We start from the raw sequence: 55,537 nt of genomic DNA, 5'->3' as shown, positions 1-55,537 counted from the left end.
GCCCCCGCGTCCCTCCCCTTCGACAGACACCAGTCGGACAGCAGCGTGGCGGCGTGGGAATGGGTGTGCAGCACGGCGCCGGCTCCGGTGCGCGCCACGATCTCCAGGTGCAGCAGGGTCTCGGCACTGGCCCGGCCCTCACCCGCCACCACCTGAGCGGTGGCGTCCACCTGGATCAATGCCTCCGGGGCGACCGTGCCCTTGTCGACGCCGCTGGGGGCCATCAGCAGGATCAAGGGGTCCCGCGTGAGCACGCAGCTGAAATTGCCGCCGGTGCCGTCACACCAGCCGCGGGCATGGATGGCCGCCATGGTCTGGCTGAGCTCGGCGGCGAGGGCGCTGGTCACGCGGATGGGGAGGCGAGGGGAATGGCTGGCGGATGGAGCGGGTGGTGGGCGCTGAACCCTGGTCAGTTCTGGCAGCGGGGGCACCAGTGGCTGCTGCGCCCTCCCAGCTTCTCGCGCAGGATCACCGCCCCGCAACGCCGGCACGGCGAGCCACTGCGCCGGTACACCCAGGCCTGGCCGCCATAGTTGCCATTGGTGCCCTGCAGGTCCCGGAAATCACTGAAGGTGGTGCCGCCGGCGCCGATGCTGGTCTCCAGCACCTCCACCAGGGCTTGGCGCAGCCGTTCCAGACGGCTCACGCTTAGGCCACCGCTGGGAGTCTGGGGCAGGATCCCGGCGGCGAACAGGGATTCATCGGCATAGATGTTGCCCACCCCCGCCACCAGCGACTGATCCAGCAGGGCATTCTTGATCGGCCGGCGTGAGCCCTTGAGCCGTTGACGCAGGTAGGCCCCGGTGAACTCCGCGCCGAACGGTTCGGGGCCCAGTCTCCGCAGACCGCCCATCACCTCCTCGTCGGCGACCCCAGGGGGAACCCACCACATCTGGCCGAAACTGCGGGTGTCGATGAAGCGCAGTTCCGCACCGCTGTCGCTCCAGATGCGCACCCGGGTGTGGGGGCAGGCGGGACGGTCTTCGGCCAGCCAGAGAAACTGGCCGGTCATGCGCAGGTGCACCCCCCAGCGGCCCGCGGGGCTGCCGTCCGGGGCTTCGAGATCGGCCAGGAGGTACTTGCCGCGGCGGTGCCACCGGCCCACGTGAAGGCCCCGGAGGACCCTGCAGAAATCGGCAGGGTCTCCGGGGCTGGCAATCGCACGGGCTCGAAGGACTTCGACGCGATCAATGACGAGACCGGACGTCTGATGCTCAAGCCCCCGACGTACGGTTTCGACCTCCGGAAGCTCGGGCATGCCCGGGATCGTAGGGCTGGGGCTGGAGGGCCGGACCTGAGACTCAGGCCTTGACCAGTTCGCTCTCGGCGAAGTTGTTGGTGTTGATGCCGCCGTCGGAGCCGCTGTAGCCGTTGTAGTTCACCTTCTCGAAGCGAACCACGACCGGGTAGCGGATGCCGGAGGTGTCAATCGAGGCCACCGTGCCCACTTCGTTGAACCAGTAGGACTCGGGACGCTTGATCCGTACTTTGTCGCCGCGGGAGATGGCCATCGCTGGGCTGGAAGGTCGGGTGGTCTGCGCAGCGACACTACCGGCGATCAGGGGTCCGTGCCCCGTCGATGTCACGGTTCGTTGCCGGCCCCGTGGCAGCATCCCCGCACCCACCGCCGGCCCCGCCGATGGTTCCATCCATGGCCCTGCCCGAGGCCCCCCAGCTGCGTCTGGATCTGCCCGATCCGGAGAGCGACACCCTCAGCACGATGGAGTTCCTGGCCCGGCTGGAGGAGGCCTGGGCGGTCTGCGACCGTTTCGATCTGCAGACCGAAATCTGGCGGGGCCGGATCCTGCGTTCGGTGCGGGACCGGGAACGCCGCGGCGGCGAGGGGCGCGGCACCGGCTTCCTGCAGTGGCTGCGGGAGCGGGAGATCAGCAAGACCCGGGCCTACACCCTGATCCAGCTGGCGGAGTCGGCCGATGGCCTGGTGGGCGAGGGCCTGCTGGAGGAGGCCAGTGTCAACAACTTCTCCAAGCGGGCCTTCCTGGAGACGGCCCAGGCGGACCCGGAGGTCCAGCTGATGATCAGCGAGGCGGCCAACGAGGGGCAGCAGATCACCCGCAAGCAGGTGCGCCGGCTCACCGACGAGTTCACGGCCGCCACCAGCCCCCTGCTGCCGGAGGAGATCCGCCAGCGCACCGCCGACAACCTGCTGCCCCCCCGGGCCGTGGCGCCCCTGGTGCGGGAACTGGCCAAGCTGCCCGAGGATCAGCAGGACGACCTGCGCCGCGTTCTGCGGGATGAACCGGAGCTGGAGCGGGTCAAGGATGTGACCCTCACGGCCCGCTGGCTCAGCAAGGCGGCCGAGGCCGGCCTGGCGGTGCGGGCCTTCCAGCAGGGGAACCTCGATCTGGAGAAGGCCCTGCAGGAGGCCCAGCGCCTCGATGCCCTGGGCCTCCTGGCCGATGCCGTCGGCCAGGCCCAGGCCCTGGAGAGCGCCGTGCTCAAGCTCCACACCAGCTGGCGCCGGTTGGGGGGCCTGCAGGAGCGGCTCTGGGTGGAGAGCGGCAGCAGCACGCCCCATCTGCGGGAGCTGCTCACCGTGCTGCAGAGTCTCAGCGGCACCACGATGCGGGTGTCCCTGGGGGAACTGGCCGGGGGCAAACGGGTGCGCCTGCAACTCGTGGAGGAGTCCCCCGACCAGCTGGAGCCGCCTCCGCTGCAGTGACGGGACTCCCACCACATCTGGTGGGAGCTAGGGTCTGGCGGTACCAGCGGTGGAGTGAGCTTGGGGGCCGATCCCCTCACCGAGAGCCTGCGGCGCCATTTCGGCTGGGAGAGCTTCCGGCCCGGACAGCGCCCGGTTGTGGAGGCCCTGCTGGCCGGCCGAGACTGCCTGGCGGTGCTGCCGACCGGGGCGGGCAAGTCGCTCTGCTTCCAGCTCCCCGCCCTGGTGCGGGACGGCCTGGTGGTGGTGATCTCCCCTTTGGTCGCCCTGATGCAGGACCAGGTGAGCCAGCTGCAGGCCCGCGGCATCCCGGCGGCCTGTCTGCACCGGGGGCTGGATCCGGGACAGCGGCGCCAGCTGCAGCAGCGCCTGGCGGAAAACCGGCTGCGCCTGCTTTACCTGGCCCCGGAGAGGGCCCAGGCGGAGGCCACCCGCCAGCTGCTCGACGAGGCCCTCGAGACCGGCCGGCTGGTGGCCCTGGCGGTGGATGAGGCCCACTGCATCAGCGCCTGGGGCCATGACTTCCGCCCCGACTACCGGCGCCTGGGCCAGCTGCGGGCCCTCTGTCCGGGGGTGCCGCTGGTGGCCCTCAGCGCCACCGCCGCCCCCCAGGTGCGGGCCGACATCATCCGCCTGCTGCAGCTGCGGCGCCCCCTGGTCCAGGTGCGATCAGCGCGCCGCGGTAACCTTGCTTACACCATGCGGCGACGCCCCGCCGATCCCCTGACGGAGGTGGTCGCGGCGATCGGCGAGTCCCGCGGGGCGGTGCTCATCTACGCCCGCACGCGGCGCTCGGTGGAGCAGTGGGCCGCCCGGCTGACGGCGGCGGGTGTGGAGGCGATCGCCTACCACGCCGGCATGGATCCCGAGAGCCGCCAGCTGGCCCTGCGCCATTTCCAGGAGCATCCCACGCCGGTGCTGGTGGCCACCGTCGCCTTCGGCATGGGGGTGGACCGGCCCGACGTGGGGCTGGTGCTGCACCTCGACCTGCCGGCCAGCGCCGAGGGCTACCTGCAGGAATCGGGCCGGGCCGGCCGCGACGGGCTGCCCGCCCGTTGCCTGGTGCTCTTCGATCCGGCCGATCGCACCAGCCTGGGCTGGGCCATGCGCTCCGCCGGCCAGCAGCTGCCCCCCGACCAGCGGCTGCTGGAGCGCCACCGGCTCGAACTGGCCCAGCAGCAGCTGCGGCGCATCGAGGCGGTGGCCGAAGGGGAGGGCTGCCGGGAGCAGGCCCTGCTCCTGGCGGTGGGGGAGATCTCCCCGCCCTGCGGCCGCTGCGACAACTGCCTCTCGGCACCGTCCCGCAGCAACTGGGCTCCGCAGGCGGCCGTGCTGCTCTCCGCCCTGGAGGACCGCAGCGGCCGCGATCTGCGCAGCCTGGCCGAGGACCTGGCCGGCGCCCACGGGGAGCCGGAGCCCTCCTGGGCCTGGCTCGCCCGCCGGCTGGTGCAGGAGGAGCTCATCAGCGAGAGCGATGACGGGGCCCAGCGCCTGTACCTGCGTCCCGTGGGCCGCAGCTACCTGCGGGATCCCTGGCCCCTGCGCTGGTCGGCCTGAACGGCCCCGGTGGGCCTCAGCTGCCGCGGGCCTTGCAGAGGTCGGAGACCAGCTGCTGCTCGAACTCGGCCTGGGGGTCATCCCAGCTCTTCCACTGGCCGGCCTGGCTGGTGGCATTGAGCTTGCGGGCGCTGCAGTTGACGGCCAGGTAGAGGGATTCCCCCTGGGAATTGAGGGTGGGGGCCACCATGCTGCCGCCCATGGGCTGCCAGTTGGCCCAGTCCACCTGCAGGGGCCCGTAGTTGCGCCAGTCGGGCTTGCCGGGGCTCGCCGTGGCGGTGCTGGCGGGCCGGGGGGCGGCGGCCACCGTGGCCGGCTGGGGCCGGGGCGTCGGTGCCGGCGTCGCCCGGGCGACGCTGGGGGCGGGGCGGCTGGCGGCGGGGGTCTGGGCCGGAGCCGCTGCCGGCCGGGTCGCCGTGGCGGCCGGCTGGGGTCGGGCGGCGGGTTTGGGGGCGGGCGCGGGGGCCGGCTTCGCCGCCGCCGCGGGTCGGGCGGCCGGCCGGGGGGCGGGGGTGCTGGCCGGCTTCAGCCGCAGCCGGGTGCCGGATTCCACCAGGTCGGGGTCGCTGATGCGGTTGAGGGCGATCAGCTGCTTCATCGGAACGCCGTAGGCATCGGCGATCTGGGAGAGGCTTTCGCCGCTGCGGACCACGTGCTCGGTGGCCTTGCGGTTGACCCTGGCGACCGGGGCGGCGCTGCGGGGGGAGGAGGGCACCACCAGCTTCTGACCGGCCTCGATGTGGTCCGCCTTGCTGAGGCCGTTGAGCTGCATCAGCCGGCTGACGGTGATGCCGTGCCGCTCGGCGATCTCGGAGAGGGTTTCCCCGGGGGCCACGGTGAGGCTGCCGCCGGACGCCCGGGGTCGTGCCGCACCCCCGGGCAAGGTGAGGGTCCGGCCCGCTTCGACCAGGTCGGGATCGCTGATCCCGTTCATCTTCATCAGGGTGGTCACGCTCACCCGGTGGCGCGCGGCGATGTCGGAGAGGGTCTCACCGGGCTTGACGGTCACCTGGGCAGCCAGAGCCGGCAGCGGCAACACCATGGCTAGAGCCAGGGCGATGAGGGGGCGGCGCATGGGCACTAGGGATAGCTGCTGGCACGTTAAGGTCCGCGTCCAGGCCCGCCCAGCCCCCCTCAGCCCATCAGACGACGGACCAGGCCCAGCCTGCCGGCGTAGGGGGGGAAGCGGATCGGGGGATCGGGTCGCAGCGGCCGGCAGATCACGCTGCGCTGGTGGGAGAAGGTGAGGAAGCCGGCTTCCCCGTGGTAAGCGCCCATGCCGCTGGCGCCGATGCCGCCGAAGGGCAGGGCGGCCATGCCCCCCTGGATCACCGTGTCGTTGACCACCAGGCTGCCCGAACCGCTGCCCGCCAGGGCCCGTTCCCGCTCTGATGCGCCGCCGCCGAACAGATAGAGGGCCAGGGGTTTCGGGTCCCGGCGCACCAGCGTCAGGGCCTCCTCCAGGTCCGCCACCGCCAGCAGGGGCAGGATCGGGGCGAACAGCTCCTCCCGCAGCAGCGGATCGTCGTCGGGATCGTCAACCGCCACCACCGTGGGCTCGATCCTCCGCCCGGCGTCGTCCCAGCGTCCGCCCAGCAGCACCTGGCCCTTCTCCCGCGCCTGGGCCAGCAGCCCCTGGAGCCGCGCGAAGCGCGCCGCCCCGACCAGTTGCCCCAGATCGGGGCTGGCCAGGGGATCCTGGCCGTACAGGGCCCGGCTCTGTTCCCGGAACGCGGCCACCAGGGCCTCCCGCACCCCGGCCGCCACCAGCACATGGTTGGGGGCCAGACAGGTCTGGCCGGCGTTGAGGCAGCGCCCCCAGAGCAGCCGCCGGGCGGTGATGGTCGGATCCGCATCCGCCAGCACGATCGCCGGGTTCCGGCCCCCCAGCTCCAGCGTCACGGGGGTGAGATGGCGGGCGGCGGCCGCCATCACCAGCCGTCCCACCCGCTCCCCGCCGGTGAAGAGGATGTGGTCGAAGCGCTCCCGCTCCAGCAGCCCGGCGGCCACGGCCCCGTCGCCGCCCACCACCTGGACCACCGTGGGCTCGAAGTGGCGGCCGAGCAGGTCCGCCAGCAGGGCCGCCGCGGCGGGGCTCAGTTCGGAGGGCTTGAGCACCGCCGTGTTGCCCGCGGCCAGGGCATGGAGCAGGGGGTGGAGGCAGAGCTCGAAGGGATAGTTCCAGGCGCCGATGATCAGGACGCAGCCCAGGGGTTCGGTGCGCACCGACCCCTGGCCGGGCCAGGCCCACAGGGGCAGGGGGCGACGGCAGGGACGCATCCAGCCGGCCAGGTGGCGGCGGGTGTGGCGCAGCTCCTGGCGCAGGGCCGCCAGCTCGAAGCCCCCCTCCATGGCGGAGCGGCCCAGGTCGCTGGCCAGGGCGTCCAGCATCGCCGGCTCCGCCGACTCCAGCAGGCGGCCCAGGCGCTGCAGCTGCTCCAGCCGCCAGGAAAGGGGCCGGGTGGTGCCCCCCTCCACCAGGGCGCGCATCGTGGCCACCGGCACCGTCAGGGGGGAGGGACTGGCGCCGGGGCTGGCGGGAGCGGCCGGTGGGGACATGGGGTGGGGCCCTTTCCGTCCAGGCTGGCAAATCCTTCCCCGCCGTGGCTCCCGCCGGGGGCGAGGCGCTCAGGGGGCGCCGCAGCCGGCCAGGAACACGGCCCGCCGCAGGTTGTCGAGCCTGGGGGAGGCGGGGCCCTCCAGGGCGTAGAGGAACGCCAGGCCCAGGCTGAGGTCACCCCGGTCGAACGTGCGCTGGATGGAGGCCCACCAGGCGAGCGGATCGCGGCCCAGGCCATCGAGCTCCCGCTGGGCCCGCTCCATTCGCTCGGCCGAGTCGCCCTCCAGCAGGATGATGGCGAAGTCGTCCCTGCGGACGCCCTGGGGCCGCAGCAGCAGCTGCAACTGCTGGCCAGGGCGGATGGGCGCCAGGGGCCAGGGGATCGGCCCCTCGATGGGCTCGCCTGGGAGGGCCTGCCGCTGCCACAGCAGCTCACCGGCCCGTTCGATCCGCACCTCCTCCAGGCGTTCGGTGCTCAGGATCGTGGGGGCTCCGATCGGGACGGCGGCCACGGCCTCCCCCCGGGCATTGAGCGCCAGCCTGGGGGTCAGCACGCAGACCGTGGCGGCCAGCAGACGAGCTCCTGGGGGCAACAGGGCCAGGGCTAGGCCCAGACCGATCGCCAGGCAGGTCCGGCGCACGGCGGGGAGCAACGGGAGGCTGACCAAGGGATTCCAACGACGCTAACGGCCGGCTGCGCTCACCCAGCCACGCTCAGCAGGTTGAGGCCATGCAGCCCTTCAAAGAGCAGGTAGGCCCCGAGCACCAGGGCAAGGACCCCGACCAGCCACTCGGCCTTGTGCTGCAGCCAGTCCTCCAGGCGCATGATCGGCTCGCGGATCGCCCCGCCGCTCACCAGCCAGGCCAGGGGCGGCAGCAGCAGCAGGGAGCTGGCCATCAGGGTGAACAGGCCCGTCACCTCCGCATCAGCGGTGAGACCGGGATCATTGAGCAGCAGCAGGCCGGCCTCCTTGAGGTAGAAGACCAGGTTCTCCGGGGTGAGCAGGGCGCTGGTGGCGCCGATCAGCACCAGGGTGAAGGTGCTGAAGTCGGGCAGCTGGTTCATCAGCCGCAGGGCCATCCCCTCCTCGCCGATGTTGGCCTGGGGCGTGAGCTGGTACAGCCCCAGGCCCACGAGGGCGCCGGCCCCGAGCAGGTCGATCAGCACCTGCTCCCGCTCGCCGTGGCTGAGGCTGATGGCGAAGGTTTCCCCCAGCACCATCAGCAGCACGATAGCCAGGGCGTTGGCGGCCGCCCAGCCCGCCACGTAGGCCATGGCGCGCTTCAGGGGGTCCCGGCCCAGCAGCAGCAGGGTGACCACCGCGATGTGCAGGGGGCTGAAGGCGATGCCGATCCCGAACAGGGACGACTGGGTGATCAGGGCCGGAGACAGGAGCGCGGGAACGCTGAGGCAGACGGGGGACAACAGGGGCGGCAAGCAGACCGTCCGGGCGGCGGAGGACCCGCATTCTCGGGCATGCTCCCGGCCCACCGCGAATGGAATCGAAGCGCCGCATGGGCACCTGCGGGGAGGGGGAGGGGCTGGGGGAGAAAGCCCTTGACGAGACTTGAACTCGTGACCTCTCCCTTACCAAGGGAGTGCTCTACCGCTGAGCTACAAGGGCATGTGGAAGGTGGGCCGGGTTGGATTTGAACCAACGTAGGCAGAGCCAGCGGATTTACAGTCCGCCCCCATTAACCACTCGGGCACCGACCCGAACCACACCCTCAGAACTTACCAGCCGACCTTCCCGCCTCCTCACCCGCCCTTCCCGCCCTCTCCCCTCCCCGATGCGCCTGCTCGTGCTCCATGGCCCCAACCTCAACCTGCTCGGCCAGCGGGAGCCGGGCCTCTACGGCAGCAGCACCCTGGCGGCCATCGATGCCGCCCTGGAGCAGCAGGCATTGGCGCTGGGGGTGGAGCTCACCTGCTTCCAGAGCAACCACGAGGGGGCCCTGGTGGACCGCATCCAGCAGGCCGGAGGGCAGGCCGGCAGCCCGGCCAGCGACGGGATCCTGATCAACGCCGCCGCCTACACCCACACCTCGGTGGCGATCCGTGATGCCCTGCTGGCGGTGGCCCTGCCCTTCGTGGAGGTGCACCTCAGCAACACCCACGCCCGCGAGCCCTTCCGCCATCGTTCCCTGCTGGCGGACCGGGCCCTGGGGGTCATCTGCGGCTTCGGCGCCACCAGCTACCGCCTCGGCCTCGAGGGCCTGGTTGCCCATCTGCGGGCCTCGGCATGAGCGGCGCCTCCCTGCCGGTGGCGGCCGAGGCCCCGGTGGCGGCGGCGGCCCGGGTGCGGTGGCTGGCGGCCCCCAGCAGCGCCGCCTGGCTGGAGCAGGCCCTGGCCCACCCCGAACTGCTGCTGATCGACCATGCCCACTGCGAGCGCAAGGCGGCCGGCGCCGCCCTGCAGCTGATGTTCCGCTACCCCTCCGACGGGGAGCTGGCGGCCGTGCTCAGCCCCCTGGCCCGGGAGGAGCTGGAGCACTTCGAGCGGGTGCAGGCCCTGCTGGAGCGGCGCGGCCTCGGCCTGCGGGCCCTGGCCGCCCCGCCCTACGGCGCTGCCCTGGCCGCCCTGGTGCGCCGCGCCGAGCCGGAGCGCATGCTCGACAGCTTCCTGGTGGCGGGGCTGATCGAGGCCCGCAGCCACGAGCGGATGGCCCTGCTGGCCGCCCACAGCCCCGATCCGGAGCTGAGAGAGCTTTACGCCGATCTGCTGGCCAGCGAGGCGCGCCATTTCGGCCTCTACTGGGTGCTGTGCGAACGGCGCTGGCCCCGGCCGGTGGTGACCGATCGGCTCACTGAGCTGGCCGGCCGCGAGGCGGAGATCCTGGCCAGCCTCCATCCCCAGCCGCGCATGCACAGCTGAGGCGGCTGATCAGGCCGCGGCCAGGATCTCCTCCAGCAGCGGGAAGCGGGACGCGATCGGATCGCCGGTGAAGCTGGCCACCCAGCCGTCGCTGTTGTCGAAGAAGCGCAGGGCGCAGAAGGAGGGCCGCTCGCCGGTGTCGAACCAGTGGCGGGTGCCGGCGGGCACCCCGATCCAGTCCCCCTGCTCGCACACCACCTGGAGGACCTCGCCGGCGATGTGCAGGCAGAAGAGGCCGCGGCCCTCCACGAAGAAGCGCACCTCGTCTTCGGCATGGGTGTGCTCGGAGAGGAATTTCGCCCGCAGGGCCTCCCGGTCCGGATGGTCCGGGCCGAGCCGGATCGCGTCCACGGTGCGATAGCTCCCCTCGGCCTGCACCCGGGCGATTTCCGCGGCGTAGGCGGCGAGGATCGCGGCCTGGTCGGCGTCCGCCGCCAGGGAGGCCGGCGTGGCCCAGCGCTCGAAGCGCACCCCCCGGGCCCCGAGTTCCCGGGCGATCACGTCGGCGTCGCTGCTGCGCAGCAGGGGGGCGGCGTGGCCGTCGCCGGCGGCGGAACGGATCACCAGGTGGGTCATGGGGGCGCTCCCGGGCGGTCTGGGGATCTGCAGCCTAGAAAGGTCTGCAGCGGACCTCCCCCCATCGCCGACCGTGCTGCCAGCGCCGGCCTCACCCTGGTGGGGGTGGGGCCCGGCGATCCCGACCTGCTCACCGTGGCGGCGGTGCGGGCCATCGAAGCCGCCGACACCGTGGCCTATCCGGTGGCCCGCGAAGGGGCCGAGGGGATGGCGGCCGGCGTGGCGGGCCCCTGGATCCGCCCCGGCCAGCGGCGCCTGCCCCTGGTGTTTCCGATGGTGGCGGAGGCGGAGCCACGCCGGCAGGCCTGGCAGGCCGCCGCCGACCGGCTGGCGGCCGAGGTGGCCGGCGGGCGGTCGGTGGTGCTGCTCTGCGAGGGCGACGTGTCGCTGTTCGCCAGCAGCAGCTACGTGCTGCTGGCCCTGCGGCATCGCCATCCCGCCCTGCCGGTGCGGCTGATCCCGGGCATCAGCGCCGTGGCGGCGGCGGCCGCCGCCGGGGCCTGGCCCCTGGCCCTGCAGCAGGAGGGGCTGCTGATCCGGCCCACGCCGGAGACGCCGGCTGAGCTCGAGCAGTTGCTGGCCCAGGCGGCGGCCGCTGGCTGGGTGCTGGCCCTGCTCAAGCTGGGGGGGCGCTGGCCCTGGGTGCGGCCGCTGCTGGCCGAGCGGGGGCTGCTGGCGGAGGCGTTGTTCGCCCAGCGGGTGGGCTGGCCCGACCAGCGGCTCTGCCCGGCGGCCGAGGTGCCCGCCGCCGCCGTCCCCTACTTCTCCCTGCTGCTCGTCCGGCAGGGGTGGCCGGCGGTGCTTCCATGACCGTCCGCGTTCCGCCCTGCCCTTGCCGATGCCTGCCACCGGGATGACAGCCACCGACTGGTTCGCCCTGCTGCACCCGGTGCTGATCATCCTGTTTGTGTACCCGGTGGTGGGCGCCACCATCCGGCTCGGCATCCTGGCCCGGGAGCGTCGCCTCGACATCAATCCCCTGCCGCCGACGGTGGGGGTGGAGCACACCGACCACGGCCGCTGGGTGACCTCGGGGGTGGTGGTGGCCGTGCTGATCGCCATGGCGGCCACCTACGCCCGCGGAGGTGCCACGGGCGACGCCGGGGCCGCGGTGGCGCTGCTGCTGGCCGGGCTGGGGTGCCTGGTGAGCTGTCTGGCCCTGTGGCGGGTGAAGGGCCCCTGGCTGCGGGCCGGATTCGCCCTGGTCTGCTGGCTGGGGCTGCTGACCCTGGGCAGCCAGCCGGCCCTGTGGCACCTGGGCCGCAGTCCCTTCCTCGGAGGGGTGTGGGGCTCCCACTACTGGAGCGGCGTGATGCTCTGCGGCCTGCTGCTGTTCGCCATGGCGGCCGCCCCCGAGACCCTCCGCTCCCCCCGGATGCGGCGCCTGCACGTCTCGGCCGCCTTCCTCACCGCCCTGCTGCTGGCGGTGCAGGCCATCAGCGGCAGCCGGGACCTGCTGGGCATGGCTCTGGGTCATTGATCTCCAGCTCCGCCTCCGCCCGCTGCAGCAGCTCCAAGGCGCCCTCCAGGCTGGGGGCCACCATCAGCTCCCGGCGCAGCCGGGCGGCGCCGGCGAAGCCCTGGCAGGTCCAGCCCAGGTGCTTGCGGGCGATCAGCAGGCCCTGATCGCCGCGGGCGGCCACCAGGGCCTCCAGGTGCTCCCGGGCCAGGGCGATGCGGGCATGGGCGCCAGGCTCGCTCGGCAGGGGCCGGCCGGCGAGGGCCGCGGCGATGTGCCCCACCAGCCAGGGGCGCCCCAGGGTGCCCCGCCCCACCATCACCCCGTCGGCCCCGGTGATCGCCAGGCAGCGCAGGGCGTCTTCCGGGCCGGTGATGTCGCCGTTGGCGATCAGCGGAATCCGCAGGGCCGCCTTCACCCGCGCGATCGCGTCCCAGTCGGCCCGGCCCGAAAAGCCCTGCTCCCGGGTGCGGCCGTGCAGGGTGAGGGCACGGGCACCGGCGTTCTGCAGGGCCAGGGCGAAGCCCACCGGATCGGCACTGGCCCCGCACCAGCCCAGCCGGGTCTTCACCGTCCCCGGCACCCGCACCGCCGCCGCCACCGCCGCCACGATCCGCAGGGCCAGATCGGGCTGGCGCAGCAGGCCGCTGCCGCCCCCCTTGCGGGCGATCTTGCGCACCGGGCAGCCCATGTTGATGTCGATCAGCCAGGCCCCGGCGGCCTCGGCCCGGCGGGCGGCCTCGGCCATCGCCTCGGGCCGGTGGTCGAACAGCTGCACGGCGACGGGGCCGGGATCCTGGTCGAGGGCCGCCATCTTGGCGCCGCCGTGGCCCAGCTCCAGGGCCGTGGCATTCACCATCTCCGTGAACAGCAGGGCGTCGGGGGCCCAGCGGCGCACCAGGCCACGGAAGATGCGGTCGCTCACCCCCGCCAGGGGCGACTGCAGCACCCGGCAGCTGAGCAGCCGGTCGGTGCCGTTGCCGGCCAGGTGGAGGGGGCCGCTGGGGCAGGGATGGGGGGCGGGACTGGGCATGCTGGGGGCACTCTCGGATGCCAGACGCCGCTTTGGACGCCGCCGCCGCTCCCCCCTGGAAGCCCGATGGCGCCCCGGGACCGTTCCCCCTCAGCCGCGCCCTGCTGGAGGCGGTGCTGGACGACCGCACCAGCGATCGCTTCGTCTGCCGGCTGGTCTGGGAGCGGCTGGGCTACCGCCCCGCCGCCGATGGTTCCTGGCAGGCCGGGCCCGACACCCCGCCGGCCTGGGCCGAGGCCTTCCCCGTGGCGCCGCAGCTGATCGCCGAGCGGCCCGCAAACGTGCGGCTCACCCGCTCGATCGCCCCCGAGCACAAGCAACTGCTCAAGCAGCAGCTGGGCTTCGCCGGCTACCGCATCGGCGGCCTCTACCCCCGCCGCACCCGGCGGGCCACGGCGGTGAACTGGCTGCTGGCCGATCTGGCCGCACGGGGCGAACCCCTCCCGGAGGCGGGTCCGTTGCCGGAGCTCCTCGATCCGCCCGAGGACCCGGTGGCCGGCCACCCCGGCGATCCCCCGGTGGGTTGAGGCGTCCGCGGCTCTGTAGGGTCTAGGTAACGCATCCGTCGTAAGGAATAAGTCAGATTGGCGCTCCCAGTCGTCGCCGTGATCGGACGCCCCAACGTGGGCAAGTCCACGCTGGTCAACAGGCTCTGCCGCAGCCGAGAGGCCATCGTTCACGACCAGCCCGGTGTGACCCGGGACCGCACCTACCAGGAGGGCTTCTGGGGTGACCGCACCTTCCGCGTGGTGGACACCGGCGGTCTGGTGTTCGATGACGACAGCGAATTCCTGCCCGAGATCCGGGAGCAGGCCAACCTGGCCCTGGCCGAGGCGTCGGTGGCGGTGGTGATCGTGGACGGCCAGCAGGGGGTCACCGCCGCCGATGAGTCGATCGCCGAGTGGCTGCGGGGCCACAACGTCCCCGTGCTGCTGGGGGTGAACAAATGCGAGTCGCCCGACCAGGGCCTGGCCATGGCGGCCGACTTCTGGGGCCTGGGCCTGGGCGAACCCCACCCCATCTCCGCCATCCACGGCGCCGGCACCGGCGATCTGCTCGACCGGGTGATCAGTTTCCTGCCGGCCACCACCGAGGCCGATGAGGCCGAGCCGATCCAGCTGGCGATCATCGGCCGCCCCAACGTGGGCAAGTCCAGCCTGCTCAATGCCATCTGCGGCGAGAACCGGGCCATCGTCAGCCCGATCCGCGGCACCACCCGCGACACGATCGACACCACGATCGAGCGGGAGGGCCACACCTGGAAACTGCTCGACACCGCCGGCATCCGCCGGCGCCGCAGTGTTGACTACGGCCCGGAGTACTTCGGCATCACCCGCAGCTTCAAGGCGATCGAGCGCAGCGACGTCTGCATCCTGGTGATCGATGCCCTCGACGGCGTCACCGAGCAGGACCAGCGCCTGGCGGGGCGCATCGAGGAGGACGGCCGCGCCTGTGCCGTGGTGGTCAACAAGTGGGACCTGATCGAGAAGGACAGCCACACCATGAGCGCCATGGAGAAGGAGCTGCGCGCCAAGCTCTACTTCCTCGACTGGGCGCCGATGCTGTTCACCTCCGCCCTCACCGGCCAGCGGGTGGAGAGCATCTTCGCCATCGCCGCGGTGGCGGTGGAGCAGCACCGCCGCCGGGTGAGCACCTCGGTGGTGAATGAGGTGCTGCAGGAGGCCCTGCGCTGGCGTTCACCCCCCACCACCCGCGGCGGCCGCCAGGGCCGCCTTTACTACGGCACCCAGGTGGCGACCCGCCCCCCCAGTTTCACCCTGTTCGTCAACGAACCCAGGCTGTTCGGCGACACCTACCGCCGCTACGTCGAGCGCCAGATCCGTGAGGCCCTGGGCTTCGAGGGATCGCCGGTGCGGCTCTTCTGGCGCGGCAAGCAGCAGCGGGACGCCGAGAAGGAGCAGGCCCGCCACCAGAGCAGGGGCGGCTGAGGTCGATGGGGACGGCGATGGCGGGGGCGATCCAGGGGGGCCTGGCCTGAATGGACTGGTTGCGGCAGCTGCCGATCGGTCAGTACGTCGATGACGGCGAGGGCGGCGACAACGGTGGCCGAGGCAGCTGGCTGAAGCGGCTCGATCCGCGGGTCAAGCTGGTCTGGACGGTGGCGTTCCTGGTGACGCCGATCCTGGCCGGACCGCTCTGGCGCGTGGCCCTGGTGGGGCTGCTGCTGCTGATCACCGCCGTCAGCGGCCTGCCCTGGCGTCTCTGGCGGCAGAGCCTGCCCCTGCTGATCGCCCTGGCGCTGCTGGTGGGTCTGCTCAGCGCCCTGCTGCCGGCCGCAGGCAGCCCGCCGGCCAGCCTGCAGCGCCCGCCGGGGGAGCTGCGGCTGGTGCCCGCTCCCCCAGGCGCCCCGCCTGCGTCGCGGGCGGGCCTCTCCTGGGAGCTGGTGCGCTGGGGCCCCGTGATGGCCGGCCCCGTTGAGCTGGGCCCCCTGGTGGTCACCCGCCGCTCCGCCGAACTCGGCATCAACGGCGCCACCCTGCTGTTCACCGTCATCCACAGCGCCAACCTGCTGCTGCTCTCCACACCGCCGGAGGAGCTGGTCTGGGCCATCGCCTGGTGGCTGGGCCCCCTGCGGATTCTGGGCTGGCCCGTGGAGCGCCTGGGCTTCACCCTGCTGCTGTCCCTGCGCTTCCTGCCCCTGGTGCAGGAGGAGCTCCAGAACCTGCTGCGCTCCATCGCCACCCGGGCGGTGAATCTGCGTCGCCTGGGCTGGAAGGCCAGTCTTGGCCTGGTGCTGGCGGTGGGGGAGCGGCTGCTGGCCAACGTGCTGCTTCGCTCCGAGCAGGGGGCTGAGGCCCTGATGGCGCGTGGCGGCCTGTGGCTTCCCCCCGACCGCCTGCACCAGCCGGCCGCCACCCCCTCCGGCGCCAGCCTGGCGGCGGTGCTGGCCCTGGCGGCGCTGCTGGCGCTGCGCTGGAAAGTCGGTGCCCTTTAATGGCCCCAGCCAGCAGGGAGTCGTGAGCACGGAGCGCTATCTGAACCACCCGACCTTCGGGATGCTCTATCGGGTAGCGCCGGTGGCCGAGAGCCGCGATCTGTATGCCACGCTCTACGCCCAGCGGATCTTCTTCCTGGTCACCCTCCAGGAGCGCGGCGCCCATTTCGAGGTGATCCCCCTGATGGACGCCCGCCACTTCGCCGAGCAGAACCTGGCCCGCTGTCGCCGCGAGGGGCCGGAGGCCCAGGCCCGCTGGCGCCAGCTGTTCGACCAGACCTTCATCTGATGGCAGAGGCGTCGCCCGCGGCGGCGGAGGCCTTCGGCTCCACCCTGGCGGGGAGGCTGGCGGCCCTCCATGCGGCGTTGCCCCCCACCACCCGCCTGCTCGCCGTGTCGAAGGGGCACCCGGCGGAACGGGTGCGCCAGGCCGCGGCCCTGGGCCAGCGGAGCTTCGGGGAGAGCCGGCTGCAGGAGGCCATCGCCAAGCAGGAGGCCCTGGCCGACCTGCCCGATCTCGACTGGCATTTCATCGGCCGGCTGCAGGCCAACAAAGCGCGGGCCGTGCTGCGCCGTTTCGGCACCATCCATTCCGTCGACAGCCTGGCCCTGGCCGGGCGGCTGCAGCGCATCGCCGCCGAAGAGGCCCTGGCCCCGGGGATCCTGCTGCAGGTCAAGTTCCGCCCCGACCCGGCCAAGACCGGCTTCGAACCGGACGAGGTGCGGGCCCTGGGGGTCGACCTGGGGCGTCTGGCGCCCCTGCGCTGCCTCGGTCTGATGACCATCGCCCCCCTGGGCCTCACCCCCGGGGAGCGGCTGGAGCTGTTCCGGGAGTGCCGTGCCCTGGCCGATGCCCTGGGGCTGCCGGACTGTTCGATGGGAATGAGCGGCGACTGGCGCGAAGCGGTGGCGGCCGGCAGCACCTGGGTGCGCCTGGGCAGTGTGCTGTTCGGAAGTCGCCCAATCCAGCCATGAAAGGGCGTCGGGATCTTGCCGGCTCGGATGTGGGACGCTATTCAAGGCCAAGCATCCTTCCCGAGGTCGACTCCGTGTCGTTGTTCTCCCGCCTGCGTGCCGTCGTCTCCGGTGACGACTATCTCGATGGCGACTTCGACGACGAACTCGACTACGACCCCGGCGACACCACCACCGCCGCGACCACCTCGACGGCGAGCAGAAACACCGGAGCCCTGGCTCTGAGCACCGATTTCTCCACCGACGATCCCTTCGCCGGCACCAACGTCATCGGCATGCCCGGCATCACCAGCGCCGTGGCTGAGGTGTGCCTGATGGAGCCGCGCAGCTTCGACGAGATGCCCCGGGCGATTCAGGCCCTCCGGGAGCGCAAGACCGTCATCCTCAACCTCACGATGATGGAGCCGGACCAAGCGCAGAGGGCCGTGGATTTCGTCGCCGGCGGCACCTTCGCCATCGACGGTCACCAGGAACGGGTGGGCGAGAGCATCTTCCTGTTCGCCCCCAGCTGCGTCACCGTCACCACCGCCGGCGGTGAGGAAGCCGCCTCCCCCACGGTGGTCTCCGGGCGCACCGGCCCGGTCGACGACCAGCAGGAGGCAGCCCCCAGCCCCGCCTGGGGCCGTTCGGATGCCATGGTCTGACACCTTCGGGGTGGTGGGACTGGGCCGCATGGCCCGGGCCCTGCTGCTGCCGCTTCTCGACGCCGGCCTGCTCGAGCGCTCCGCGGTCAGGGCGGCGGTGGCCAGCGAGGCTTCCGCCCGGCGGCTGAGCGACGACCTCGGGGTTCCGGTGTCCACCGATCCCGCCCCGGCATGGGCCGCGTCGGTGGTGCTGCTGGCGGTGAAGCCCCAGCAGATCGAAGCGGTGGCCCCCGCGGCGGCCGTGGCCCTGGCCGAGGCCCTTGAGGCGACACCCTTCGGCGGCGAACCGTTGCTCATCTCCGTTCTGGCGGGGGTGACCCTGGCGCGGCTGCAGGCCCTGTTCCCGGGATGGGCCTGTGTGCGCGCCGTGCCCAACACCCCGGCCCTGGTGCGCGCCGGACTCACGGGCCTGAGCTGGGGCGAGGGCGTCGCTGAAGCCCGGCGCGAGCAGGTGCGCCGCCTGTTCGCCCAGGTGGGGGAGGTGCTGGAGCTTCCCGAGCCCCAGCTCGACCCCTTTCTGGCCCTGACGTCCTCCGGTCCCGCCTTCCTGGCCCTGGTGGCCGAATCGATGGCCGACGGGGCAGTGGCGGGGGGGCTGCCCCGCCCGCTGGCCATGCACCTGGCCCACCGCACCATGGCGGGCACGGCGGCGTTGCTGCAGGGGCAGGAGCTCCACCCCGGCCAGCTCAAGGACATGGTGACCAGCCCCGCCGGCACCACCGCCGCCGGGCTGCGCCAGCTGGAGCGGGCCGGCCTGCGCTCGGCCCTGATCGAGGCCGTGCTGGCCGCGGCGGAGCGCAGCCGCCAGCTGGGGTGACTCCCACCGGTTCGCCTCGCGTCCCGGCTCCCCTCAGCTGCGGCCGGCCCCGAGGCGCGGCTCGGTGCCGGCCATCAGCCGCTGCAGGTTGCTGCGGTGCCGCCAGAGCACCAGCGCCGTGGTGAGCAGGGCCAGGCTCATGTAGGCCGGCCGCAGCCCGTCGGCGCCGAAGGAGCCCAGCATCAGCAGGGGCAGCGACAGGGCCGCCACCACGCTGGAGAGCGACACGATGCGGCTGAGGGTCAAGGTGGTGAGGAAGATGCCAAAGCAGGCCAGGCCCACGGGCCAGGTGAGGCCCAGCAGCATCCCCAGGCCGGTGGCCACCGCCTTGCCGCCTTTCCAGCCCAGCCAGAGCGGCCAGATGTGGCCGGCCAGGGCCGCCAGGCCCGCCGCCACCACCCACCAGTCGCTCACGGCGCTGAAGCCGAGGGGCTGGAGCACCGCCTTGGCCAGCAGCACGGCGGCCGTGCCCTTGAGCACGTCGAGCAGGAACACCACCAGGGCCGGACCCTTGCCCAGCACCCGCAGCACGTTGGTGGCGCCGGTGGAGCCGGAGCCTTCCTGGCGCAGGTCGACGCCGGCAAGCCAGTGGCCCGCCAGCCAGCCGAAGGGAATGGAGCCCAGCAGGTAGCCCGCCGGCAGCACGAGCAGATCGGGGAGGAAGGCCATGGCAGGAGAGGGCTGGAGGGTCAGTAGAGATCGGCTTCGGCGTCGATCTCCCCGGGGCCGGCGGCGAAGGCCAGCCAGAGGGGGAACTGCAGGATCGGAATCTCGATCACCTGCTCGGCCGCGTCGATCACGATGAAGGGCAGCTCCCCCCGCTCCTCGAGTCGGTCGGCCCGCTCGATCAGGGCATCGGGGCGCTCGAACAGCACGATGCCGCTGGCGGGGCCGAAGTCGTCGCGGCTCAGCCCCAGGCAGTCCTGCAGCCCCCGTCGCCATTCCCCGAGGCGCTCCGGCTGGCTGGCCAGCACCAGGGTCTGGAAGCGCTCGCCGTAGAGCTCCCCCAGGATCGCGATCGCCGCCGCCGCCGCCAGGGCGTTGCGGCTGCGGCTGCCGCCGCTGGGCTGGGCGCCCCGGCCGCCCTGGGAGAGGAACCAGTCCTCCAGCCGGGTGGCGGCGGAGCCCTCCAGGGTCCGGCGCAGTTTCCAGGGATCGGCGTAGAAATCGGGCTGGCCGCCGAACTGCTCCAGCCGCTCCCGGATCAGGTCCGCATCGTCGCTGAACAGGCCCGCGGCGGCCGGGGCCGCGGCGGTCTCCGGGGCGCCACCCGCCTCGGTGCCTGGCGCCGCCTGGTCGAGGGGGGAGGGCTGCACCACCAGCGGCTGCACCACCAGCTCCATCTGCTCGGCGGCGGCGGCCAGATCCTGCAGGGCCCCCACCAGGTAGTCCTGGAAGCCCTTGAGGCGCCGGGCGATCGCATCCGACTGGCCGGCGAAGCTGCCGGCGATCTCCTGGCGGATCTGCTCCCGGCGGCTCTCCAGTTCGCCGATCTCCCCCAGGAGTGCGGCACGCCGGTCCCGCAGTTCCGTCAGGGCCAGCTCCAGGAGCCCATCGGTTCCGCCAGCGGCCGAGGCGGGGGGGCTTGCCGGGGTGGGATCCGGCGGGGTGATGGCGGGGGGGTCGGGTTGGTCGCTCATGGCAGGCGGGGGGGCAAGGCGGCGGGGGGCTCAGGGGAAGGGGCGGGCGGCAGACGCCGCTCCAGCTCCTCCCGCAGGGCCGTGGCGTCGAACAGCATCGGCAGCAGGTGGATGCTCTTCTGCTCCCGGAAATAGAACAGCACCGGCAGGGCCGGCCACCAGACCCGCCAGCCGATCCAGGCGTCGTAGGGGAAGCGCCGGATCACGGTCTCGCCGCGGGACACCAGCAGGCCGTCGGCCGCGAAGCGCAGCCGCAGCAGGGCCGTCTGCAGCAGCAGGAACAACCCCATCAGCCCCATGGCCAGGGCCGGCCAGAGCGCGGCGCTCCACAGGGGCCGCAGGGCAACAGTGGCGACCGCCAGACCCAGCAGTCCGAGCGGCACCCAGGCCTGGGGGCGGAGGACCACCGCGTCCGTGTCGGCGGTGCCGTCGCCGGCTGGAGGGGGGGAGGGGGCGGAGGTCATTGACCGAAGAGCAACTGGGTGAGCAGCACGTCCACCAGGGCGACGCTGACAAGAATCATGACCACCGCGCCGGTGGTGCTGGTCCCCACCTCCTTGGGGCCGCCCCGGGTGGTGAGCCCCCAGCCGCAGGCGATCACAGCGATCATCAGGCCGAACACCACGGCCTTGAGCAGCATCGAGGGCAGGTCGTCGGGTTCCATCCAGACCCGCACCGAGTTCCAGAAGACGCTCGGAGGAATGCTGTACAGGAGCGTGCTGCTCACCTGGCCCGACCAGATCGCCATCCAGAAGAACAGCAGGCACTGCACCGGCGCCATCACCACCATGGCCAGCACCCGCGGCACCACCAGGTACTCCACCGGGTCGGTGCGCAGCATCGTGATGGCGTCGATCTGCTCGGTCACCTTCATGGTGCCCAGCTGGGCGGCGTAGGCGGTGGCCACCTTGCCGGTGAGCAGGGTCGCCGTGAGCAGGGGGGCGATCTCCCGCGAGAGGCCCAGGGCCAGCAGCCCCCCCACGGCGGCGCTGGCCCCCTGTTTGGAGAGCTCGGCCGCCACCTGGATGTTGAACACGGTGCCGGCCGCCAGGGCGGTGATCAGCACGATCAGGAAGCTGCCCGGCCCGGCCTCCAGCAGTTCCTGCACCAGGTCGACCATGCCGATGCGGCCACGGGCAATGGCACTCACCGCCTGACCACCGATCATCAGGCTGGCCCCCAGCCGTTGCAGCCAGCGGGGCGGCTTCATGGCGCGGAGGGCGTCAGGGTCTCCGGCTCGGGGCCCCGCTCCGGCCAGCGCCGCATCACCACCAGGCCCAGCACCACCAGCAGCGCCGGGATCAGGCCCATGCACATCCGGATCGCCAGCAGGGCGCTGTCCGGCTGGAGGATGCCCTGGGCCGCCTGGTAGCCGCTCAGGCTCATCAGGTTGCCGAAGAAGAACAGAGCCAGGCTGATGCAGATCTTCTGGGTGAACACCATCCAGGCGCTGTAGAGCCCGGCGGGCTTCTCCGGATCGGCATCGATGGCGTCCGGCAGCAGCGCCCAGGGGATCAGGTAGGCGGTGGAGGCCCCCAGGCCGACGATCAGGATGGTCACCACCAGGGCGGTGAGACGCACCAGGTTGGTGGTGGAGGCGGTGGGGCCCATGGCGGCATCGAGGGGCACCAGCAGCATCGCCATCACACAGGCGGCGATCCAGAGGGCGGTGCCCCAGTGCAGGGCGGTGAGGCGACCACGCCGACGGGCGACGGCGGTCCAGAGCTGAAGCCCCACCAGGGTGCTGATCTGGAAGGGCAGCAGGATCCAGTTGCTCCAGCCCTCCGGCAGCCGCATCACCACCGGCAGGAAGATCAGCGCCGCCGTCTGCATGATCTGCAGGGCGCACCAGAGGAGCAGATACAGCCCCAGCACCATCTGGAAGCGTCCGTTGCTGCCCACCCGGGCCAGGAGCCGCCGGGTGGTGCCCCGCTGGCTGGTGGGCCGCTGGCAGTTCCGGGCCGCCGGGGCGATGCCCCAGCCGCAGAGCAGGGTGGAGCAGGTGATCAGCACCCCCGAGAAGATCCCCACCTGCAGGTAGCTGTCGGGGTTCTGGTGATCCTTGAGCAGCACACCCCCCAGCACGATCCCCACCAGACCGGCGATGATCGAGCCGGTGAAGCGGGCGCTGTTGAGGCGGGTGCGCAGGTTGACGCTGGTGGTGAGCTCCGCCGCCAGGGCGGAGTAGGGAAGGTTGACGCAGGTGTAGAGGGTGTTGGCCACCATCGAGATGGCCACGAACACGGCGAACCGGACCCAGAGCCCCCCCGGCGGCAGCCACCACATCAGGGCCATGGCGAAGCCGAGCGGAACGGCGCTGCCCAGGATCCAGGGCAGCCGCGGTCCCCAGGAGGAGCGGGTCTTGTCGCTCAGCCAGCCCACGATCGGGTCGTTGATGGCATCCCAGAGCCGGGCTGTCATCAGCACCAGCCCGGCCATCCAGGCCGGCAGCCCCGCCGCCGAGGTGTAGAAGATGAAGAGGTAGAAGCCGATCAGGGAGGCGGCCATGCCGGTGCCGGCGTCCCCCATGCCGTAGGCCAGGAGCACCCGGCGGCGCTCACCGGCGGGGAGATCCGCCGTATCCACCACACCCGACGGCAGGTGCGGCGCTGCCGGTGGCGGGATGGACGGCGTGGGGGTGGTCAAACCTGGAGGGGCTCCGGTGGTGGTAGTCGGGTTGTGGCCGTCCGGTGCAGGTCATAATGCTGCAGCCGGATTCGGGGAACCAGTTCCGAAGAACCGGTCGCCAGTACCCCTGTACTGCTGCGGGCGTAGTTTAGTGGTAAAACCTCAGCCTTCCAAGCTGATGATGCGGGTTCGATTCCCGCCGCCCGCTTGCTCCTCCGCCGGAGCCGCCACCGCCCCCTCCCCAGGCTCCTCGAGCAGCGGGGTCGCCACCAGCAGCATCAGGCTGCGGCTCTCCAGGGGCGCCGTCGGCAGCAGCCAGGGGTCCGGTTTCGCCGGCAGGTCGTGGTCGCCCGGGACGGCCGTGTCGATGACCCGCCGCCAGCCGGCGGCCTGGGCCGGCAGCTGGAACTGCATCGGCTGGTAGTAGGCGTTCATGCCGCACCAGAGCAGGGGGCCGAGGCTGGCGTCATGCAGGCTCCAGGCCAGGCAGTGGGACCAGCTGGCCCAGTCGGGCTTGCCCAGCTCGAGGCCGTGCCACTCCCGCCAGAGGGGCAGGCTGCCGGCGCCCCGGGACGGGCCGGCAGGGGCCGGGGCCAGGGGCAACTCCTGGTTGAGCAGGGGGGCGAGCCGCTGGCGCAGCTGGATCAGGCGCCGCAGGAAGCGACGCAGGGCCATGTCGCCGGCGTCCGGCTGCCAGTGCATCCACCCCAGCGGGTTGTTCTGGCACCAGGTGTTGTTGTTGCCGCCCTGGCTGCGGCGCACCTCATCGCCCATCAGCAGCATCGGCACCCCGGGGGCCAGCAGCAGGGTGGCCAGCAGGTTGCGCAGCTGCCGGTCCCGCAGGCCGTTGACGCCGGCATCGCTGCAGGGGCCCTCGACGCCGTGGTTCCAGCTGTTGTTGTGGTTGTCGCCGTCGCGGTCGTTCTCGCCGTTGGCCAGGTTGTGCTTGCGGTCGAAGCTGACCAGGTCCGCCAGGGTGAAGCCGTCATGGGCGGTGAGGAAGTTGATCGTGCGCCCCACCGGAGAGGGCTGGCCGTTGAACAGATCCGGATTGCCTGACAGGCGCTGACTCAGGTTCCAGGTGGTGCGGTCGTCCCCCTTCCAGAAGCGGCGCACGTCGTCGCGGAAGCGGCCGTTCCAGCTGGCCACCCGCCGGGCGGGGAAGTCAGCCAGCCGGTAGAGGCCGCCGCAGTCCCAGGGTTCACTCACCACCTTCAGATCGCTGAGATCCGGATCCGCCTCCATCTCCTCGAACAGGGGAGGGGCATCGAGGGGGGCCAGACCCTCCCCCCGGGTCAGGGCGATGCCGAGGTCGAAGCGGAAGCCATCGATGCCCAGCTCCGTGCTCCAGCAGCGCAGGGACTCCAGGATCAGGCGCCGCACCAGGGGGCGGTTGGCGGCGATGGTGTTGCCGCAGCCGCTGACGTCGAGGTAGTCGCCCCGGGCGGTCTGGTGGTAGTAGAGGGCGTCGCCGAAGCCCCGCCAGCTCAGGGTGGGCCCCTCCTGGTTGCCCTCGGTGGTGTGGTTGTAGACCACATCCAGGAGCACCTCCAGGCCGGCCTGGTGGCAGGCGGTGACCAGCTGGCGCACCTCGTGGCGGCCCTGCAGCGGGTCGCCGTCGACCAGGTAGGCCGGATGGGGCGCCATCCAGCTCACGGGGCTGTAGCCCCAGTGGTTGAACCGCCCGGCGGGGGCGTCCTGGGGGTCGAAGGCCATCACCGGCAGCAGCTCGATCGCCGTCACCCCCATCGCCTGCAGGTAGGGAAGGGTGTCGATCAGCCCCAGGAGGGTTCCCTGGCGTTCCGGCGCCACCGGGCAGCCCGCCCCGCGGGTGAAGCCGCCCACGTGCAGCTCGTAGATGACGCTCTTCTGCCAGGAATGGCGGGGCCGGGGGGCGGCGTCGAAGTCGAACCGGTCCCGCTCGGTGACCACCCCCTTGAGGCAGGCGGAGGCGTTGGGGACGGCGCCGACGGCGGCGCCCCGCTGGTAGACGTCCCACCCGGTGATCGCCCTGGCGCAGGGATCGAGCAGCACTTTGGAGGGATTGAAGCCATGGCTGCCGGGCTGGATCGGGCCGAACACCCGGTAGCCGTAACAGCAGCCCACCCCGAGGCCTTCCACTTCCACGTGCCAGTGCTCACCGGAGCGGTGGCCGGGGTCGAGTTCGATCACCTCCAGGGGCTCCCTGGCGGAGCCGTCCGCGAAGATCAGCAGCTCGATGCGGGTGGCCAGGGGGGCCACCACCGAGAAATTCACACCCCGGCGGGTGACGGAGGCCCCCAGTGGCCAGGGATGTCCGATCCGGGTCGCCGACAAATCACTGGCCTGGGTTGCGACCAGGCTACGCCGGGCCTCCGGAAGCTGCCGCCGGGGGTTCAATGGGGCCATGAACGCTTCCCCCGCTGCCCTGCTGCCGTCCGAGGAGGGCCGCCCGCCCCTGCCGGTCCGGCCGGGGCTGTGGCTGTTCGCCCCCAGCCGCGAGAGCCAGGGGGGGAGTGCCTGGCTGCTGGAGGCCGCCGGCGCCGACCTGCTGATCGACTGCCCCGCCTACACCCGGGCCAACCTGCGCTTCCTGGCCGGCCGCCCCCGCCGGCGGACAGCGGAGAGCGGCGCCCACGGGGCCTGGATCGTGCTCACCGGCCGCGGCGGCCACGGCCGCTGCCGCCGCCTGCAGCAGGCCCTGGGCTGGCCGGTGCTCGTCCAGGAACAGGAGGCCTACCTCCTGCCCGGTGTGGATCCGCTGCACACCTTCGCCGCCGAGCACCGGCTGGAGCCGGATGTGGGGCTGCTCTGGACGCCGGGGCCCTCCCCCGGTGCCTGCGTGGTGCAGGTCGCCCCGGCGGCGGGGGACGGCCGGGGTGGGCTGTTCTGCGGCCGACTCCTGGTTCCGGTGGCGCCGGCCCGCGTCGCGCCCCTGCGGCAGCGGGGCACCTTCCATTGGGGTCGCCAGCTGCGCAGCATCGAGCGCCTGCGCGGCTGGCTGCCGCCCGGCTCTCCCGGCTGGATCGCCAGCGGCGCCGGACTGGGGGCGCTGAGGGGGGAGAAGCTGGTGGAGCAGGGCGCCGCCCTGCTGGCGGCCCTGGATCTGGAGGCCCTCGCGCTCCAGCCGCCCGGGGGCGGTCTGGAGGTAGGCGCCATTACCACGGAACGCCCCGCTGCGGACTCCACGGACCCCAAACCGCTGTCATGAGTGGACTTCTCCTGTTGCGGCCCTGCCGCAACGCCCATACGATTGGCGCGCTGAACGCACCGGGCGGTCGGGGACTTCCGATTCGCCTCCATCACTCGACGTCCCGAACCCCGCCATCGCCACCTACCCGGAGGCTTCCCCCGAACAATGAACAAAGCTGATCTCGTCAACATCGTGGCTGCCCGCACGGAGCTCACCAAGACCGACGTCTCCCTCGTGGTCGATGCCGCCATCGAAACCATCGTCGATTCGGTGGTCGAGGGCAAGAAGGTGTCCATCCTCGGTTTCGGCTCCTTCGAGCCCCGTGAGCGGTCCGCCCGTCAGGGTCTGAATCCCAAGACTGGCGAGAAGATCAAGATCCCCGCCAAGCGCGTGCCCGCCTTCACCGCCGGCAAGCTCTTCAAGGACAAGGTCCAGGGCTGATCCCCAGCCGCCGCGCTCCGGCCATGGCGGCGGCCGCAGGGGCGTCCGGACCTCCCCTGCGGCTGCCCCTCCATCTCCAGGAACGCCTCGCCTCGGGTCTGGAGCTCCGGCGGCGGGGCTACCGAACCCGTTTTGCCCCCTCCCCCACCGGTCCCCTCCATCGGGGCAACCTGCGCACCGCCCTGCTCGGCTGGCTCGAAGTCCGGCTGAGGGGCGGTGCCTGGCTGCTGCGCATCGATGACCTCGACGGGCCCCGCAACCGGCCGGGTGCCGCGGACGCGATCCTGGCGGACCTGCGCTGGCTGGGACTGCCCTGGGACGGACCCGTGGCCTGCCAGAGCGCCCGGCGCGGCGTCTACGCCACCGTTCTCTCCGCCCTGCGCCAGGCCGGGCGTCTCTACCCCTGCCGCTGCAGCCGGCGGCTGCTGGCCGATGTCTCCGCCCCCCACGGAGCGCTGGCGGTCTATCCGGGGTATTGCCGGAACCGCCCGCCCCACTGGGGCCCCCAGGCCGGGCGGCTGCCCAGCTGGCGACTGCGCCTGGAGCCCGGCGCCCTGCGCTGGCAGGAGCGCTGCGGGCCCGCCGGCGGCCAGGACGGCCCCGCCGCGGTGGGGGACGTGGTGCTGCGCCGGGCCGACGGGGTGGTGGCCTACCACCTGGCCACAGCTGTGGATGAGCTGCTGATGGGCATCAGCGAGGTGGTGCGGGGAGAGGATCTCTGGCCCTCCACCGGCGCCCAGGTGGCCGTGATGGCCGCCCTCGGCGCCGACCCGCCGTCCTATGCCCATGTGCCCCTGTGGCGGGATGGCCAGGGGGAGCGGCTGAGCAAACGGGAGGGGGCCCAGGGGCTGGCCGGCCTGCGCCTGCGCGGCCTGGATGCCCCCGGGGTGATCGGGCACCTGGCCGCCAGCCTTGGCCTGGTGGCGCCGGGCAGCCGGCTCAGTGCCCGGGAGCTGGCGGAGCATCTGACCCTGGACGGCCTGGAGGATTGCCTGCGCCGGGGGAAGGGCGCGAATCCTTAAGGAAGATTCCGGGATCCAGGGGGTCTGGGCCAGGCACAGTGAGGAGATGAGAACAAACCCCTGCGAACCGGCCACGGCTGTGCCGGTTCCTGCCTCCGGATCGAAGGGCCCGACCCTCGGTCAGAGCCGATGTCCCCAGTGCGGTGGCAGCGGTCTGCTGCGCATCGATGATCAGCGTTACCGCACCTGCCTTGACTGCCTCGGTCAGGGCCGCTCCCCGGCCATCGGGGGCGATGGGGTGGTCTTCCGAATGGTCACTTCGAGGTCCGTTTCTTCCGCCAGATGAAGAAGGCGGCGGTGGCCACAACCACGGCCAGGGGTGCCGCCGTGAGCAGCAGCAGGATCACGGCGGTCCAGTCGGTGTACATGGGTGCGTGTGTTGAAGCGGTGCCATCATCCCAGCAGATGCCCCCTCCGTTGATGGCCGACGCTCTGCACTCCAGCGATGGTTCGCGGCCCTGCCGCGGACTCCGGGCGGGTTCCCTGGCCGGCCTCCTGCTGCTCGTCCTGGTGGGGGGAGGGGACACGGCACTGGCGAATGTGCAGTTCGAGAATTGCGTCACCGCCGCCGATGGGTCGATCACCTGCGACACGGTGCCCACCGGCAACACGCTCATGAATGATGTGGATGCCCGCTACGGGCTGCTGCAGAACGCCAGCCCGGGCTGGAGTGAGTTCGAGCCTTACGAGGGCTATGACGACGACTTCGGCGGCAATGAGACATGAACCGCGGGGCCCGGGCCCCGTTGCAACGACATGTGGCGCTCCCTCGCGGCCAGCGGGTCCACTGGAGTAGTTCAGAAGGGTCACTCGCGGGGGTTGTGATGCATTGCTGGGCACCCGGGATCGATCCGGCCCGTCCCCTGGAATGCACCCAGGCGGAGCGCTATGTGCTGCAGCGTCTCTCGAATGGTTCCTACGTCTCCATCCGTCCCGACGACCAGGGCCTCGGACATGTGAGCGAACCGACCTCGGCCTATCTGTTCCATACCCACGAGGCAGCCCAGCGTGCCGCCGGTGAACTCAATCGCCTGGGCGGTGACGACTTTGATGTGGTCAAGGTGGCGTGGCCCATCGCCCTGTGCTGAGCCGGTGCCTCCGGTTGCGGTGAAGGCCGCAGGATCTTGTCTCCCCAAGCCGCCACAGGTTCCCGTTGGTTCGTGGCAACAATCGACACGCCGCCCTCAGCAGAGCGCCATGGGCAGAGCGTCATCGGCTGGTTTTCTCAGCTCGGCTTATCGGCAGATCCTCCAATGACGACAAGCGACGAAAGCTTTATAGTGTGAGCCGAAAGGTCTTTCTGCTTCCGATGCTCACCGGATCTGATCTCCTGGCCAAGGTCAAGGAACTGGGCGATGTCTCGAAATCCGATCTGGTGCGTGGTTGCGGCTACGTCAGCACCAAGAAGGACGGGGCAGAGCGTCTGAATTTCACCGCCTTTTACGAGGCCCTGCTGGAAGCCAAGGGCGTGAGCCTGGGCGAAGGCGGTGGCAAGGGCGCCTCCAAAGGCGGTCGCAAACTCAGCTATGTGGCCACCGTGCAGGGCAATGGCAATCTTCTGGTGGGCAAGGCCTACACCGCCATGCTTGATCTGCAGCCCGGCGATGAATTCGAGATCAAGCTGGGCCGCAAGCAGATCCGCCTGATCCCCGCCGGCTCCACCGACGACGACGACTGACCCGTTCAGCCCGGGCCGGCGGGGGGCGTCCGTCTCCTCTGGCGTTCGCAGGCCACCAGGAACGCCGTCACCCGTTCGCCCCAGTTCACCACCACCAGCAGATGGCGGGGGGATCGGCTGAATCCCTGCTGCGACAGGACGGCGAACCGGTTGAGGTCGTCGTGGCTGACCAGCGGACGCTCCCCCCGAAGGCTCCCCCAGGCGCCCAGGAAGGCCTCCCCGTCGGTGGCACGGCATCGCGCATAGGCCTCGCCCACGTCGACCCCCTGGCGCCTCAGACGCACGAAGGCATCCAGATCAGGACCCAGGTGCGGGATCCAGCGGCCCAGGTCCCCCACCGCCACCACCTGGCTTGCGGCCGGCACAGCCATCCGCAGCATCAGGGCCGGCGTCGCCAGCGACCATGCGGTCGCCTCCAGCAGGCGTTCGGCGGCCTGACGCAGGGCCCCGTGGTGGCTCTCCAGCAGAGCTTCATGGCGGGCGTTCAGATCATCCATGGCCGTTCAGGGATGCACTGGTGCCGCCCCAGGACGCCGGAGTCAGGGAGGCCCGGCGACGGATGGCGGCCAACGGCGGTGCGGTGAAAAAAAGCCGGTGATCGGATTTGAACCGACGACCTACTGATTACGAATCAGTTGCTCTACCCCTGAGCTACACCGGCGTCGGCCAAGAAATTAGCATTCGTCGGAACACCATCCGCTGAGCCGCATTCCATGGGATCCGACCCGAACAGATCCCTGGATCCGGCCCTCCGCCAGCGCCTGCTCACCGAAGCGAGAACCCCCTGGCGGGGGCTCCGGCGGGCCCTGTGGTTCGCCCTGGTGGCCTCGGCCGGGCTGGGCCTGGCCACCATGGCCCTGCGGGCCTCCGCCGGCTCGGAGGTGGCCTCAGGGGATCTCCTCATCCAGGTCGGCGCCGTCGCCCTGTTCGGGGGCCTGCTCTGGTTCGACCGCAACCGCCTCGACGGCTGAGGGTTCGGGAGCTGGCGCCGCTGCTGCCGGTGGCGGCGCCGCCTGGGGGGGCGCCACCGGCTCGGCCAGCCTGAGGGGATCGGGCAGCAGCAGGGGCAGCCCCAGGCAGAGGCGCTGCTGCTCCAGTTCCTCCAGGCCAAGGGGACGGGTGGCCGCCACGGCTTCGGGGCTGCGGCTCAGCAGCCAGAGGGACTGGATCAGCTGCTGCCACTGCCACAGCATCACCAGCAGCACCAGGGCCGCCAGCAGCAGGGCCACCAGGCGCGGGCAGGAGGCGAAGGGGGTGAGGGGTGCGGCCACGGCGGCCTGGCGATCGATCCACCACAGCAGGGGCAGGGCAAGGGCGGCGCCGCCGGCGGTGGCCAGGGCCAGCCCGGGGGCCACCTGCAGCCGGCTGAGCCGCCGCTGCAGTTCCCGGCGACCCCGCAGCGGGGTCTGCAGCAGCAGCAGCGACCAGACGTCGGCGGGGCGGCGCACCAGCAGCACCGCCGGGGCCAGGGCGCCGATGGCCCAGCAGAGCAGCCGCTCCAGACCGGGCAGGGGACCCGGGTCGCTGCCGGCGAGCACCAGCAGCAGCAGCAGCGCCTCGAGCGGCAGGACCCCGAGGGCGATCAGCTGGAGCCAGAGCAGCGGCTCGCTGCGGGGCGTCACGGGATCAGGTGCTGAGGGTCCGGCGCTGGGTGACCAGCTTGAAGGCCTCGACCCGATCCTTGTCCTGCCAGCCGGTGAACCGGTCGCAGCCGATGCCGCACTCGAAGCCGGTGGCCACCTCCTTGACGTCGTCCTTGTTGCGCCGCAGGGAATCGAGGTCGCCTTCGTAGACGAGCTCCTTGCCGCGATGGACCCGGATGCGGCAGTTGCGCTGCAGCTTGCCGCTGGTGACGTAACAGCCGGCCACGGCGCTCTTGCCGATCGTGAACACGGCCCGCACCTCCGCCTCGCCCAGGCTCTCCTCCACCATCTCGGGCTCCAGCAGGCCCTCCATGGCCAGCTGGATGTCCTCGAGCAGCTTGTAGATGACGTCGTAATCGCGCACATCCACGCCGGTGGCGTCGGCGGCGCGCTTGGCGCCGGAGGCCATCGAGGTGTTGAAGCCCACGATCACGGCGCCGGAGGCGGCCGCCAGGTCGACGTCGGTTTCGGTGATCTCGCCCGGTGCCGAGAGCAGCACCCGCACCTGAACCTCCTCCTGGGGCAGCTGCTCGAGGGACCCGAGGATCGCCTCGACGCTGCCCTGCACATCGGCCTTGAGGATCAGGTTGAGCTCCTTGAGCTCGCCTTCGCTGGCCTGGCCCGACATCGAGGCCAGGGACACCCGCCGGGAGGCCATCTGCTGGGCCAGGCGGGTGGCCCGGGCCTCGGTGGCCCGGTCGCCGACCACCGCCCGGGCGCTCTTCTCATCGGCGTAGACCTCGAACTCGTCGCCGGCGGTGGGCACCTCGCTGAAGCCCAGGGCCTCCACGGCGCTTGACGGGCCGGCCTGCTTCACCCGCTTGCCGGTGTCGTCGACCATGGCCCGCACCTTGCCGAGGATCGGGCCGGCCGCCAGCACGTCGCCGGCCTTGAGGGTGCCGTTCTGGATCAGCAGGGTGGCCACCGGGCCCTTGGCCTTGTCGAGGTGGGCCTCGATCACCGTGCCGCGGGCCATCCGGTCGGGGTTGGCCTGCAGGTCCTCCACTTCGGTGACCAGCAGGATCATCTCCAGCAGCTTGTCGATGTTCTCCCCCTTGATGGCGCTCACGGGGACCATGACGGTGTTGCCGCCCCAGTCCTCGGCCACCAGATCAAGGCCGGAGAGCTCCTGCTTGACCCGGTCGGGCTGGGCCCCTTCCTTGTCGATCTTGTTGATCGCCACCACGATCGGCACCTCGGCGGCGCGGGCGTGGCTGATCGCCTCCAGGGTCTGGGGGCGGACGCCGTCGTCGGCGGCCACCACCAGCACCGCCACGTCGGTGACCTTGGTGCCGCGGGCCCGCATGGCGGTGAACGCCTCGTGGCCCGGGGTGTCGAGGAAGGTGATCTTGCGGTGCTCGTCGCCGTGGGGCACGTCGACCTGGTAGGCGCCGATGTGCTGGGTGATGCCGCCGGCTTCCCCGGCGGCCACCCGGGTCTTGCGGATGGCGTCGAGCAGGCTCGTCTTGCCGTGGTCGACGTGGCCCATCACGGTCACCACGGGCGGGCGCCGGATCAGGTGGGCCCTGTCGCTCTCCTCGATCATCTCCACGGTCTTCTTGGCCGCGGCCTCGACGTCGTCCTCGAGGACGGGCACGCCGAACTCCTCGGCCACCGTCTCGATCGTGTGCAGATCGAGGGTCTGGGTGACGGTGGCGCTGATCCCCTTGAAGAAGAGGGACTTGATGATCTCGGAGCTCTCCACCCCGAGGCGGTCGGCCAGCTCCTGCACCGTGAGGTTGCCCTCCGGCACGATCAGCATCTCGGGCCGCTGGGCCTTGGCCTCGCGGGAGGCCCGCAGCTCCATGGCGCGGCGCCGCTGCCGCTGGCGGGTGGTCTCCTTCTTGCGCTTGCGCACCGCCACGGTGGGCTTGGCGGCGGTGCCGGGAGCGGAGCGGGGCTTGGCCGGCCGCGCCAGGCTGGCCTGGAGCACCATGGCCTCCTGCTCGCCGGCGTAGCCGCCGGTCTCGGCGGTGAGGGCATCATCGTTCTCGCCGATGATGTGCACCTTCTGGCGCTGCTTCTGGGGCGTGCGGCTGCGCAGGGCCTCGAGCTTGGCGCTGTCGTCCCAGTCGGGGCGCCGGGCGCCGGGGGCGCGGGCACCGGCCGGGGTGGGGGGGCGGAAGCCGGGGCGGCGGGGCGCGGCCGGCGGGGTGGCGGTGGGGCGCGTCACGCCCTCGGTCTCACCACCGGCCTCGGTGCCGCCTTCGCTGCGGTCGGGACGGCGCGGCGGCGGTGCGGTGGGGCGACCGGTGGGCTTCTGGAGCTGCATCAGCTCGCCGGGGGCCATCGGCTTGCGCATCCCCGCGGGGATGCCCGGACGGCCGGGGGCCGCCGGACGGCCCGCCGACGAGGTGCCGGGGCCGGCCGAGTCGCGGCGGATCGGCTTGCCGACCAGTTCGAGAGGGGTGGGGCCGGGCCGCCCCGGGGCCGAGCCGGCCCTGGAGCCGGCGCTGCCGGGACGGATCGGTGCGGGAGCTCCGGGGCGCTGGGGTCGGGCCGAGGGAGGGGCGGGCCGGCTGCTGGTGGGGCCGCTCGGGCCGGGCTGGGGACGGCCGACGAGCTGGGGCCGGGTGGCGGGCGGCCGGGTGGGCGTGCCGGCCTGGGCGGGCCGTGCCGGGGCCGGGGCACCGGGACGCTGGGGCGAACCGACCCGGACCGGGGGCTGGGAGGCACGGTTCACCGGGGCCGGACCGGTGGGCTTCGGTGCCGCCAGGGGTTTGGTCGGCGGGGCCGCGGCGGCCGGCCGGGCAGGGGCCGCAGGCGCAGGACGGGCCGGGGCGCCGGGGGCGGCCGGCTTCGCCGTGGGGGCGGCGACCGGTGCCGCTGCGGCTGGTTTGCCCACGATCGTGGGCGGCCGGCCGGCCGGTTTGCCGGCTTCGACAGGTCGCGGACGCGCCGGCACCGGGGCCGGGGCACCGGCGGGCCTGGGCCGTGCCGCCGGGGGCTCGGGCCGGGCCGGAGTCGGGGCCGAGGCCGCCGCCACGGGGCGGGGCGCGGGGGGACGGCTGGCGGGGGGAGCCGGCGGAGCGGCGGCGGCCGGAGCGACCGGCGCCGCGCCGCTGCGGGGGCTGCTCACCGGAGCCGGAGCGGCCTTCTTGACCGCCAGGATCGCCTTGGCGGGGGGTGCCGGCGCCGCCGGCTCGGGCCGGGTGGGCGATTCGGGGCGTGCGGGGGTCGGGCTGGCGACGGTCACACCGATCAGCGAACGGATCCGGGAGGCCTCGTCATCACTGATGGAGCTGCTGTGGCTCTTGGCCGCAATGGAGAGCTTCTCGGCGGCATCGAGCACGTCCTTGTTGTCCAGGCCCAGGTCCTTTGACAGCTCGTAGATTCTCACTTTGCCGCTGCTGGTCATTCAGAAAGGTCTCCGTACGGTGGAGCCGAAAGGGCCCCGGGGCCGCACGCTCGTGGCGACCATGGTTCATCTTGCCTCAGAGGTCGCGGGGGCGATCGCTCGAGACGGGCCTCGAGGCTGGCGAGGATGGTGTCGCTGACGGCGCAGCGCAGGCCGCGCTGGAGGCGGCGGCGGCGGCGGGCTTCCTCCAGGCAGCTCGGTTGCGGGCACAGATAGGCCGATCGGCCCATGCCCCGGTCCAGGCTCACCGTCCCGTCGGCCTGGCGCACCACACGCCAGAGCAGGGTGCGGTCGCACAGGCGACGGCAGGAGACGCAGCGCCGCAGCACCGGCCGCCCGGCGGGCGACGTCACCGGACGTCCTCACCAGGGGCCGCTTCAAGGGCCTCCTCGGGCGGGGGCTCGAGCTGATCGTCGGCTTCGACCGGAGCGAACTCCCCGCCGTCCTCCTCGCCCTCACCCTCCCCATCCATCTCCTCGTCCTCCGGCAGGGGGTAGAGCTCCCGCAGACGGGCGTCCTCCTCGGCGCGGGTGGCCTGTTCGGCCTGCAGCCGGGCCTCGGCCTCGGCCTGCAGGGCCTCCTCCTCCTGTCGCTGGGCGATCAGGGCCGCCACCGTCTGGTCCTCGCTGACCTGGTCGTACTCCTGGGCATTCTTGATGTCGATCTTCCAGCCGGTGAGCCTGGCGGCCAGGCGCACGTTCTGACCCTCCCGGCCGATGGCCAGGCTGAGCTGGTCGGGGGGGACGAGCACGTGGGCGTGGTGTCCCTCGGGGTCCACCAGGCGGACCATCTCCACCCGCGCCGGGCTGAGGGAGTTGGCCAGGTACTGGGCCGGATCCGGCGACCAGCGGATCACGTCGATCTTCTCGCCGCGCAGTTCATTCACCACCTGCTGGATGCGGGAGCCGCGGGCGCCGATGCAGGCCCCCACCGGATCCACTTCCCGCTCCACGCTGTCGACCGCCACCTTGGTGCGGGGGCCGACGGCGCGGGAGGGGGGATTGGCTTCCCTGGCCACGGCGACGATCCGCACCGAGCCCTCCTGGATCTCGGGCACCTCGTTCTCGAACAGATAGACCACCAGGCCCGCATTGGCCCGGGAGACGAACAGCTGGGGGCCGCGCCTGGGCACCTCGCTCACCTCCTTGAGGAACACCTTGAAGGTGGCATTGGCCCGGTAGTTGTCGTTGGGCAGCTGGTCGCGGCGGGGCAGTTCCGCCTCCACCTCGGGCCGGCCCAGGCCGCTGCTGACGGCCATGATCACGCTCTGGCGCTCGAACCGGATGACCCGGGCGGTGAGCACCGGATCCTCCAGGTCGGCGAATTCCTCCTGGATCATGCGCCGCTGCTGGTCCCGCAGCTTCTGGGCCAGCACCTGCTTGGTGGTGGCGGCGGCCATGCGGCCGAAGTCATCCTTCTCCGGGGTCACATCCAGCACCACCGTGTCGCCGATCTGGGCGTCCTCCGCCACCTGGCGCACCTCCTCGATGGCGATCTGGTGGTCGTCGCTCTCCACCTCCTCGACGATGATCTTGCTGGCCAGCACCCGGTAGCCCTCCTCTTCCAGATCGAGTGCCACGTCGAAGTTGCTGAAGTAGTCCTCTTCGAAGGGGTCCTCGCTGATGCCCAGGTAGAGGGTGCGGCGGTAACGCTCGTAACCCTTCAGCAGCGCCTCCCGCAGGGCCGCCTCCACCACCTGGGGAGCCAGCTTCTTCTCGTCGCTGATGTCCTCGATCAGGTTGTTGAGACCGGGGAGCAGAACCAGGGCCATGGACTCGGGGGCGTGGGGGCAGGTAGGAAACGGGGGGTGAACCGGAGCGGTTCAGGAATCGGGAGGCGCCTGGGTGAGCCGCACCCGCAGCACGTCGTCGCGGGGAATGCGCAGGATGCGGCCGCGCTCGTTGAGCTGGACCACCTCGGCATCGCGGCCGAGCAGGAGGCCCATGCGCCGCACTTCCGCACCGTCGGCGTCCCGCCGGAGCACCTCCACCGGAAAGCCCCGGAAGCTGACGAAATCCCGGTCGGAGTGGAGATCCTCCCCGATGCCGGGGCTGCTCACCTCCAGCACGTAGGCCATCGTCAGCAGCCCGGAGGCCTCGATGGCCTCGCCGAGGGGACCGCTCACGGCGGCACACTCATCGAGATTGACATCGGTGCCATCGGCCCGCTGCACCCGCACGACGACCGTCAGGGGGATGCGGTGGGCCAGCACCTCGACGGACTGCACCTCAAGGTGCGCCGCAGCGACCACCGGCCGCGCCAGCGTCTCCAGGTCGTCGGTGAGGGGATGGGGCAAGGAAGGGCGGCGTGGGGAGAGGACTCCCGCTGGCGGGACGGCCCGCCGCGCGCTGCAGTGTTCACTGCCCCCAACCGCCCGGCTTCCACCCGTCAGGGGAAAGGCCATGCGGAACAAGGGTGAGCCCCGGCGGGCACCCCATCACCCTAGAGGATTGGCCTCCGGCGGTCTGGGCATCTCCAGCATCGGGGCTTCCGCGTAGTAATCGTTGGCAGTGACCTCACCCCGCAGGCTGAGGTCCTGATTGAGGCACTGGCCGCACTGCTCCGGTGTGCGCAGGTACTGACACACCCGGGCCCAGAGCTTGGCGCGGCTGCCCGGTGCCCCCTGGCTGAAGTGGACCAGGTCGTTGCCTCCGGCCATCCCCTGGATCTCCACCTTGCAGAGGGTGCAGCGCTGCCGCGTGCCGGGGGGGATCGGGGCCATGGCCTCGGGGAGGACTGGGGGCAAAGTTAAGCCGATTCAGGTCGAGCGGTCCCGCTCCAGGCCGGCCGGAGCCGTCTCCGATGCGAATTCTTCAACTCAGCGATCCCCATCTGCTCGCCGATCCCGATGGTCGCTGCCACGGCCGGCCGGCGCTGGCCCTGCTTCGCCACGGGCTCCACGCGGCCCTGGGCCAGCTCCGCAGCGCCGGGGAGACCCCCGATCTGGTGCTGATCAGCGGCGATCTCTGCGATGACGAGAGCTGGGGCGGTTACGCCCGCCTCGGGGACCTGCTGCAGGAGATCCCGCTGCCGGTGGCCCTGCTGGCGGGCAACCACGACCATCCGACCCTGCTGCGGGCCGCCCTGGGGCGCCGCGCCCTGGTCGCCCCGGCCCTGATCCGCTGCGGCACCGGCCAGCTGCTGCTGCTCGACAGCCACCGCAGCGGTGACACCGCCGGTGAACTGGGCCCGACCCAGCTGGCCTGGGCGCGGCGCCAGCTGGCCGCCGCATCGACCGACGGCGAGCTGCCCCTGGTGGTGGCGGTGCACCATCCGCCGCTGCCGATCGGCGATGCCGCCATGGACGCGATCCGGCTGCGGGACGGCGAGGCCCTGCTGGATCTGCTGGGGCCGCTGGCCGCCCTGCGGGGGCTGGTCTGCGGCCACATCCACCAGCACTGGCAGGCGGGGCTCCCGGGAAGGCCGGCGGTGCCCCTGTTGGGCTGTCCCTCCACCCTGCGCAGCTTCGGGCCGGTGCAGCCCTGCCCCCTGGGCCGGCCGGCCGACCCCGGCGGGCGCTGGCTGGCGCTGGGGGAGGACGGCGTGCTGCGGCAGCGGTTGCTGCGCTGGGAACCTGTCGACGGTCCTAGCCTCCCCTGATGCAACGCCCCTTCCCCCTGTCTTCCCTGATCCGGCGGCTGCGGGGCCTGATGGCGGTGGCCCTGCTGCTGGCGTTCGCCGCCCTTCCCCTGCCGGCGGCGGCGCTCGAGGAGGCCCCCCCGGCCCTGACGCCCCACAGCTTCGTGGCCGACGCCGCCCGGCGGGTGGGGCCGGCGGTGGTGCGGATCGACACCGAGCGCAACGTGGCCCGGCCCCCGTTCGATCCCGCCCTGCTGGATCCCCTGCTGCGGGATCTGTTCGGCGATCCCTCGGGCAGCACGCGCGAGCGCGGCCAGGGCTCGGGGGTGGTGATCGACAGCCGCCGCGCCCTGGTGCTCACCAATGCCCATGTGGTGGAGAGCGTGGACCGGGTCACCGTCACCCTGGCCGATGGCCGCCAGCTGGACGGCACCGTGGTGGGCACCGACCCGGTGACCGACCTGGCGGTGGTGCACGTCAGCGGCAAAGCCCCCCTCAGCGCCGCCCCCCTGGGGGATTCCGAAGCCCTGGAGGTGGGCGACTGGGCCATCGCCCTGGGCAGCCCCTACGGCCTCGAGCGCACGGTCACCCTGGGGATCGTCAGCAGCCTGCATCGCGACATCAACAGCCTCGGCTTCGCCGACAAGCGACTCGACCTGATCCAGACGGACGCGGCCATCAACCCGGGCAACTCCGGCGGCCCCCTGATCAACGCCGCCGGTGAGGTGATCGGCATCAACACCCTGGTGCGCTCCGGGCCCGGCGCCGGGCTGGGCTTCGCCATCCCCATCAACCTGGCCCGGAAGGTGGCCGACCAGCTCGGGGACGGCGGCACGGTGGTCCACCCCTACCTGGGCCTCCAGCTGGTGCCGCTCACGGCCCGCATGGCCCGCGACAACAACAAAGATCCGGATGCCCTGCTGCAGCTCCCCGAGCGGGACGGCGCCCTGGTGCAGCGGGTGCTGCCGGAAAGTCCGGCCGAGGCGGCCGGGCTGCACCGCGGCGATCTGGTGGTGGCCATCGCCGACCAGCCGGTGAACACCCCCTCGGCCCTGCTCCAGCAGGTGGAACGGGCCGAAGTGGGCCAGCCCCTGCCGCTGAAGGTGGTGCGGGGCCAGCGGGAGCTGCAGCTCTCGATCCGGCCGGCGGCCCTGCCCCAGGCGGGGTAGGTAGGGCCAGGGGGGCCAGGACGGTCCCCCTTGCTACGGTCTGCGCCATTTCCGGCAGACCCCCCATGTCCGATCTTCAGGACCGCATGAAGGAGGCCGTGGCCACGGCGGCGGTGGACCAGATCCGTGACGGCATGGTGGTGGGACTGGGCTCGGGCTCCACGGCGGCGCTGATGATCCGGGCCCTCGGCCGCAAGCTCCAGCAGGGTGAGCTCAGCGGCATCGTCGGGGTCACCACCTCCTTCCAGGGGGAGGTGCTGGCCGCCGAGCTGGGCATTCCCCTGCAGACGCTGAACGCCGTGCAGCGCATCGATCTGGCCATCGACGGCGCCGATGAGGTGGACCCCGGCTTCCAGCTGATCAAGGGGGGCGGGGCCTGCCACGTGCAGGAGAAACTGGTGGCCCGCCGGGCCGACCGCTTCGTGGTGGTGGTGGATGCCACCAAGCTGGTGGAACGCCTCAACCTGGGCTTCCTGCTGCCGGTGGAGGTGCTGCCCGGGGCCTGGCGTCAGGTGCGCGATGAACTCACGGCCATGGGCAGCCGCGTCGAGCTCCGCATGGCCGTCCGCAAGGCCGGTCCGGTCGTCACCGACCAGGGCAATCTGGTGCTGGATGTGGCCTTCGACGGGGGCATCGGCGACCCGGCCGCCCTGGAGGCGACGATCAACAACATCCCCGGGGTGCTGGAGAACGGCCTCTTCGTGAACCTGGCCGACCAGGTGCTGGTGGGTGAGGTGGTGAACGGCGAGGCCGGGGTCCGCGACCTGGCGAGGCGCTGAGCCCCGCATCGGGGCCACCCGCCGCCTGGCCTCCAGAATGGACCGATCCTCTGCGGGCTGGGGGAACGGTGCCCCACGGCGACCTCAGCAAGCTGCTGCTACAGCTGCTGGCGCAGACGGCCGAGGCGTTCATCGTCGAGCCCACGAGTGAACTGGACGCCACCATCGATCGCACCCTGGCGTCCATCGGCGGCCTGTTCGACGTGGATCGGGCCTATGTGTTCTCCCTGACCCGCCATCCGGGTTTCGCCAGCAACACCCACGAGTGGTGCGCGCCGGGGGTGGAACCGCAGATCCAGCAGCTCCAGCACGTGTCGGAGGTGTCCATCGCCTGGTTGATGGGGGAAATGCGGGCCGGGCGGGCCATCAATCTCGAGTCGCTGCTCGATCTCCCCGCCGGGGCCGATGCCGAGCGGGCCCATCTCAGCGCCCAGGGCATCCAGTCCCTGCTGGTTCTCCCCCTGGTGCGGCGGGGCCAGCTGGAGGGGTTCGCGGGCTTCGACCACATCCGCGGCTGCCGCCGCTGGAGCGAGCAGGAGGTGGCGGTGCTCTCGATCGTGGTGAGCGGCTTCGCCCAGGGATTCGAACGGCGGCTGATGGACCAGCGACTGCGTCAGCTGGCCTACGAGGATCCGCTCACCCGCCTGCCCAATCGCTCCCTGCTGAGCCAGCGTCTCGGCGAGGAGCTGGAGCGGGCCAGGAGCGACGGCACCCACCTGGCCGTGGGCTACCTCGACCTCGACAACTTCAAGCCCATCAATGACAGCCACGGCCATGCCGTGGGCGACCAGCTGCTGGTGGCCGTGGCGGAGCGCCTCTGCCGCTGTCTGCGACCGGGCGACACGGTGGGCCGGCTGGGGGGGGACGAATTCGTGGTGATCCTGCCCGGCCTCGGCAGCCTGGCCGAGCTGGAGTCGCTGGGTGAGCGGCTGCTCAGCGCCGTGGCCGAGCCCACCCACCTGGGCGAGACCCTCTGCGTGGCCTTGAGCACCAGCATCGGCTTCCGGCTGGTGCCCCCCGACGATGCCGATCCGGATACCCTGCTGCGCCAGGCTGACCAGGCCATGTACGCCGCCAAGCGAGCTGGCCCGGGGCGGATGCACCACTTCGACGTGGAGCTGGAACGGCGCCAGTCGCTGCAGCGCTCCCGGCTGGAGAGGGTGCGCCAGGCCATCGACGCGCAGCAGCTGCGCCTGTTCGTGCAGCCGGTGATCGACCTGGCCACCGGGCAGCTCCGCTTCGCCGAGGCCCTGGTGCGCTGGCAGCACCCCCAGCAGGGGCTGCTGTCGCCGGAGGCCTGGCTGGGCTGGATCGAGGATCAACCGGAGATCAGCCGCCTCGGTGACTGGGTGCTGGAGCAGGCCCTGTGTCATTGCTCGGCCTGGATGCGGGCAGGTCGGTCGGTCGCTGTGAGCGTGAACATGTCGGCCCGGGAGCTGCGCGATCCAGGCTTCGCGGAGCGGATCCGCGCGGCCCTGGCCCTCCATCCCGAACTGCCCGCCTCGGCCCTGAGGCTGGAGGTGCTGGAAACCGCCGCCCTGGAGGATCTGGAGCAGGTGGCCCGGAACATCGCCCGCTGCCGCGACCTGGGGGTGAGCTTTGCCCTCGACGACTTCGGCACCGGCTACTCCTCGCTCACCTCCCTGCGGAGGCTGCCGATCGCCACGATCAAGATCGACCGCTCGTTCGTGGCCAGGATGCTGGTGGATCCGGCCGACCGGGCCATCGTCAAGGCCGTGGTGGAGCTGGCCCACGCCTTCGGCCGCACCTGCGTGGCCGAAGGCGTCGAGACGGCGGAGCACCTGCAGGTGCTGCGGGCGATGGGCTGTGAACTGGCCCAGGGATTCGCCATCGCCCGGCCGATGCCGGCGGAGGACCTGCCCGGCTGGTCCCTCCCGCCCGCCGCAGGCGGATGAGCGCCGCCGCGCTCAGCTGTCGGGGGTCCCGAGCCGCTGGCGCACCGATTCCGCGTGGCTGTGCAGTCCCTCGCTCTCGGCCAGGGTGACCACGGCCGGCCCGGTGGCCTCCAGGGCCGCCCGGTTGAAGTGGATCAGGCTGGTGTGGCGCAGGAAGGTCTCGACGCTGAGGGCGCCGGCGAAGCGGGCGGTGCCGGAGGTGGGCAGGGTGTGGTTGGGGCCGGCCAGGTAGTCGCCCACCGCCTCGGGCGACCAGGGGCCGAGGAAGATGGCGCCGGCATGGACGATCCGATCCGCCAGGGAGTCGGGATCCTCCACCAGCAGCTCGAGGTGCTCCGGGGCGAACCGGTCGCTGAGGGCCGCCGCCTCGGCCAGGTCGTCGCAGACGACGATCAGCCCCCAGTCGTTGAGGGCCTGCAGGGTGATGGCGGCCCGCGGGTGCCGCTCCAGCTGGGCTTCGATGGCGGCCGGCACGGCGGCGGCCAGCGCCTCGCTGGTGGTGATCAGGATCGCCGCCGCCAGGGGGTCGTGCTCCGCCTGGGCCATCAGGTCGGCGGCCACCTGGGCGGGCCGGGCGGTGTGGTCGGCGATCACCAGCACCTCGCTGGGGCCGGCCAGGGAGTCGATGCCCACCGTTCCGTACACGGCCTTCTTGGCCAGGGTCACGTAGAGGTTGCCGGGGCCGCTGATCACATCGACGGCCGGGACCGTTTCGGTGCCGTAGGCCAGGGCCGCGATCGCCTGGGCGCCGCCCACCCGGTAGACCTCCTCCACCCCGGCCCGGTGGGCGGCGGCCAGCACGGTGGCGTTCGGCTCGCCGCCGGGGCCGGGCGGGGTGACCATCACCAGCCGCTCCACGCCCGCCACCCGGGCGGGAATCGCATTCATCAGCACCGTGCTCGGGTAGGAGGCCCGGCCGCCGGGAACGTAGATCCCCGCCCGCTGCACCGGACGCCAGCGGCGCCCCAGCCGCTCGCCATGGGGGCCCGTCATGGCCAGATCCGCCGGCATCTGGCGGCGGTGGAACGCCAGGATCCGGTCGTGGGCCAGGTCCAGGGCCCGGCGCAGGGGCTCGGGGCAGTCGTGCCAGGCCTGGGCCAGCCGCTCGGGGGGCACCCGCAGGGGATCGGGCCGCAGGCCGTCGAAGCGCTCACTGAAGTCGAGCAGGGCCGCGTCGCCGCGCTGGCGCACCTCGGCCAGGATCGCCGCGACCCGCGCCTCCTCCTCGCGCAGGCGGCCGCCCTCGGTGCGGGCGGCGATCGCTTCGAGCCGTTCGCCGGCCCGCTCGCCGTCCCGCAGGCAGGTGATCCGCAGCGCCGGCCGTTCGCCGCCGGCGTCAAGGCTGGCGGCAGGGGCGGGGGTGCTGCCGGCAGGGCTGCTGCCGGTTGGGGTGGAAGCGACCACGGGGCGGTGCCGGAGGCGGAGGGCTGCCTTGAAACTAGGGCCTGGAACCGGCCAGGGCCCACGGGGTAGGATCCGCGTTTGCCGAGTCAGCGCCCCTACGCCTGTGGCCAATAACAAGTCTTCGAAGAAGCGCATCGAGATCGCCGAACGCAATCGCCTGCGCAACCGCACCTACAAGTCCGCCCTGCGCACCCTGATGAAGCGCTGCCTCACCGCCTGCAGCGCCTATGGCCAGCAGCCCGGCGAGGAGGCCAGGGCTGCCGTCCAGGCCAGCATGAACGCCGCCTTCAGCAAGATCGACAAGGCCGTCAAGGTGGGCGTGGTGCACCGCAACACCGGCGCCAACCAGAAGTCGCGCCTGAGCGTGGCGGTGAAGCAGGTGCTCGAGCCCACCGCCGCCGGCAGCACCGGCGCCTGACGCCCCCCATGGCCGTGAGCCCCGAGGCCGCCCCACCCCTGGTCGACAGCCACTGCCACATCGTGTTCCGCAATTTCGAGGCGGATCTCGATGCCGTGGCCGACCGCTGGCGTGAGGCCGGGGTGAAGGCCCTGGTCCATGCCTGCGTGGAGCCGGCGGAGATTCCGGCGATCCGGGCCCTGGCCGATCGCTTCCCCGAGCTGCGCTATGCCGTCGGGGTCCATCCCCTCGACACCCAGCACTGGCACGGCGACACCGCCGCCACGCTTGAAGCGGCGGCCCGTGCAGACGACCGGGTGGTGGCGATCGGCGAGCTGGGCCTCGACCTGTTCAAGGCGACCAACCTCGAGGAGCAGCTGGCGGCCCTGGGGCCCCAGCTGGATCTGGCGGTGACCCTGGATCTGCCGGTGATCATCCACTGCCGGGACGCGGCCGAACCGATGCTCGACGAGCTGCGCCGGCGCGAGCGTGAGGGCCGCTGCCCCCGTGGCGTCATGCACTGCTGGGGGGGCACCCCCGAGGAGATGGCCGGCTTCCTTGAGCTCGGCCTGTTCATCAGCTTCAGCGGCACGGTCACCTTCCCCAGGGCCGAGCCCATCCACGCCTGCGCCCGGCTGGTGCCGGCCGACCGCTACCTCGTCGAGACCGACTGCCCCTTCCTGGCGCCGGTGCCCCGCCGCGGCAAGCGCAACGAGCCGGCCTACGTGGCTTCGGTGGCGGCCCGGGTGGCGGAACTCCGTGGTGAGACGCTCGAGGAGGTGGCGACGACGACCACCGCCAACGCGGCCCGTCTTTTCAGGCTGCCCCTCCAGGTTGTATGATGTCTTATTGGCCTGGAAGCGGAAGCGCTCCTTTTGTCTACGACGGCATCAATTGAGTCGGCAAACCCGCAGCGAGCCCTGTAAGCGCCCCCGCCGGATCGTTCGTCCCTGCTTCAGGGGCGGTCGGTTCGGCTGAGCGCCTGTTGGCATGGCCCGTCCCCCCGGGCAGCCCAGGCAGGTCACGCCGCGATCCCCTTCCTTACCCCGTCCAGGTCCGCCCCACCCCCTCGTTCCTGCAGGTTCACCGCATGAGCAGCGCGATCCAGGTCGCCAAGACCGTCACTTACCTTCCCGATCTCGTGGAGGTACAGCGGGCGAGCTTCAAATGGTTCCTGGAGAAGGGCCTGATCGAGGAGCTGGACAGCTTCTCCCCGATCACCGACTACACCGGCAAGCTGGAGCTGCACTTCATCGGCGACCAGTATCGCCTGAAACGCCCGCGCCACGACGTCGAAGAGGCCAAGCGTCGCGATGCGACCTTCGCCTCCCAGATGTACGTCACCTGCCGCCTGGTCAACAAGGAGACCGGCGAGATCAAGGAGCAGGAGGTCTTCATCGGGGAACTGCCCCTGATGACCGAGCGCGGCACCTTCATCATCAACGGTGCCGAGCGGGTGATCGTCAACCAGATCGTCCGCAGCCCCGGCGTCTACTTCAAGGACGAGCAGGACAAGAACGGCCGCAAGACCTTCAACGCCAGCCTGATCCCCAACCGGGGCGCCTGGCTCAAGTTCGAGACCGACAAGAACGACCTGCTGCACGTGCGCGTCGACAAGACCCGCAAGATCAACGCCCACGTGCTGATGCGGGCCATCGGCCTGTCCGACAACGACGTGCTCGACAAGCTGCGGCACCCGGAGTACTACCAGAAGTCGATCGAGGCCTCCAACGAGGAGGGCATCTCCTCGGAAGACCAGGCCCTGCTGGAGCTCTACAAGAAGCTGCGCCCCGGTGAGCCCCCCTCGGTGAGCGGCGGCCAGCAGCTGCTGCACAGCCGCTTCTTCGATCCCAAGCGCTACGACCTGGGCCGGGTGGGCCGCTACAAGATCAACAAGAAGCTGCGTCTCACCATCCCCGATGCGGTGCGTACCCTCACCGCCGAGGACGTCCTCTCCACGATCGACTACCTGATCAACCTGGAGCTCGACGTGGGCGGCGCCTGCCTCGACGACATCGACCACCTGGGCAACCGCCGGGTGCGCTCGGTGGGTGAGCTGCTGCAGAACCAGGTGCGGGTGGGCCTCAACCGCCTGGAGCGGATCATCAAGGAACGGATGACCGTCGGCGAGACCGAATCGCTCACCCCCGCCCAGCTGGTGAACCCCAAGCCCCTGGTGGCGGCGGTCAAGGAGTTCTTCGGCTCCAGCCAGCTGAGCCAGTTCATGGACCAGACCAACCCCCTGGCCGAGCTGACCCACAAGCGCCGCATCAGCGCCCTCGGCCCCGGCGGTCTCACCCGGGAGCGGGCCGGCTTCGCCGTGCGCGACATCCACCCCTCCCACTACGGCCGCATCTGCCCGATCGAGACCCCGGAAGGCCCCAACGCCGGCCTGATCGGTTCGCTCGCCACCCACGCCCGGGTGAACGAATACGGCTTCATCGAAACCCCCTTCTGGCGCGTGGAGAACGGCATCGTTCTCAAGCAGGGCGATCCCCTTTACCTCTCCGCCGACCTCGAGGACGAGTGCCGGGTGGCCCCGGGTGACGTGCCCACCGACGCCACCGGCCGGATCACCGTCGATCTGGTGCCGGTGCGCTACCGCCAGGACTTCGAGAAGGTTCCCCCGGAGCAGGTGGACTACGTCCAGCTGTCACCGGTGCAGGTGATCTCGGTGGCCACCTCCCTGATCCCCTTCCTCGAGCACGACGACGCCAACCGGGCCCTGATGGGCTCCAACATGCAGCGCCAGGCCGTGCCCCTGCTGCGCCCCGAGCGGCCCCTGGTGGGCACCGGCCTGGAAACCCAGGTGGCCCGCGACTCCGGCATGGTGCCCATCACCAAGGTGAACGGCACCGTCTCCTTCGTCGATGCCACCGCCATCGTCATCCGTGACGAGCAGGGCCGCGACCACACCCACTTCCTGCAGAAGTACCAGCGCTCCAACCAGGACACCTGCCTCAACCAGCGGCCGATCGTCCGCCAGGGCGATCCGGTGATCGCCGGCCAGGTGCTGGCCAACGGCTCCGCCTGCGAAGGCGGCGAGATCGCCCTCGGCCAGAACGTGCTGATCGCCTACATGCCCTGGGAGGGCTACAACTACGAGGACGCCATCCTGGTGAGCGACCGCCTCGTCCAGGACGACCTCTACACCTCGGTGCACATCGAGAAGTACGAGATCGAAGCCCGCCAGACCAAGCTCGGACCCGAGGAGATCACCCGGGAGATCCCGAACGTGGCCGAGGAGAGCCTGGGCCACCTCGACGAGATGGGCATCATCCGCATCGGCGCCTATGTCGAATCCGGCGACATCCTGGTGGGCAAGGTGACCCCCAAGGGCGAGTCGGATCAGCCGCCCGAGGAGAAGCTGCTGCGCGCCATCTTCGGTGAGAAGGCCCGCGACGTGCGCGACAACTCCCTGCGGGTGCCCAGCACCGAACGGGGCCGGGTGGTGGATGTGCGCATCTACACCCGCGAGCAGGGCGACGAACTGCCGCCGGGCGCGAACATGGTGGTGCGGGTCTACGTGGCCCAGCGCCGCAAGATCCAGGTGGGCGACAAGATGGCCGGCCGCCACGGCAACAAGGGCATCATCAGCCGCATCCTTCCCCGGGAGGACATGCCCTACCTGCCCGACGGCCCCCCCATCGACATCGTGCTCACCCCCCTGGGGGTGCCGAGCCGCATGAACGTGGGCCAGGTGTTCGAGTGCCTGATGGGCTGGGCCTCCTCCCACCTCGACTGCCGCGTCAAGGTGGTGCCCTTCGATGAGATGTACGGCCCCGAGAAGTCGAAGCAGACGGTGCAGGCCTACCTCGAGGAAGCCGCCAAGCTGCCCGGCAAGGACTGGGTCTACAACCCCGCCAACCCCGGCAAGATCCAGCTGATCGACGGCCGCAGCGGCGAACCCTTCGACCAGCCGGTGACCGTGGGCTACGCCCACATCCTCAAGCTGGTGCACCTGGTGGACGACAAGATCCACGCCCGCTCCACCGGTCCCTACTCCCTGGTCACCCAGCAGCCCCTGGGCGGCAAGGCCCAGCAGGGCGGCCAGCGACTCGGGGAGATGGAGGTGTGGGCCCTGGAGGCCTACGGCGCCGCCTACACCCTGCAGGAGCTGCTCACCGTCAAGTCCGACGACATGCAGGGGCGCAACGAGGCCCTCAACGCCATCGTCAAGGGCAAGCCCATCCCCCGGCCGGGCACGCCGGAGTCGTTCAAGGTGCTGATGCGGGAGCTGCAGTCCCTCGGCCTCGACATCGCCGTCTACACCGACGCCGGCGAGGAGGTCGACCTGATGCAGGACGTCAACCCGCGCCGCAGCACCCCCAGCCGTCCCACCTACGAATCCCTCGGTGTCGCGGATTACGACGATGACTGATCGCTTGATTCACCGGCTCTGATTTCTCCGTCTCTCTCGATCACCCTGCGTCCCCGCCATGTCCAACAGCAACCTCCGCACCGAAAACCACTTCGACTACGTGAAGATCACGCTCGCTTCCCCCGAGCGGATCATGCAGTGGGGGCAGCGGACGCTGCCCAACGGACAGGTGGTGGGTGAGGTCACCAAGCCGGAAACGATCAACTACCGCACCCTCAAGCCCGAGATGGACGGGCTCTTCTGCGAGAAGATCTTCGGCCCCTCCAAGGACTGGGAATGCCATTGCGGCAAGTACAAGCGGGTGCGGCACCGCGGCATCGTCTGTGAGCGCTGCGGTGTGGAAGTCACCGAGAGCCGGGTGCGGCGCCACCGCATGGGCTTCATCAAGCTGGCGGCGCCGGTGAGCCACGTCTGGTACCTCAAGGGGATCCCCAGCTACGTGGCGATCCTGCTCGACATGCCCCTGCGGGACGTGGAGCAGATCGTCTACTTCAACTGCTACGTGGTGCTCGACAAGGGCGACCACAAGGACCTCACCTACAAGCAGCTGCTCACCGAAGACGAGTGGCTGGAGATCGAGGACCAGATCTTCGCCGAGGATTCCGAGATCGAGAACGAGCCCATGGTGGGCATCGGCGCCGAGGCCCTCAAGCAGCTGCTGGAGGACCTGGATCTGGAGAAGGAGGCCGAGCAGCTCCGCGAGGACATCAACAACTCCAAGGGCCAGAAGCGGGCCAAGCTGATCAAGCGCCTGCGGGTGATCGACAACTTCATCGCCACCAACGCCCGTCCCGAGTGGATGGTGCTGGATGTGATCCCGGTGATCCCCCCCGACCTGCGCCCCATGGTGCAGCTCGACGGCGGCCGTTTCGCCACCAGCGATCTCAACGACCTCTACCGGCGGGTGATCAACCGCAACAACCGCCTGGCGCGCCTCCAGGAGATCCTCGCCCCCGAGATCATCGTCCGCAACGAGAAGCGGATGCTGCAGGAGGCCGTTGATGCCCTGATCGACAACGGCCGCCGCGGCCGCACCGTGGTGGGGGCCAACAACCGGGCCCTCAAGTCGCTCAGCGACATCATCGAGGGCAAGCAGGGCCGCTTCCGCCAGAACCTGCTCGGCAAACGGGTGGATTACTCCGGCCGTTCCGTGATCGTGGTGGGCCCCAAGCTGAAGATGCACCAGTGCGGCCTGCCCAAGGAGATGGCGATCGAGCTGTTCCAGCCCTTCGTGATCCATCGCCTGATCCGCCAGAACATCGTCAACAACATCAAGGCGGCCAAGAAGCTGATCCAGCGGGCCGACGACGAGGTGATGCAGGTGCTGCAGGAGGTGATCGAAGGGCACCCGATCCTGCTCAACCGGGCCCCCACCCTGCACCGCCTCGGCATCCAGGCCTTCGAGCCCAAGCTGGTGGATGGCCGCGCCATCCAGCTCCATCCCCTGGTCTGCCCGGCCTTCAACGCCGACTTCGACGGTGACCAGATGGCCGTGCACGTGCCCCTGGCGATCGAGGCCCAGACCGAGGCCCGCATGCTGATGCTGGCGAGCAACAACGTGCTCTCCCCCGCCACCGGCGAGCCGATCATCACCCCGTCCCAGGACATGGTGCTCGGTGCCTACTACCTCACCGCCGTCGACCGGGACAAGGCGCAGCCCGCCTTCGGCGACCGTTCCCGCACCTTCGCCGACCTCGAGGACGTGATCGCCGCCTTCGAGGAGAAGCACCTCAGCCTGCACGACTGGGTCTGGGTGCGCTTCAACGGCGAGGTGGAAAGCGACGACGAGGACAGCGAGCCCGTCGCCACCGACACCCTCTCCGACGGCACCCGCGTCGAGCAGTGGAAGTTCCGCCGCGACCGCTTCGACGAAGACGGCGCCCTGATCAGCCGCTACCTGCTGACCACCGTGGGCCGGGTCGTCATCAACCACACGATCATCGACGCCGTGGCCGCGTCCTGAGTTCCACCGGCCGGGCCGAGCCCCCGCCCTGTGTCTTCCGACTGTCCTCCCGCCTTCTCCATCGCGCGCCGCCATGACCGCCACCCCAGCCAAGAAGATCAGCAAGAAGAGCGCCAAGGCCGCCGCCGACCTGGCGGCCGCCAACGCCGCCGCAGCAGCTGCGGCCTCGGCCCTGAGCAAGCAGGCGCCGCCGTTCCGCAACCGGATCATCGACAAGAAGGCGCTGCGGAACCTGGTGTCCTGGGCCTACAAGCACCACGGCACCGCCGCCACCGCGGCCATGGCCGACGAGCTGAAGGACCTGGGCTTCCACTACGCCACCCAGGCGGCGGTGTCGATCTCGGTCGACGACCTGCGCATCCCCGGCGACAAGGCCGTCCTGCTGGAGGAGGCCGAGGAGCAGATCACGGCCACCGAGGAGCGCTACCGGCTCGGTGAGATCACCGAGGTGGAGCGCCACACCAAGGTGATCGACACCTGGACCGAGACCAACGAGCGGCTGGTGGCGGCCGTGCGCCGCAACTTCAACGACAACGATCCACTCAACTCGGTGTGGATGATGGCCAACTCCGGCGCCCGGGGGAACATGTCCCAGGTGCGCCAGCTGGTGGGCATGCGCGGCCTGATGGCCAACCCCCAGGGGGAGATCATCGACCTGCCGATCCGCACCAACTTCCGTGAGGGCCTCACGGTCACCGAGTACGTGATCTCCTCCTACGGCGCCCGCAAGGGCCTGGTGGACACCGCCCTGCGCACCGCCGACTCCGGCTACCTCACCCGCCGTCTGGTGGACGTGGCCCAGGACGTGATCGTGCGGGAGGAGGACTGCGGCACCCACCGCTTCATCCCCATCAACGCCGATGAGCGGGGCCGCTTCGGCACCAAGCTGGTGGGCCGTCTGGCGGCCCAGCCCGTCGTCGACAGCGACGGCGTCGTCATCGTCGACCGCAACGGTGAGATCGACCCGGCGATCTCGGCCGCCATCGAGAAGGCGGCGATCGCCACCGTGATGGTGCGCTCGCCCCTCACCTGCGAGGCCTCCCGTTCGGTCTGCCGCAAGTGCTATGGCTGGGCCCTGGCCCACAACGAACTGGTCGACCTGGGCGAGGCCGTCGGCATCATCGCCGCCCAGTCGATCGGGGAGCCTGGCACCCAGCTCACCATGCGCACCTTCCACACCGGCGGTGTGTCCACGGCCGAGACCGGCGTGGTGCGCTCCCTGGTGGACGGGGTGGTGGAATTCGGGCCCAAGGCCCGGGTGCGCGACCACCGCACCCCCCATGGCGTCGAGGCCAAGCTGGCCGAAACCGATTTCACCCTCACCCTCAAGCCCTCGGGCAAGGGCAAGGTGCAGAAGATCGACATCACCAACGGCTCGATCCTGTTTGTGGCCGATGGCGATCCCGTCGCCCACGACATCATCCTGGCCCAGATCTCCTCGGGCTCGGCGGTCAAGAAGAGCGTCGAGAAGGCCACCAAGGATGTCATCTGCGACCTGGCCGGCCAGGTGCGTTTCGAGGACGTGATCCAGCCCCGGGAGGTCACCGACCGCCAGGGCAACATCACCCACAAGGCCCAGCGTCTCGGGCGCCTGTGGGTGTTCAGCGGCGACGTCTACAACCTGCCCCCCAACGCCCTGCCGGTGGTGGAAACCGACAAGCCGGTGACCACCGGCGACGTGCTGGCCGAGAGCCGTCTGCAGAGCGAATACGGCGGCGCCGTGCGGCTGCGGGAGTCCACCGGCGATTCCCGCGAGGTGCAGATCGTCACCGCCAGCCTCACCCTCAAGGACTGCAAGCTGGTGGGTGAATCCAGCCACACCGGCGAGAGCTGGCACCTGGAGGGCAAGGACAACACCCGCTATCTGGTCAAGACCCAGCCCGGCACCAAGATCGGCGCCGGTGAGGTGATCGCCGAACTCACCGACGACCGCTTCCGCACCCAGACCGGCGGCATGGTGAAGTTCGCCCCCGGCCTCTCGATCAAGAAGGCCCGCTCCGCCAAGCACGGCTTCGAGGTGAGCAAGGGCGGCACCCTGCTGTGGATCCCCCAGGAAACCCACGAGATCAACAAGGACATCTCCCTGCTGATGATCGAGGACGGCCAGTGGATCGAGGCCGGCACCGAGGTGGTGAAGGACATCTTCAGCCAGACCGCGGGCATCGTCACCGTCACCCAGAAGAACGACATCCTGCGGGAGATCATCGTGCGCTCCGGTGAGCTGCACCTGGTCTCCGACGCCAAGGTGCTGGCCCGCTACGGCGAGGACGGCAAGATGGTCAACCCCGGCGAGGAGATCGCCCCCGGCCTCAAGGCCGAGGCGATGAAGTTCGTCGAGAAGGTCGACACCCCCGAGGGCGGCGCCCTGCTGCTGCGGCCCGTCGAGGAGTACGCCATCCCCGATGCCGCCCACCTGCCCGAGCTGTCCACGATCAAGCAGACCGGCGGTCCGTCCCTCGGCCTGAAGGCCACCCAGCGCCTCACCTTCAAGGACGGTGAGCTGATCAAGTCGGTGGAAGGGGTGGAACTGCTGCGCACCCAGCTGATCCTGGAAACCTTCGACACCACCCCCCAGATGACGGTGGATGTGGAGGCGGTGGCCGACAAGCGGGCCAAGACCATCGAGCGCCTGCAGCTGGTGATCCTGGAAACCCTGCTGGTCCGCCGCGACACCCTCTCCGACGCCAGCCACGGCTCCACCCACACCGAGCTGCAGGTGGAGGACGGCATGACCGTCAAGCGGGGCGACGTGGTCGCCACCACCCAGATCCTCTGCAAGGAGGACGGGGTGGTCCAGCTGCCCGATCCCGTCCCCGGCGAACCGATCCGCCGCCTGATCGTCGAGCGGGCCGATGACACCCGCAGCCTGGATCTCGGCGCGGCCGTCCCGACGGTGTCGGTGGGCGACCGCATCGTCGACGGTGATGTGCTCGCCGACGGGGTGATCTCCCCCTGCTGCGGCCAGGTGGAGGCCATCGACGGCAAGACCCTGACCATCCGCCTCGGCCGGCCCTACATGGTGTCGCCCGATTCGGTGCTCCACGTCCGTGACGGGGAACTGGTCCAGCGCGGTGACGGCCTGGCCCTGCTGGTGTTCGAACGCCAGAAGACCGGCGACATCGTCCAGGGTCTGCCCCGGATCGAGGAACTGCTCGAGGCCCGCCGCCCGCGGGAATCGGCCGTGCTCTGCCGCAAGAGCGGCACCGTGCAGATCAAGCAGGGCGAGGACGACGATTCGATCACCGTGTCGGTGATCGAGACCGACGACGTCATCACCGAGTACCCGATCCTGCTGGGCCGCAATGTGATGGTCTCCGATGGCCAGCAGGTGAGCGCCGGCGAGATGCTCACCGACGGGCCCATCAACCCCCACGAGCTGCTCGACTGCTTCTTCGAGGACCTGCGCAGCCGCAAGCCCACCATGGAGGCGGCCCAGGAGGCGATCTCCAAGCTGCAGTTCCGCATGGTGACGGAGGTGCAGAACGTCTACAAATCGCAGGGGGTCTCGATCAGCGACAAGCACATCGAGGTGATCGTGCGCCAGATGACCAGCAAGGTCCGCATCGAGGATGCCGGCGATACCACGCTGCTCCCCGGTGAGCTGATCGAGCTACGTCAGGTGGAGCAGGTGAACTCCGCCATGGGCGTCACCGGCGGCGCTCCTGCCGAGTTCACCCCCGTGCTGCTGGGCATCACCAAGGCCTCGCTGAACACCGACTCGTTCATCTCGGCGGCCTCCTTCCAGGAGACCACCCGGGTGCTGACCGAAGCGGCCATCGAGGGCAAGAGCGACTGGCTGCGGGGCCTCAAGGAGAACGTGATCATCGGCCGCCTGATCCCCGCCGGCACCGGTTTCGGGGGCTTCGAGGAGGAGCTGCGCGCCGAGGCCGGACCCCACCCCGACATCCTCGAGGAGGAGGCCGCCGGCTACCGCCGCAACCAGAACCTGCGTCCCGATTACACCGTCGAGATGCCGGCCCCGGCGGCCACCGCCGCCGTGCTGGATGATCCCTCCGAGGAGGATCTGGAGGCCACCCGCAGCCGCCACGGCATCGAGGCGGCCGCCAGCGGCTTCGCCGCCTTCGCCCGCCCCACCGCGGAGGAGGGACTGGAGGAGGAGCTGATCGCCGATCCGGCGGCCCTCGAGGGCCTGCAGGAGGAGGGGCTGCTCAGCGATGACTGATCCCGCCGTCGCCACCCCCGTGCCGGTGCGGCGGCTGCCGCGCTTCGGCTTCCACACCCACACGGAGCGCCTCAACGGCCGGGTGGCCATGCTCGGCTTCATCGCCCTGCTGGCGGTGGAGTGGAAGCTGGGCCACGGCCTGCTGATCTGGCCCTGATGGCCGGGCCTGCCCCCCTGCTCGGGATGGGCCAGGCGGCCCTGGAGGCCTGGGCCGGTGACCAGGGCCAGCCGGCCTTCCGGGGCCGGCAGCTGCACGACTGGATCTACAGCCGCGGGGCCCGCAGCCTCGACGCGATCACGGTGCTGCCCAAGGCCTGGCGCGAGGGGCTGGCGACGGCCGGCACCGGCATCGGCCGCTCGGCTGTGCTGCACCGCAGCGACGCCCGGGACGGCACCACCAAGCTGCTGCTGGCCACCGCCGATGGCCTCAGCCTCGAGACCGTCGGCATCCCCAGCGGCGACCGGCTCACGGTCTGCGTCAGCAGCCAGGTGGGCTGCCCCATGGCCTGCCGCTTCTGCGCCACCGGCAAGGGGGGTCTGCAGCGCTCCCTGGCGGTGCACGAGATCGTCGACCAGGTGCTCAGCATCCGCGAGGCCATGGACCGCCGGCCCAGCCATGTGGTGTTCATGGGCATGGGCGAACCGCTGCTGAACACCGACGCGGTGCTGGAGGCCATCGCCTGCCTCTGCACCGACCTGGGCATGGCCCAGCGCCAGATCACCGTCAGCACGGTGGGGGTGCCCCGCACCCTGCCCACCCTGGCGGAGCGGGCCCTCGAGCGGCTCGGCCGGGCCCAGTTCACCCTGGCCGTGAGCCTCCATGCCCCCGACCAGCGCCTGCGGGAGGAGCTGATCCCCACCGCCCACGCCTATCCCCTCGAAGCCCTGCTGGACGACTGCCGCCACTACGTGGCCATCACCGGCCGGCGGGTGAGCTTCGAATACATCCTTCTGGGGGGCGTCAACGACCCCCCCCGCCAGGCGGATGCCCTGGCCCGTCTGCTGCGGGGCTTCCAGAGCCACGTCAACCTGATCGCCTACAACCCGATCGCCGAGGAGGACTTCCGCCGCCCTGCCCCGGAGGCGGTGGAGGCCTTCCGCAGCCAGCTGCAGCGGCGCCACATCGCCGTCAGCGTGCGGGCGAGCCGCGGCCTCGACCAGGACGCCGCCTGCGGCCAGCTGCGCCGCCGGCTGATGGACGCCCCGGTGGGGTGAGCGCCATCCCGATGCCGCCGCGCCTGCTCCCCGCCCTGGCGGTCGTCCTGGCCGGCGCCCTGGCCTACGGGGCCCTGTGCGGCCTGCTGTTCCTGCGCCAGCGCTCCCTGCTTTACTTCCCCCAGCCCCGCGCCGCCGATGCGCCCGCCGAGCTGCTGGCCCTGCCGATCACAGGCGGCCCGCCGGAGGCCCGGGTGCTGGTGACGGTCCGCCAACGCCCCGGCCCGAAGGCGCTGCTGTACTTCGGCGGCAACGCCGAGGACGTGGCGGGCCAGCTGCCCCTGCTGGCGGCCGCCTTTCCGGAGCACTCGCTGTACCTGCAGCACTACCGGGGCTACGGCGGCAGCAGCGGCCAGCCCTCGGAGCGGGCCCTGTTCGCCGATGCCCTCGCCCTCTTCGACCGGGTCCGGCCCGACCACGGGCAGATCGCCGTGGTCGGCCGCAGCCTGGGCAGCGCCGTGGCGGTGCACCTGGCGGCCCATCGCCCCGTCGATCGGCTGGTGCTGGTCACGCCGTTCGACAGCATCGAGGCGGTGGCGGCCCGCCACTATCCCCTGGTGCCGGTGGGGCTGCTGCTCCAGGACAAGTACCGCTCCGCCGCGGCGGCCCCCCGCATCGGCGCGCCCACCCTGCTGATCGCCGCCGAACGGGACGAGGTGATTCCCCGCGCCAACACCGACGCCCTGCTCGCCAGCTTCCGGCCCGGGGTGGCCTCCATGGTGGTGCTGCCGGTCGAGGGCCACAACGCCGTGGAGGAGTCCCCGGAGTACCTGCCGCTGCTGCGGAGCTTCCTTGCGCCCGATCCGGATGGGTAGTCCCCGAGGGACGACCTT

At 71.4% G+C, this 55,537-nt stretch carries 55 protein-coding genes, 4 tRNA genes and 1 pseudogene (2 of these 60 cut by a window edge); 33 read left to right on the top strand and 27 right to left on the bottom strand.

Going from position 1 to position 55,537, the window contains the following annotated elements; all coding sequences use genetic code 11:
- The 3 genes and pseudogenes from mtnB to L107_RS14855 form a co-directional block, all read right to left on the bottom strand.
- Window positions 1-347 (bottom strand): annotated as a pseudogene (gene mtnB / locus L107_RS14865) (methylthioribulose 1-phosphate dehydratase); its annotated part reaches 241 nt to the left of the window's first position; the annotation flags it as partial.
- Between the two features lie 62 nt (window positions 348-409).
- A complete protein-coding gene (locus tag L107_RS14860) occupies window positions 410-1,258 on the bottom strand; it encodes a DNA-formamidopyrimidine glycosylase (protein WP_159820112.1) in 849 nt (282 codons plus the stop codon).
- A gap of 43 nt (window positions 1,259-1,301) precedes the next feature.
- Window positions 1,302-1,511: a photosystem I reaction center subunit IV gene (locus tag L107_RS14855; RefSeq protein WP_106220233.1), complete on the bottom strand. Its 210-nt coding sequence runs from the start codon at window positions 1,509-1,511 to the stop codon at window positions 1,302-1,304.
- A gap of 128 nt (window positions 1,512-1,639) precedes the next feature.
- On the opposite strand from L107_RS14855, the gene L107_RS14850 reads away from it, so the two are divergent.
- Window positions 1,640-2,683 carry a hypothetical protein gene (locus L107_RS14850; RefSeq protein ID WP_201295921.1) on the top strand — a complete coding sequence of 348 codons (1,044 nt, stop codon included), beginning with the start codon at window positions 1,640-1,642 and terminating at the stop codon, window positions 2,681-2,683.
- Window positions 2,684-2,743: 60 nt separating this feature from the next.
- Window positions 2,744-4,240 (top strand): ATP-dependent DNA helicase RecQ, encoded by a 1,497-nt coding sequence (locus L107_RS14845; protein WP_159820110.1) that lies wholly within the window; start codon window positions 2,744-2,746, stop codon window positions 4,238-4,240.
- Window positions 4,241-4,256: 16 nt separating this feature from the next.
- On the opposite strand, the gene L107_RS14840 is transcribed toward L107_RS14845, so the two are convergent.
- From L107_RS14840 to L107_RS14815, 6 genes are all read right to left on the bottom strand, one after another.
- The gene (locus L107_RS14840; RefSeq protein ID WP_159820108.1) at window positions 4,257-5,315 is read right to left on the bottom strand and encodes a LysM peptidoglycan-binding domain-containing protein; all 1,059 of its coding nucleotides are present in this window, start codon (window positions 5,313-5,315) and stop codon (window positions 4,257-4,259) included.
- A gap of 59 nt (window positions 5,316-5,374) precedes the next feature.
- Window positions 5,375-6,799 carry an aldehyde dehydrogenase family protein gene (locus L107_RS14835; RefSeq protein ID WP_159820106.1) on the bottom strand — a complete coding sequence of 475 codons (1,425 nt, stop codon included), beginning with the start codon at window positions 6,797-6,799 and terminating at the stop codon, window positions 5,375-5,377.
- A gap of 69 nt (window positions 6,800-6,868) precedes the next feature.
- Window positions 6,869-7,441: a hypothetical protein gene (locus tag L107_RS14830; RefSeq protein ID WP_159820104.1), complete on the bottom strand. Its 573-nt coding sequence runs from the start codon at window positions 7,439-7,441 to the stop codon at window positions 6,869-6,871.
- A 59-nt stretch (window positions 7,442-7,500) separates the two neighbouring features.
- A complete protein-coding gene (locus tag L107_RS14825) occupies window positions 7,501-8,226 on the bottom strand; it encodes a GAP family protein (RefSeq protein WP_219904013.1) in 726 nt (241 codons plus the stop codon).
- Between the two features lie 127 nt (window positions 8,227-8,353).
- Window positions 8,354-8,425 (bottom strand) — tRNA-Thr (locus L107_RS14820).
- A 10-nt stretch (window positions 8,426-8,435) separates the two neighbouring features.
- Window positions 8,436-8,517 (bottom strand) — tRNA-Tyr (locus tag L107_RS14815).
- Between the two features lie 74 nt (window positions 8,518-8,591).
- Between L107_RS14815 and aroQ the strand changes: the two genes are divergently transcribed.
- A complete protein-coding gene (gene aroQ, locus L107_RS14810; protein ID WP_159820102.1) occupies window positions 8,592-9,047 on the top strand; it encodes a type II 3-dehydroquinate dehydratase in 456 nt (151 codons plus the stop codon).
- Complete coding sequence (locus L107_RS14805) at window positions 9,044-9,676, top strand: tRNA-(ms[2]io[6]A)-hydroxylase (RefSeq protein WP_159820100.1); 633 nt, start codon at window positions 9,044-9,046, stop codon at window positions 9,674-9,676. Before aroQ ends, L107_RS14805 begins: the two co-directional genes overlap by 4 nt.
- 9 nt (window positions 9,677-9,685) lie before the next feature.
- On the opposite strand, the gene L107_RS14800 is transcribed toward L107_RS14805, so the two are convergent.
- Window positions 9,686-10,252 (bottom strand): acireductone dioxygenase, encoded by a 567-nt coding sequence (locus L107_RS14800; protein WP_159820099.1) that lies wholly within the window; start codon window positions 10,250-10,252, stop codon window positions 9,686-9,688.
- A gap of 99 nt (window positions 10,253-10,351) precedes the next feature.
- Here L107_RS14800 and cobI point away from each other — a divergent pair, with 99 nt between their 5' ends.
- A complete protein-coding gene (gene cobI / locus L107_RS14795) occupies window positions 10,352-11,062 on the top strand; it encodes a precorrin-2 C(20)-methyltransferase (protein WP_201295920.1) in 711 nt (236 codons plus the stop codon).
- Between the two features lie 43 nt (window positions 11,063-11,105).
- Window positions 11,106-11,732, top strand: a complete 627-nt coding sequence (locus L107_RS14790; RefSeq protein WP_201295919.1) for a DUF4079 domain-containing protein — start codon at window positions 11,106-11,108, stop codon at window positions 11,730-11,732.
- On the opposite strand, the gene dusB is transcribed toward L107_RS14790, so the two are convergent.
- On the bottom strand, window positions 11,689-12,744 hold the full coding sequence (gene dusB / locus L107_RS14785; protein WP_159820095.1) for a tRNA dihydrouridine synthase DusB: 1,056 nt from the start codon (window positions 12,742-12,744) through the stop codon (window positions 11,689-11,691). The genes L107_RS14790 and dusB overlap by 44 nt on opposite strands.
- A 17-nt stretch (window positions 12,745-12,761) precedes the next feature.
- On the opposite strand from dusB, the gene L107_RS14780 reads away from it, so the two are divergent.
- From L107_RS14780 to proC, 7 genes are all read left to right on the top strand, one after another.
- On the top strand, window positions 12,762-13,271 hold the full coding sequence (locus tag L107_RS14780; protein ID WP_236550720.1) for a DUF1823 family protein: 510 nt from the start codon (window positions 12,762-12,764) through the stop codon (window positions 13,269-13,271).
- Between the two features lie 57 nt (window positions 13,272-13,328).
- Entirely contained in the window at window positions 13,329-14,693 is a 1,365-nt protein-coding gene (der, locus tag L107_RS14775) for a ribosome biogenesis GTPase Der (RefSeq protein WP_159820093.1), read from the top strand.
- A gap of 50 nt (window positions 14,694-14,743) precedes the next feature.
- Window positions 14,744-15,700 carry an energy-coupling factor transporter transmembrane protein EcfT gene (locus L107_RS14770; protein WP_159820091.1) on the top strand — a complete coding sequence of 319 codons (957 nt, stop codon included), beginning with the start codon at window positions 14,744-14,746 and terminating at the stop codon, window positions 15,698-15,700.
- A gap of 22 nt (window positions 15,701-15,722) precedes the next feature.
- Complete coding sequence (locus L107_RS14765; RefSeq protein ID WP_015110514.1) at window positions 15,723-15,989, top strand: PipX family protein; 267 nt, start codon at window positions 15,723-15,725, stop codon at window positions 15,987-15,989.
- On the top strand, window positions 15,989-16,675 hold the full coding sequence (locus L107_RS14760) for a YggS family pyridoxal phosphate-dependent enzyme (RefSeq protein WP_201295918.1): 687 nt from the start codon (window positions 15,989-15,991) through the stop codon (window positions 16,673-16,675). The genes L107_RS14765 and L107_RS14760 overlap by 1 nt, the downstream gene beginning before the upstream one ends.
- Before the next feature lie 74 nt (window positions 16,676-16,749).
- Window positions 16,750-17,319 (top strand): cell division protein SepF, encoded by a 570-nt coding sequence (locus L107_RS14755; RefSeq protein WP_159820089.1) that lies wholly within the window; start codon window positions 16,750-16,752, stop codon window positions 17,317-17,319.
- Window positions 17,306-18,136: a pyrroline-5-carboxylate reductase gene (proC, locus tag L107_RS14750; protein WP_159820087.1), complete on the top strand. Its 831-nt coding sequence runs from the start codon at window positions 17,306-17,308 to the stop codon at window positions 18,134-18,136. Before L107_RS14755 ends, proC begins: the two co-directional genes overlap by 14 nt.
- 33 nt (window positions 18,137-18,169) lie before the next feature.
- On the opposite strand, the gene plsY is transcribed toward proC, so the two are convergent.
- Genes plsY through L107_RS14725 form a run of 5 tightly spaced genes read right to left on the bottom strand, consistent with a single transcriptional unit; the run spans window position 18,170 to window position 22,422 of the window.
- Complete coding sequence (gene plsY / locus L107_RS14745; RefSeq protein WP_159820085.1) at window positions 18,170-18,805, bottom strand: glycerol-3-phosphate 1-O-acyltransferase PlsY; 636 nt, start codon at window positions 18,803-18,805, stop codon at window positions 18,170-18,172.
- 20 nt (window positions 18,806-18,825) lie between these two features.
- Window positions 18,826-19,776 (bottom strand): DUF3086 domain-containing protein, encoded by a 951-nt coding sequence (locus tag L107_RS14740; protein WP_159820083.1) that lies wholly within the window; start codon window positions 19,774-19,776, stop codon window positions 18,826-18,828.
- Complete coding sequence (locus L107_RS14735) at window positions 19,773-20,240, bottom strand: DUF3119 family protein (protein ID WP_159820081.1); 468 nt, start codon at window positions 20,238-20,240, stop codon at window positions 19,773-19,775. The genes L107_RS14740 and L107_RS14735 overlap by 4 nt, the downstream gene beginning before the upstream one ends.
- Window positions 20,237-20,986, bottom strand: a complete 750-nt coding sequence (locus tag L107_RS14730; protein WP_159820079.1) for an ABC transporter permease — start codon at window positions 20,984-20,986, stop codon at window positions 20,237-20,239. The genes L107_RS14735 and L107_RS14730 overlap by 4 nt, the downstream gene beginning before the upstream one ends.
- Complete coding sequence (locus L107_RS14725) at window positions 20,983-22,422, bottom strand: MFS transporter (protein WP_159820077.1); 1,440 nt, start codon at window positions 22,420-22,422, stop codon at window positions 20,983-20,985. The genes L107_RS14730 and L107_RS14725 overlap by 4 nt, the downstream gene beginning before the upstream one ends.
- Window positions 22,423-22,541: 119 nt before the next feature.
- Here L107_RS14725 and L107_RS14720 point away from each other — a divergent pair.
- Window positions 22,542-22,612 (top strand) — tRNA-Gly (locus L107_RS14720).
- Here the strand turns inward: L107_RS14720 and L107_RS14715 are convergent.
- A complete protein-coding gene (locus L107_RS14715) occupies window positions 22,567-24,720 on the bottom strand; it encodes a glycogen-debranching protein (RefSeq protein WP_159820496.1) in 2,154 nt (717 codons plus the stop codon). The two genes, L107_RS14720 and L107_RS14715, sit on opposite strands and share 46 nt — an antisense overlap.
- Window positions 24,721-24,790: 70 nt before the next feature.
- Here L107_RS14715 and L107_RS14710 point away from each other — a divergent pair, with 70 nt between their 5' ends.
- From L107_RS14710 to L107_RS14685, 6 genes are all read left to right on the top strand, one after another.
- Window positions 24,791-25,594, top strand: a complete 804-nt coding sequence (locus L107_RS14710) for an MBL fold metallo-hydrolase (protein ID WP_159820075.1) — start codon at window positions 24,791-24,793, stop codon at window positions 25,592-25,594.
- Between the two features lie 147 nt (window positions 25,595-25,741).
- Window positions 25,742-26,017: an HU family DNA-binding protein gene (locus L107_RS14705; protein ID WP_015110525.1), complete on the top strand. Its 276-nt coding sequence runs from the start codon at window positions 25,742-25,744 to the stop codon at window positions 26,015-26,017.
- Window positions 26,018-26,073: 56 nt separating this feature from the next.
- Window positions 26,074-27,039 carry a tRNA glutamyl-Q(34) synthetase GluQRS gene (gluQRS, locus tag L107_RS14700; protein WP_159820494.1) on the top strand — a complete coding sequence of 322 codons (966 nt, stop codon included), beginning with the start codon at window positions 26,074-26,076 and terminating at the stop codon, window positions 27,037-27,039.
- 420 nt (window positions 27,040-27,459) lie between these two features.
- Window positions 27,460-27,765, top strand: coding sequence for a lactate dehydrogenase (locus L107_RS14695; protein WP_236550719.1), 306 nt, complete (start codon window positions 27,460-27,462; stop codon window positions 27,763-27,765).
- A 98-nt stretch (window positions 27,766-27,863) separates the two neighbouring features.
- Window positions 27,864-28,127 carry a hypothetical protein gene (locus L107_RS14690; protein WP_159820073.1) on the top strand — a complete coding sequence of 88 codons (264 nt, stop codon included), beginning with the start codon at window positions 27,864-27,866 and terminating at the stop codon, window positions 28,125-28,127.
- Window positions 28,128-28,348: 221 nt separating this feature from the next.
- Window positions 28,349-28,717 carry an AbrB family transcriptional regulator gene (locus tag L107_RS14685; protein ID WP_106220255.1) on the top strand — a complete coding sequence of 123 codons (369 nt, stop codon included), beginning with the start codon at window positions 28,349-28,351 and terminating at the stop codon, window positions 28,715-28,717.
- 5 nt (window positions 28,718-28,722) lie between these two features.
- Here L107_RS14685 and L107_RS14680 read toward each other — a convergent pair whose 3' ends face one another.
- Together L107_RS14680 and L107_RS14675 are read right to left on the bottom strand one after the other, a co-directional pair.
- Window positions 28,723-29,214 (bottom strand): hypothetical protein, encoded by a 492-nt coding sequence (locus L107_RS14680; protein WP_159820071.1) that lies wholly within the window; start codon window positions 29,212-29,214, stop codon window positions 28,723-28,725.
- A gap of 92 nt (window positions 29,215-29,306) precedes the next feature.
- Window positions 29,307-29,378: transfer RNA gene (locus tag L107_RS14675), tRNA-Thr, on the bottom strand.
- A gap of 52 nt (window positions 29,379-29,430) precedes the next feature.
- On the opposite strand from L107_RS14675, the gene L107_RS14670 reads away from it, so the two are divergent.
- Window positions 29,431-29,688, top strand: a complete 258-nt coding sequence (locus L107_RS14670) for a DUF3493 domain-containing protein (RefSeq protein WP_106220257.1) — start codon at window positions 29,431-29,433, stop codon at window positions 29,686-29,688.
- On the opposite strand, the gene L107_RS14665 is transcribed toward L107_RS14670, so the two are convergent.
- From L107_RS14665 to L107_RS14640, 6 genes are all read right to left on the bottom strand, one after another.
- A complete protein-coding gene (locus L107_RS14665) occupies window positions 29,605-30,339 on the bottom strand; it encodes a low-complexity tail membrane protein (RefSeq protein WP_159820069.1) in 735 nt (244 codons plus the stop codon). The genes L107_RS14670 and L107_RS14665 overlap by 84 nt on opposite strands.
- A 4-nt stretch (window positions 30,340-30,343) precedes the next feature.
- Window positions 30,344-33,718, bottom strand: a complete 3,375-nt coding sequence (gene infB / locus L107_RS14660; RefSeq protein ID WP_159820067.1) for a translation initiation factor IF-2 — start codon at window positions 33,716-33,718, stop codon at window positions 30,344-30,346.
- Window positions 33,715-34,071, bottom strand: coding sequence for a YlxR family protein (locus tag L107_RS14655; RefSeq protein WP_159820065.1), 357 nt, complete (start codon window positions 34,069-34,071; stop codon window positions 33,715-33,717). The genes infB and L107_RS14655 overlap by 4 nt, the downstream gene beginning before the upstream one ends.
- Entirely contained in the window at window positions 34,068-35,489 is a 1,422-nt protein-coding gene (gene nusA / locus L107_RS14650) for a transcription termination factor NusA (protein WP_159820063.1), read from the bottom strand. The genes L107_RS14655 and nusA overlap by 4 nt, the downstream gene beginning before the upstream one ends.
- Before the next feature lie 51 nt (window positions 35,490-35,540).
- On the bottom strand, window positions 35,541-36,014 hold the full coding sequence (locus tag L107_RS14645) for a ribosome assembly cofactor RimP (protein WP_159820061.1): 474 nt from the start codon (window positions 36,012-36,014) through the stop codon (window positions 35,541-35,543).
- A 141-nt stretch (window positions 36,015-36,155) separates the two neighbouring features.
- Window positions 36,156-36,440 (bottom strand): hypothetical protein, encoded by a 285-nt coding sequence (locus L107_RS14640; RefSeq protein WP_159820059.1) that lies wholly within the window; start codon window positions 36,438-36,440, stop codon window positions 36,156-36,158.
- Between the two features lie 80 nt (window positions 36,441-36,520).
- On the opposite strand from L107_RS14640, the gene L107_RS14635 reads away from it, so the two are divergent.
- The 4 genes from L107_RS14635 (at window position 36,521) to L107_RS14620 (ending at window position 41,161) form a co-directional block, all read left to right on the top strand.
- The gene (locus tag L107_RS14635; RefSeq protein ID WP_159820057.1) at window positions 36,521-37,318 is read left to right on the top strand and encodes a metallophosphoesterase; all 798 of its coding nucleotides are present in this window, start codon (window positions 36,521-36,523) and stop codon (window positions 37,316-37,318) included.
- The gene (locus L107_RS14630) at window positions 37,318-38,466 is read left to right on the top strand and encodes a trypsin-like peptidase domain-containing protein (RefSeq protein WP_159820055.1); all 1,149 of its coding nucleotides are present in this window, start codon (window positions 37,318-37,320) and stop codon (window positions 38,464-38,466) included. Before L107_RS14635 ends, L107_RS14630 begins: the two co-directional genes overlap by 1 nt.
- Window positions 38,467-38,531: 65 nt before the next feature.
- The gene (gene rpiA, locus L107_RS14625; protein WP_159820053.1) at window positions 38,532-39,245 is read left to right on the top strand and encodes a ribose-5-phosphate isomerase RpiA; all 714 of its coding nucleotides are present in this window, start codon (window positions 38,532-38,534) and stop codon (window positions 39,243-39,245) included.
- 68 nt (window positions 39,246-39,313) lie between these two features.
- On the top strand, window positions 39,314-41,161 hold the full coding sequence (locus L107_RS14620; protein ID WP_159820051.1) for a bifunctional diguanylate cyclase/phosphodiesterase: 1,848 nt from the start codon (window positions 39,314-39,316) through the stop codon (window positions 41,159-41,161).
- A 12-nt stretch (window positions 41,162-41,173) separates the two neighbouring features.
- Here L107_RS14620 and hisD read toward each other — a convergent pair whose 3' ends face one another.
- Window positions 41,174-42,475: a histidinol dehydrogenase gene (gene hisD / locus L107_RS14615; protein ID WP_159820490.1), complete on the bottom strand. Its 1,302-nt coding sequence runs from the start codon at window positions 42,473-42,475 to the stop codon at window positions 41,174-41,176.
- A 193-nt stretch (window positions 42,476-42,668) separates the two neighbouring features.
- On the opposite strand from hisD, the gene rpsT reads away from it, so the two are divergent.
- The 8 genes from rpsT to L107_RS14575 all read left to right on the top strand — a co-directional run bounded on the left by rpsT (window position 42,669) and on the right by L107_RS14575 (window position 55,519).
- The gene (gene rpsT / locus L107_RS14610; protein ID WP_159820049.1) at window positions 42,669-42,983 is read left to right on the top strand and encodes a 30S ribosomal protein S20; all 315 of its coding nucleotides are present in this window, start codon (window positions 42,669-42,671) and stop codon (window positions 42,981-42,983) included.
- Window positions 42,984-42,991: 8 nt separating this feature from the next.
- Complete coding sequence (locus tag L107_RS14605) at window positions 42,992-43,804, top strand: TatD family hydrolase (protein ID WP_159820047.1); 813 nt, start codon at window positions 42,992-42,994, stop codon at window positions 43,802-43,804.
- A 248-nt stretch (window positions 43,805-44,052) separates the two neighbouring features.
- Window positions 44,053-47,343, top strand: a complete 3,291-nt coding sequence (gene rpoB / locus L107_RS14600; protein WP_159820045.1) for a DNA-directed RNA polymerase subunit beta — start codon at window positions 44,053-44,055, stop codon at window positions 47,341-47,343.
- 58 nt (window positions 47,344-47,401) lie between these two features.
- Window positions 47,402-49,306, top strand: a complete 1,905-nt coding sequence (locus L107_RS14595; protein WP_159820043.1) for a DNA-directed RNA polymerase subunit gamma — start codon at window positions 47,402-47,404, stop codon at window positions 49,304-49,306.
- A 73-nt stretch (window positions 49,307-49,379) separates the two neighbouring features.
- Complete coding sequence (locus tag L107_RS14590) at window positions 49,380-53,489, top strand: DNA-directed RNA polymerase subunit beta' (RefSeq protein WP_159820041.1); 4,110 nt, start codon at window positions 49,380-49,382, stop codon at window positions 53,487-53,489.
- Entirely contained in the window at window positions 53,482-53,646 is a 165-nt protein-coding gene (locus L107_RS14585) for a chlorophyll a/b-binding protein (RefSeq protein WP_159820039.1), read from the top strand. Before L107_RS14590 ends, L107_RS14585 begins: the two co-directional genes overlap by 8 nt.
- A complete protein-coding gene (gene rlmN / locus L107_RS14580) occupies window positions 53,646-54,704 on the top strand; it encodes a 23S rRNA (adenine(2503)-C(2))-methyltransferase RlmN (protein ID WP_159820037.1) in 1,059 nt (352 codons plus the stop codon). The genes L107_RS14585 and rlmN overlap by 1 nt, the downstream gene beginning before the upstream one ends.
- Window positions 54,701-55,519, top strand: coding sequence for an alpha/beta hydrolase (locus L107_RS14575; protein WP_236550718.1), 819 nt, complete (start codon window positions 54,701-54,703; stop codon window positions 55,517-55,519). Before rlmN ends, L107_RS14575 begins: the two co-directional genes overlap by 4 nt.
- Window positions 55,520-55,536: 17 nt before the next feature.
- On the opposite strand, the gene L107_RS14570 is transcribed toward L107_RS14575, so the two are convergent.
- A protein-coding gene (locus L107_RS14570) for an MFS transporter (RefSeq protein WP_159820036.1) crosses the window boundary here: on the bottom strand, window position 55,537 shows a 1-nt sliver of it. Its footprint extends 1,280 nt past the window's final position; just 1 of its 1,281 coding nucleotides falls inside the window; the start codon falls outside the window, past its right edge — the gene reads right to left on this strand; only part of the stop codon is in view: it crosses the right edge, with 1 base visible at window position 55,537.

Origin of the sequence: Cyanobium sp. Copco_Reservoir_LC18, assembly GCF_009834675.1 — a bacterium.
Taxonomy (GTDB): Bacteria; Cyanobacteriota; Cyanobacteriia; order PCC-6307; family Cyanobiaceae; genus Cyanobium; species Cyanobium minutissimum.
This window is presented reverse-complemented; position numbering and strand designations above follow the sequence as displayed.

Coding starts and splice junctions, on each gene's coding strand:
- L107_RS14840 (WP_159820108.1), bottom strand. CDS start 5,315: ATGCGCCGCCCCCTCATCGCCCTGGCTCTAGCCATGGTGTTGCCGCTG.
- L107_RS14705 (WP_015110525.1), top strand. CDS start 25,742: ATGAACAAAGCTGATCTCGTCAACATCGTGGCTGCCCGCACGGAGCTC.
- L107_RS14605 (WP_159820047.1), top strand. CDS start 42,992: ATGGCCGTGAGCCCCGAGGCCGCCCCACCCCTGGTCGACAGCCACTGC.
- dusB (WP_159820095.1), bottom strand. CDS start 12,744: ATGCCCAGTCCCGCCCCCCATCCCTGCCCCAGCGGCCCCCTCCACCTG.
- L107_RS14695 (WP_236550719.1), top strand. CDS start 27,460: ATGGCCGACGCTCTGCACTCCAGCGATGGTTCGCGGCCCTGCCGCGGA.
- L107_RS14680 (WP_159820071.1), bottom strand. CDS start 29,214: ATGGATGATCTGAACGCCCGCCATGAAGCTCTGCTGGAGAGCCACCAC.
- L107_RS14835 (WP_159820106.1), bottom strand. CDS start 6,799: ATGTCCCCACCGGCCGCTCCCGCCAGCCCCGGCGCCAGTCCCTCCCCC.
- infB (WP_159820067.1), bottom strand. CDS start 33,718: ATGACCAGCAGCGGCAAAGTGAGAATCTACGAGCTGTCAAAGGACCTG.
- L107_RS14740 (WP_159820083.1), bottom strand. CDS start 19,776: ATGAGCGACCAACCCGACCCCCCCGCCATCACCCCGCCGGATCCCACC.
- L107_RS14710 (WP_159820075.1), top strand. CDS start 24,791: ATGAACGCTTCCCCCGCTGCCCTGCTGCCGTCCGAGGAGGGCCGCCCG.
- plsY (WP_159820085.1), bottom strand. CDS start 18,805: ATGGCCTTCCTCCCCGATCTGCTCGTGCTGCCGGCGGGCTACCTGCTG.
- proC (WP_159820087.1), top strand. CDS start 17,306: ATGCCATGGTCTGACACCTTCGGGGTGGTGGGACTGGGCCGCATGGCC.
- L107_RS14850 (WP_201295921.1), top strand. CDS start 1,640: ATGGTTCCATCCATGGCCCTGCCCGAGGCCCCCCAGCTGCGTCTGGAT.
- nusA (WP_159820063.1), bottom strand. CDS start 35,489: ATGGCCCTGGTTCTGCTCCCCGGTCTCAACAACCTGATCGAGGACATC.
- L107_RS14760 (WP_201295918.1), top strand. CDS start 15,989: ATGGCAGAGGCGTCGCCCGCGGCGGCGGAGGCCTTCGGCTCCACCCTG.
- L107_RS14590 (WP_159820041.1), top strand. CDS start 49,380: ATGACCGCCACCCCAGCCAAGAAGATCAGCAAGAAGAGCGCCAAGGCC.
- L107_RS14780 (WP_236550720.1), top strand. CDS start 12,762: ATGCCAGACGCCGCTTTGGACGCCGCCGCCGCTCCCCCCTGGAAGCCC.
- L107_RS14735 (WP_159820081.1), bottom strand. CDS start 20,240: ATGACCTCCGCCCCCTCCCCCCCTCCAGCCGGCGACGGCACCGCCGAC.
- L107_RS14860 (WP_159820112.1), bottom strand. CDS start 1,258: ATGCCCGAGCTTCCGGAGGTCGAAACCGTACGTCGGGGGCTTGAGCAT.
- L107_RS14855 (WP_106220233.1), bottom strand. CDS start 1,511: ATGGCCATCTCCCGCGGCGACAAAGTACGGATCAAGCGTCCCGAGTCC.
- L107_RS14585 (WP_159820039.1), top strand. CDS start 53,482: ATGACTGATCCCGCCGTCGCCACCCCCGTGCCGGTGCGGCGGCTGCCG.
- L107_RS14805 (WP_159820100.1), top strand. CDS start 9,044: ATGAGCGGCGCCTCCCTGCCGGTGGCGGCCGAGGCCCCGGTGGCGGCG.
- L107_RS14640 (WP_159820059.1), bottom strand. CDS start 36,440: ATGGCCCCGATCCCCCCCGGCACGCGGCAGCGCTGCACCCTCTGCAAG.
- rpiA (WP_159820053.1), top strand. CDS start 38,532: ATGTCCGATCTTCAGGACCGCATGAAGGAGGCCGTGGCCACGGCGGCG.
- rlmN (WP_159820037.1), top strand. CDS start 53,646: ATGGCCGGGCCTGCCCCCCTGCTCGGGATGGGCCAGGCGGCCCTGGAG.
- L107_RS14790 (WP_201295919.1), top strand. CDS start 11,106: ATGACAGCCACCGACTGGTTCGCCCTGCTGCACCCGGTGCTGATCATC.
- L107_RS14800 (WP_159820099.1), bottom strand. CDS start 10,252: ATGACCCACCTGGTGATCCGTTCCGCCGCCGGCGACGGCCACGCCGCC.
- L107_RS14770 (WP_159820091.1), top strand. CDS start 14,744: ATGGACTGGTTGCGGCAGCTGCCGATCGGTCAGTACGTCGATGACGGC.
- aroQ (WP_159820102.1), top strand. CDS start 8,592: ATGCGCCTGCTCGTGCTCCATGGCCCCAACCTCAACCTGCTCGGCCAG.
- rpoB (WP_159820045.1), top strand. CDS start 44,053: ATGAGCAGCGCGATCCAGGTCGCCAAGACCGTCACTTACCTTCCCGAT.
- L107_RS14730 (WP_159820079.1), bottom strand. CDS start 20,986: ATGAAGCCGCCCCGCTGGCTGCAACGGCTGGGGGCCAGCCTGATGATC.
- L107_RS14635 (WP_159820057.1), top strand. CDS start 36,521: ATGCGAATTCTTCAACTCAGCGATCCCCATCTGCTCGCCGATCCCGAT.
- L107_RS14630 (WP_159820055.1), top strand. CDS start 37,318: ATGCAACGCCCCTTCCCCCTGTCTTCCCTGATCCGGCGGCTGCGGGGC.
- L107_RS14595 (WP_159820043.1), top strand. CDS start 47,402: ATGTCCAACAGCAACCTCCGCACCGAAAACCACTTCGACTACGTGAAG.
- L107_RS14670 (WP_106220257.1), top strand. CDS start 29,431: ATGGGATCCGACCCGAACAGATCCCTGGATCCGGCCCTCCGCCAGCGC.
- L107_RS14690 (WP_159820073.1), top strand. CDS start 27,864: ATGCATTGCTGGGCACCCGGGATCGATCCGGCCCGTCCCCTGGAATGC.
- L107_RS14685 (WP_106220255.1), top strand. CDS start 28,349: ATGCTCACCGGATCTGATCTCCTGGCCAAGGTCAAGGAACTGGGCGAT.